Consider the following 54,470-nt stretch of genomic DNA (forward strand, 5'->3'; position numbering starts at 1 on the left):
CGGCCGCGCGGGCGATGGCGAGCATGACGCCGGTGACGATGCCGGGCAGCGCCGTCGGCAGCACCACCCGCAGGATGGTCTTCCACTTGGGTACGCCGAGCGCGTACGCGCCCTCGCGCAGTGGCGCCGGGACGAGGCGGAGCATCTCCTCGGTGGACCGGACGATGGTGGGCAGCATGAGCACGCTCAGCGCGAGCGCGGCGGCGAAGCCGGAGAAGCTGGGCCGACCGTCGTTGAACCACGGCGACACGATCAGCACCCAGAACGCCAGCACGAAGAGGCCGGAGACGATCGACGGAATGCCGGTCATCACGTCCACGAAGAACCGGATCGTGAAGGCGAACTTGCCCCGCCCGTACTCGACGATGTAGATCGCGCAGAGAACGCCGAGCGGGACGGTGATCAGGGTGGCGATGCCGACCTGCTCCAGCGTGCCGACGATCGCGTGGTACGCGCCGCCGTTGGCGTCCCGGGCCCCGATGTTGTTCATCGAGGTCTGGAAGAAGTTGACGTCCAGTCGGTCGGCGCCCTTGCTGACCAGCGTCCAGACCACCGACACGAGCGGCAGCACCGCCAGCACGAAGGTGGAGTGGATCAGTGCGCTCCAGGTGCGGTTGCGCGCCGATCGGCGCCCCTCGACCACGTTGGCGGCGGCGAAGAGCCCGACCAGGTAGAGGATCGCGCCGAGGACGACCACGAGGACCGGGCCGCCGATGCCGGTGCCGTAGACGACCACGGCGGAGAGCGCCAGGGCCGCCACGGCGATGGCCGGGGCGGCGTACCAGGGCAGCCGCTTGGCCCGCAGCGAGTCGGGCTGGGCCGGCGGCCGGGTGCGGTGGGAGGTGACGGTTGTGGTCATGCGGCCGACTCCGTGAACTCCCGGCGGCGGTAGATGATCGCCCGCGCCGTGATGTTGACGATCAGCGTGATGGCGAACAGCACCAGACCGGAGGCGATGAGCGCGCCCCGGCCGGTCTCGTTCGCCTCGCCGAACGCGTTGGCGATGTTGGCGGCGATGGTGTTGCCGCCGTTCTGGATCAGGTTGAACGAGATGCCGAAGGTGATGCCGAGGGTCAGCGCCAGGGCGATGGTCTCGCCGAGCGCCCGGCCGAGGCCGAGCATCATCGCGGCGATGATGCCGGGGCGGCCGTAGGGGAGCACCGCGGTGCGGAGCATCTCCCAGCGGGTGGCGCCCAGGGCGAGGGCGGCCTCCTCGTTCGCCGTCGGTGTCTGGAGGAACACCTCGCGGGAGAGCGAGGTGATGATCGGCAACACCATGATCGCGAGCACCAGGGCGCCGAGCATGACGGACGCCCCGAAGGGCCCGTCGCCGCCGAAGAGCGGGATCCAGCCGAAGTGGTGGTTCAGCCAGACCGAGAAGTCCCGGACCGGGCTGCTGAAGACGTCCCGTCCCCAGAGGCCGAAGACCACGCTCGGTACGGCGGCCAGCAGGTCGACAAGGAAGCCGAGCGCGGTGCCCAGCCGGCGCGGCGCGTAGTGCGAGAGGTAGAGCGCGATGCCGAGCGCCACCGGCACCGCGATGAGCAGTGCGAGCGCCGAGCTGAGCACGGTGCCGAAGGCGAGCGCACCGATGCCGAACTTCGGCTCTGTCTCGTTGGGAGACCAGCCCTCGTAGGACCAGAAGTTCTCGGTGTTGGCGCGTAGGGCCGGCACCGCCTTGGCGACCAGGAAGATCGCGATGGCGGCGATGATGACCAGAACGGCGGTGCCGGCGGCCAGTGTGAGACCGCGGAAGGCTCGCTCGGCGCCGAACTTACGGCTGCGTGGCAGCGCGCCGCCGCCGCCCAGCCCGGTGCCGCCCGGGGAACGGGTGCTGACTGGTGCCTCGGCCACACGCGCCGAGGCACCGGCGGGCCACTCGTGACTCTGGGTCACGCGCGTCCCGCCGGTGCCGGCGTCGGCCGAGCGGTGAGGGGTTTCACCCATCTGCTCGCTCGATTCGGTTGCGGAGGTGTGGAATCGGGTCAGGAGAGGTTCTTGACCGCGGTCTCGACCTTGGTGCGGACCGTCTCCGGCAGCGGGGCGTAGCCCAGCTCGGTGAGAGAGGCCTGGCCCTCGGCGCTGGCGGCGTGGCCCAGCAGGCCCTTGACGAGCTTCAGCTTGTCGGCCGCGAGGCCCTTGCTGCAGACGATCTCGTACGTCGCCAGGACGATCGGGTACGCCCCGGCCTCCTTGGTGTTGTAGTCGATCTTCAGCTTGAGGTCGTCGCCCTGACCCTCGACGGCAGCGCCGGCGATGGTCTTGCCGGCCGCCTCGGCGGTCAGCGCGGCGAACTCGCCGTTGCCGTTGCCGATCTTCGACATCTTCAGACCGGCGTTCTCGGCGAACGACCACTCCATGTAGCCGATGGAGCCGTCCGCGCCCTTGACCTTGCTGGCCACGCCGTCCGAGCCCTTGGCGCCGGTGCCGCCCGGGGCCTTCCACGCCTTGGCGTTGCCCAGGGTCCAGTCGCTCTCAGCGGTCTTCGAGAGGTACTTGGTGAAGTTGTCGGTGGTGCCCGACTCGTCCGAACGGTGGACCGTCTGGATCGTGGTCGCCGGGAGCTTGGCGTCCGGGTTGTCGGCCTTGATCGTGGCGTCGTCCCACTTGGTGACCTTGCCAGCGAAGATCTTCGCCAGGGTGGCCGGCTTGAGCTGGAGGTTGTCCACGCCGCTGACGTTGTAGGCGACGGCCACCGGGCCGATCACCATCGGCAGGTGGATGGCCTTGCCGCCGACGCACTTGGCGTCGGCCTGCGGCTGCTCCTCCGGCTTGAGCGCGGAGTCGGAACCGGCGAAGTCGGCGGTCCCGGCGATGAACGCCTGGATGCCGGCGCCCGAGCCGGAAGCCTCGTAGTTGATCGTGGTGCCCTGGCACTTCTGCTGGTACGCCTTGATCCACTCGGCCATGGCGTTCTTCTGTGCCGACGAACCCTGGGCGTTCAGCGTGCCGGTAGCGCAGTCGACCGCGGCGGCCGAGCCCGAAGCACTCGCGCCGGAGGCGGGCTCGTTGTTGTCCGAGCCGCATGCACTGAGGCCGAGCGTCGCGGCAAGAGCGAGGCAGGCAATAGTGCCGTACCGCTGGAGCTTCACCTGAGGGGTTTCCCTTCGCGTCTGACTTGGCGCCCCGATCCCGGGGCCCGAGGACCGGTACTGACCGGCTGACACGAAAGTTAGAAGTGCCAGGTAGCCGGTTCGTCGGTCGCAAGTGAACGCAAGGTGAACACGTACGGCCCCTGAGGTGACCGCTTGCCGAGGGTGAGTTGTCCGTTAAGTGAACCCGGGCACACCTGTCGGAAGTATGGGTATATTTCCGGTTCGGCGTTATCCCGCCGACGCCCGGCCGTTACCCACCGGTGACTCGATCGGGCCGACGGCCGACGGTCAGCCCAGGTGGTAGTTGATGTGCGCGGACCAGCGGGCGAAGCCCAGCCGCTCGTAGAGCGCGACGGCCCCGGTGTTCGAGTCGTCCACGAAGAGCATCACCCGGTCGAGGCCGCGCTTGTCCCGCAGATAGGTCAGCCCAGCGGTGGTCAGTGCCCGGCCGAGCCCGCCGCCGTGCGCTGTCGGCTCCACCCCCAGGACGTACACCTCGCCGATCCGGGCCGACCCCGGCCGCTCGTGCACCTTGGTCCAGTGGAAACCGAGCAGCCGGCCGGTCGCGGTCTCCTCGGCGAGCAGGAAGCCCGCCCTGTCGAACCACGGCTCGGCGAGGCGGACCCGCAGGTCGTCCGACGTCCACCGGCCCTGCTCGGGGTGCTCGGCGAAGGCCCGTGCGTTGAGGGTCAACCAGGCCGCGTCGTCCGCTCCGGGCTGGAACGCGCGTAGCTCCACCCCGTCGGGCACGCGCGGCTCACCCAGCGGGGCGGCCAACGGCCGGCGCAACTGCCAGAGCACCCGGGCGCGGGTGAAGCCGAGGTCGACGGCGAGCGCGGCGGCCGAGGGGTGGTCGCCGTGCGCCCAGGCCCGCAGTGGCCCGGTGGCCGAGGCGAGTACGCCCCGGGCGAGCGCCCGCCCGGTGCCCCGCCGCCGGTACGCGGGGTGCACCACCAGTTCGACCCCGATCCCGCCGACCGGGTCGGTGGTGTCCAGGTGCGCGTACCCGGTGAGGGTGCCGTCGTCGGCGCGGGCGATCAGATGCACGGCCGGGGCGTCGGCGTCGCGCAGCCGCAACAGGACGTGTTCGTCGAGCGGGTCAGCTCCGTCCGTGTCACCTGCGACGCTGGCGAGGGCGAGTACGTCGGCGATCTCCGCCGGCGCCAGTCGGTCGCTCCGGGTCACCTGGTCGCTGGTCGGCTCCGCGCTGCTCATCCCGCCACCGTATCCGTTGGCCGTCGTGACGCCCGGAGCGTCGCCGTAAAGCCGTGGCTCACGTCGGGTCGGTGGGTAGTGCCTCCAGCTCGAACCGGGCGGTCAGGTCGGGCAGGATCCGGCGCAGCGCCTCCACCGTGCCCTGTCGGTCCCCACCGGCGTCGTGCAGCAGCACCACCGAGCCCGGTGCGGCCTGGCTCAGCACCGTAGCGGTGATCTTCGTGGCGCCGGGCAGCTCCCAGTCCGACGGATCCACCGACCAGTGCAGCGGGGTCATGCCGAGCTGCTGCGCCACCGACACCACCGGGTACGTCCAGGCCCCGCCCGGCTGGCGGTACCAGACGATCGGGGCGTTCGGCACCGCCGCCCGGATCGCCGCGTTGGTGCGCAGAAGGTCGGAGCGGATGGCGTCGGCCGATCGGGCGCCCAGGCCGACGTCGTGGTGCCAGGAGTGGTTGCACAGGGTGTGCCCGGCGTCCACGATCGACCGGACCAGGTCGGGGTGGTTCTGCGCGTTCTCGCCGACCACGCAGAACGTGGCGCGCACGTCGTATTCGCGCAGGAGGGCGAGGACCTGCGGCGTGTAGCGCGGGTCCGGCCCGTCGTCGAAGGTCAGCGCGAGCCGCGGGGTGCCGGTGGTGGCGTGCGCGCCGAACAGGTTGTCGTCTCCGGCGTCCCGCCCGGACCCGTCCTGGCCGGCCTCGGCGGGGCCGGTCTCGGCCGCGTTGGCACTGGCGGTAGTGCGCGGCGTTCCGCCCGGCTCGCCAACACTGGGTTGGTCGGCGTAGTGCGGCCCGTCGGCGCTCGTGGTGACTCCGGTGGATTGCCGAGGCGTCTGGTCGGGGACGAGGCTGCGGCCCAGCACGTACGCGGAGCCGAGCAGCCCCGCCACCACCAGCGTCACGATCCCCACGGCCCGTGCTGTGGAGCTGCCCCGCGTCACGACTTCCACCTGGCCTGCCGGTCACGCCGGCCCGTCGCCCCCGTGTTCAGTGCGCGCACCGTCGCCCCTTTCTCCGACAAACCCGGCAGTCAGAATAGAGCCGCCAAGCTGGGCAAAAAGGGCATATGGGAAATCGTCCGGCAAGGTCCGCGGATCAGACCGGCAGGGGCGCGTGCTCCGTCTCGGGAAGCGACCGCGACGGCGGAACGACGAACTTGTAGCCGACCTGGCGGACGGTGCCGATCATCGACTCGTACTCCGAGCCGAGCTTGGCGCGCAGCCGCCGGACGTGCACGTCGACAGTGCGGGTGCCGCCGAAGTAGTCGTAACCCCAGACCTCGCGCAGGAGCTGGTCCCGGGTGAACACCCGGCCCGGGTGCTGGGCCAGGAACTTCAGCAGCTCGAACTCCTTGTAGGTGAGGTCGAGCGGACGGCCCTTGAGCTTGGCCGCGTAGGTGTCCGGGTCGATGGTCAGCTCGCCGGCCCGGATCGAGCCACCCGCGCCAGCTGTCGCGTTGCTGAGCCGGCCCACCGACAGCCGCAGCCGTGCCTCGACCTCAGCGGGGCCGGCCGAGGCCAGGATGACGTCGTCGACGCCCCAGTCGGCGTTGAGTGCGATCAGGCCGGCCTCGGTCACCACAGCGACCAGCGGCACGCCGAGCCCGGTGGCGTGCAACATCCGGCAGGTCGCCCGGGCCTCGCTCAACTCCGATCGGGCGTCCACCATCACCGCGTCCGGGCTGGGGCCCGCGACCAGTGTGCGAACATCACGCGGCGCGGTGCGGACCGAGTGCGGCAGCAGGTCGAGTGCCGGCAGCACAGCCGACGGTTCCCCTGCGCGCGCGGTCACCAGCAGCAGGATCTCCACGATCACCTCCGTCCCGGCGGCGCGAGGCCGCACGCGACCAGTCGCACTCATCGAGGAGTGCGCTGAGAAATTGCGTGGTCCCGGCGTCGCTGACGGGCGGGTAACGCGTTGAGCCTAACCGATCGCCTCGGCCGCGCCGTCAGGCCATTTCCTGTTTGTCTACCTTGCCCCTGATCGTGGCCCGGATTTTAACGTCGCTGAAACCCGTGACCACCGCGTCGGGCCGTCGGTCTGGCACGATCGGGTCGTGTTTCCCTCCACCTCGCCCGAGGCCGGCCGCGAATCGTGGCCCGCTGGGCCCCAACCGGGCCCGGCCGCCGCAGCGACGCGCGGCCAACCGCCCGCGCCGCGTACCGGTCCGGCCACCACCGATGGCGACCGCCGTGAACGGGGTGGGCCACGCCGTGCCCGTCGCTCCGGCGAGCCGGCCCGCCGATCCGAAGACGAGATCGACGAGCCGGAAGAGGAGGTCATTCCCCCGGTCGCTGTGCACCGTCAACTGGCGCTGACCATCGCCGGCTTCGCCGCGCTGCTCGGTGTCGGCCTGGTGCTCGGCGCGCAGACGTCTGGCCCCGGTCACCGGCTGCCGTTCGCCTTCATCATCTTCGGCGTCCAACTGCTGTTCGTGCTCGCCTGGACGATGGCCATGCGTCCGCCCGCGCTGTTGGTGGTCGCCGGGATCAGCGCCACGGTCGCGGCGCTTGTCGACATCGCTGCGGTGCAGACCGACGTCGCCGGCCTGGCGCCGCTGGGCTACCTGGCCGCCGGTGGGTTCCTCGCCGCGGTGCTCGGCCAGCTGGTTCGCCGGGTCGACCGGGTCCGGGTCACCGACTCCCTCGGCTCCACGCTGCTCATCGTGGTCGGGGTGGTGGCCTTCGGCACCCTGATCGTGCTCAGCCGGATCCCGGCCGGCACCCAGGCGATCACCGTCTGCCTGACCGCGAGCGGTGTCGCGCTCACCGTCGCCCGGCTCACCGACGCCGTACTGCCCTGGCCGCGGCTCGCCCCGCAGGTGCCCCGGGGCGCCGCCGGCGTGGTGGCCGGCGCGATGGTCGGCACGCTGACCAGCGCCCTCCTCGGCAGCTACCTGGTGGCTCCCTTCACGCCGACCCGGGCCGCCGTGATCGGCCTGGTCGCGGCGGTCACCGCCGTCCTCTCCGACCTCGCGGTGGGGTACGCGGAGGCGGGCCGGTTGATGGCCGGCGAGCCGCCCACGATGTGGGTGGCCCGGCACATGCAGGGTCCGCTCGGCGGCTTCGCCCTGGCGGCGCCCGCCGCGTACGCCATGTGCATGCTCTTCCTCTGAGTCACGGTTGAGCGCTGAGCCGGTCGGGTACCTACGGGTGCGCCGCCCTGCGGCGTCGGTACGAACGACCCGTCGCGGCGCGACGGGCGGAGACAGGAGGCGGCGTGGCGCAGGACTATCCGGTGGACGAGGCGCGACCCCGACGGCGTGGCCGCAAGCTGCTCATCGGGCTGTTCGTGCTGCTCCTGCTGCTGGCGGGGTTGCTGGTGGTCGCCGACCGGGTCGCGGTCGGGGTCGCCGAGCGGATGATCGGCGACCGCGTACGCCAGGAGATCGCCAAGCAGGGCGCGCGGTCCACCACGCCCGAGGTGGAGGTGGGCGGAACTCCGTTCCTCACCCAGGTCCTGGATGGCCGTTACCAGCGGATCACCATCAACCTGCGCGACGTGCAGGCCTCGGTCGAGGGCGACGCCGTCCGGCTGCCGGTGCTCGATGTGACTGCCCGCAACGTTCGAGCCTCGCTGGACACTCTGCGCACCGGCCAGGGTGACGTCGTGGCGGACACCGTCAACGGCGCCGGCACGATCAGCTACGAGAGCCTGGCCGCGCTGTTGAACCGCCCGGGGCTCAAGCTGGGCGAGCAGAACGGCAAGCTCACCGTCACGGCCCCGGCCGACATCCTCGGTCAGAAGCTCACCATCAGCGGCACCGCCGACGTCACAGTCGCCGACAACGGCGCTGTCGCGCTGCGGTTCAACGACCTGGACGCCGCGGGCCTGCCGAACCTGCCGCTGGCCCGTGCCTTCCTGAGCAACTACGCCAAGAGCATCTCCATCGACGTGCCCCTGCCGGAGTTGCCGTTCCAGCTCGCGGTCCGGGAGGTCCGTCCACTGCCGGAAGGGCTGGCGGTCACCGCCGACGCCAAGAACGTGCCGATCAGCTCCGCTGGCTGACGCCGTAGGCGCTGTGGGACGCCGAAATCCTCGGCGATCCCGGCGATTCCCGGATGGTGGTCGGCCTAGTGGCAGCACGGTCACTGGCTGGTAGGCTCCCTGGCCATGGGGACCCACCTCACCAAACGGCGCGCGGTCGACCTGTGCCGCGTGGCCACCTGCCTGTGTCGCCCCGTCATCTGACGGCGGGGCTGTCTCCGGCCGCCTGACGGCGGCCACCGGCACAGGGTTCTCGCACCCTCCGGTTATCCCACCGAACGCCCGGCAGCGGCGCCGTCGCACGAACCCGTGATCCCGTCCTTCCGCTGGGTCCCGCGCGTGGTGCGACAGCTACACCAATCGATTCGCGCGCGTTGGCTCACCATCCATCCTCACCAGGGAGTGATTCGATGAGTCGCGACACCGCACTCGTTTCGGCCGAGTGGGCCGAGAAGAACCTCGACGCCCCGGGCGTCGTCTTCGTCGAGGTCGACGAGGACACCTCGGCCTACGAGACCGGCCACATCGCCGGTGCCATCAAGATTGACTGGAGGACCGACCTCCAGGACCAGGTCCGCCGGGACTTCGTCAACAAGACGCAGTTCGAGGCGCTGCTCTCCGAGCGGGGCATCAGCAACGACGACACCGTCATCCTGTACGGCGGCAACAACAACTGGTTCGCCGCGTACGCCTACTGGTACTTCAAGCTCTACGGCCACCGTGACGTGAAGCTGCTCGACGGCGGCCGCAAGAAGTGGGAGCTGGACGCCCGTCCGCTCGTCACCGACGCGGTGTCCCGCCCGGCGACGCAGTACGTCGCGCAGGAGCCGGACACCTCCATCCGGGCCTTCCGCGACGAGGTCGTCGCGGCGATCGGCACCAAGAACCTGGTCGACGTGCGCAGCCCCGACGAATTCGCCGGTCGCCTGCTCGCCCCCGCCCACCTGCCGCAGGAGCAGGCGCAGCGGGCCGGCCACATCCCCACCGCGATCAGCGTGCCGTGGTCCAAGGCGGCCAACGAGGACGGCACCTTCCGGTCCGACGACGACCTGCGCAAGATCTACGGCGACGCGGGGCTCGACGACGGCAAGGAGACCATCGCGTACTGCCGGATCGGTGAGCGCTCGTCGCACACCTGGTTCGTGCTCCAGGAGCTGCTGGGTCACCGCAACGTCAAGAACTACGACGGCTCCTGGACCGAGTACGGCTCGCTGGTCGGTGTGCCGGTTGCACTCGGCGACGAACCCGGGGAGGCCTGATCATGACTCTTCCCACCGCCGCGGGTTGCGCCGCCCCGGACCAGGCCGCGCCGCTGCCGGCCAGCCTGGACCTGGAGAAGGAAACCGTCATCACCGGAATCGTCCGCTCCGCCGAGGCCGAGCCGGTACCGGGCGCGTACGTCCGGCTGCTCGACTCGACAGGTGAGTTCACCGCCGAGGTGGTCACCTCGGCAGCCGGGCAGTTCCGGTTCTTCGCCGCTCCGGGTTCCTGGACGCTGCGGGCGTTGTCCCGGCACGGCAACGGTGACACAGCTGTCACTGCCGGCCGGGGCGTCAACGAGGTTGCCGTCACCGTCGCCTGACCCACTGCTCTGATCGACCGGGGCCGGTCGCCCTCCCGGGGGTGGCTGGCCCCGGTCGTTTCTTCGCGGCGCGTCGGCACGCCGGGGCGGGTGCCGAAATCCATCGGCATGCGTCACTATCTACTGGTGGAATTCAGGGATGAAAGTGGCGGGTCCGACGAAGCGGTCCCCATCGTCCTCTGCGTCGGCACCGACATGTCGATGCGGGAGCGGGTGCTGAGCCAACTCGACGGGAGCGCCCCGGTGCTCAGCTGTTCCGACCTGACCGAGCTACGCGAGCTGCTGTCGACGCCGACGGGCCCGGCGCCGGTCGATCCCGCGGTCCTCCCGCTCGCCGAGGCGCGGGGCCTGGTGGAGTGGGATGAGCTGGTCGTCGACCGGGCCGGACAACTGGTGACCTGGCGCGGCGAGGTGCTCCCGCTGACCCCCACCGAACGGGAGCTGCTCGCGCTGCTCCTCGGCCCACCGCTGGTGGTGTGGAGCTACGAACGGCTCTGCGCCTCCGCGTTGGATGGCGCGGACACCGCGGCGCTGCAATCCGCCATCAAGCGGCTTCGTCGCAGGCTGCGAGGTTTGCCGGGCGGGCCGCAGGTGCACACCGTACGAGGGCTCGGCTACCGGCTCGACCCGCCGGCCCGGCTGAACGACCACTGACCGCCGAGGCGACCGCCTCCGCTGCCGGCCCGGCGGCGGGCGCGTGACACCATGGCCGGGTGAGTGGTGCTGTCCAGACGGGTTGGGCCTCTTCGGCCGGCCCTGCCGCGCCGACACCGGCCCGGTCGCGGCGGCGTTGGCTGCTGGCCGTGACAGTGGCCTGGGCCGTGCTGCTGGCCGGGCTCACCTGGATATCGGTGCGGAACGACCCGCCGACAGTGCGCGAACAGCGTTCCCTCGACCAGGCCGGCCCGGTGGTCGACCGGGCTGTCGGCGAGTTGGCTCGCGCGGCCGGTGCGGGCGGTCTGCTGGAACTGGGCCCGGCGCGGGTCGCGTCCGGCTGCCGGGTCACCCCGTTCGAGGACGGGGCGAGGCTACGACGCGAGGTCGGCGTGCTCGCGGCCACCGGTGACGAGCGGGCAGTGCTGGCCGGCATCGCCGACCGGCTGCCGGCGAGCTGGCGGGCCGGGGTCGGGCCCGGGGTGGACGGCCCCGAGCTGCGCGCCGACGCCGGAGACTTCGTGGCCGTCGAGGGTCGGCCGACGGTCGACGGTCGGGTGCGACTGGTCGTCGACACCGGTTGCCGGCCGGTCGGCGCCGGCTACACGCCGTCCCCGGCCACCGCTGCCGGCCCGGAGACCGCCGCGCTGACCGCCGCGCTGAGGGCCCTCGACCGGCCGGGCGACACCGCGTCGGAGCTGGTCACCGCGCCCTGCCCGGGAGGCGGGCTCGCCCGTACCGCGTGGTCCGCGAACGGTCCCGGCCCGGCCGCCTCGACGGCCGCACTCGCCCCGCTGGCCGGCAACGCCCCACTGCTGGACCAACCCCCGGTGTACGCGTACCGCAGCGGTGCCGTCACGGTGCTGGCCGAGATCAGCCCGGACGCCACCCGACTGGCCGCCACCGTCGGCTGCCCGAGCTGAGCCGGGCAGTCCGCTCGGGTCAGCCGTCGCCCGGCTGGTCCTCCGGGCCACGGCTGCGGCCCAACGCGTCGACCATGCCCCACCGGCCGGGGATGTCCAGCAGCTCGACCCGGCCCATCCCCGGTGGCACGGCCGGGTCGATGATCAGGTGCTCGCCCTGCGGCTCCAACCCGAGCATCACCCGCAGCAGCAGCAGCGGGGTGCCGGTCGACCAGGCCTGCGGGCTGCACGCGGTCGGGTACTCCACCGGGTAGTCGGTGAGGTCGCGGGCGTAGCCGGCGAACGCCTCCGGCAGCCGACCCTCGAAGTACCGGGACGCCGCCAACATCGTGTCGCAGATCAACCCGGCCTCCTCCCGGAAGCCGTACCGCCACAACCCCCAGGCGATGATCGAGTTGTCGAACGGCCAGACCGTGCCCACGTGGTAGCCGATCGGGTTGTACCGTCCCTCGTCCGTGGCGAGCGTCCGCACCCCCCAGCCGGAGAACAAGCGGGGCCCGAGCAGATGCTCGACCACCTTGCCGGCGCGCGACTCGTCCACGATGCCGCTCCACAGCAGGTGCCCGATGTTCGAGGTCAGCGCGTCCACCTGCCGGCCGTCGGCGTCCAACGCGAGCGCGTAGTGCTCGCGGTCGGGGATCCAGAAGTCGCTGTCGAACCGCCGTTTGAGGTCGGCGGCCTGCCGCTCCAACTCGTCGGCGTACTCCGGGTCGTTCCAGAACTTCCGGGCCAGCCGGGCCGCCCGGATCTTCGCGTCGTACGCGTAGCCCTGCAGCTCGCAGGTGGCCCGGGGGAAGCCGGGCAGCTGACCGTCGGCGTACGAGATGGCGTCCCAGGAGTCCTTCCAGCACTGGTTCTGCAGACCGCTCTCCGGGTTGCGGGTCTGGTACCAGAGGTAGCCGGTGCCGAGCAGGTCACCGTAGGTGTCGATCCACTGCAACGCCGCGCGGACCTGCGGTTCCAGCTTGCGGACGAGCGCGGCGTCGCCTGTCCACCGCTCGTACTCGTCGATCAGGATGATGAACAGGGGCGTCGAGTCGGCCGACCCGTAGTACGGCGAGTGCGGCTGCTCCTCGAAGCCGGCGGTCTCGCCGTACCGCAGCTCGTGCAGGATCTTGCCGGGTTCCTCGTCCCGGAAGTCGTCCACCCGGTGCCCCTGCAGTCCGGCCAACATCAGGATGGTCGGCGGGACCAGCTCCGGCAGGAACGGCAGCACCTGCAACGAGGTGATGATGCTGTCCCGGCCGAACAGGGTCATGAACCAGGGCAGCCCCGCGGCGATCAGCCGTACGCCCAGGGCGATCGACTCGTAGCGCAGTGCGGCCAGGTCGTTGAGGCTGCGCCGGTACGCCCCGGCCAGCGGCTCGCAGTCGCAGCCGAGCTTCGGCGCCCGGTCGATCAGCTCCTGCTGCTCGGCCCGGATGGCGTCCGCGCTGCGGCTGCCGCCATACGGGAGGGTGGCCCGGATGTCTTCGCCCCGGGCACCGTAGACGACGCTGGACACGTGCAGCCGGGTGGTCCACCTGCCGTTGCGGGCTACCCGGATCCGGAAGGTCATTCCGGTCTCGTCGACCTGGCCCGGCGCTGTGGTGCTGACCACCGTCTCCCGGTGGAACGCTTCCCGCCGGTAGGTCAGTCGCAGCTCGTTCTCGGCGACCGTGACTGTGGTGCGGCCCCGCTTCTGTCGAGAGTCCTTGATTTCGAACAGGTCGGCGAAGTCGGCCCCGATCTCGATCCGGAGGGTGCACTCGACCTCCGCGCCGAGGTGGTTCAGCACTGTCAGCTCCTCCTCGAAGCTGCCCACTATCGCCCGGCTGCGGATCACCGACGCCTTGGCGTCCAGGTAGTGCGTGGGTTCGCCGGGGGCGAGGAAGAACTTGGTGCGGTACGACTCGGCGTCGTCGACGGAGAGGGCGTGCAGCCGTTCGCCGTCCAGGGTGAGCACCCAGGTGGACAGGAAGCGGGTGTCGAAGGAGAACAGCCCGGTGGGGAAGTCGTAGGACGGTTCGATGTCCCCCCGCCGGTCGCTGACCAGGAAGGTGTTGCCGTCCAGGATGCTGACGAGGTCCTTCACCGAAGTCGCCCGGCTGCTCGGCGGGCCGTTTCGCGGGGGTCGCGGGTGCCGGGCGGGTTCGGGAAGAATCGGCGAAAGGCCAGGAAGAGCACCACGTTCCCGCTGAACGTGCTCTCGTTGCGCAGCACCGCCGCGACCCCCTGGGCCTCACCGGCGATCAGTCGGTCGAAGAGGGCGGCGCTGCTGTACCAGATCGCGTCGGCCGGGCCACGCCCTCGGCTGACCTGCACCGACCCGGGTCGCATCCGGACCAGCCAGTGTTCGGTGCTGTGGTCGTCGCCGAGGTCGATCTGGAGGGTGCCGTCGGCCAGGCCGCCCAGGACGTCGGGTGCGCGCGACGGCAGCGCTTCGAAGAATCTCTCCGCCGCCTCGGTCACATCCGAATCGTAGGCAGCCGTCCGAGATGTCGGGTCGGTATCGGCACTCCGCTCGGATCGACCCACCGCCGCCGTGCGGTCAGTAGACGAGCGCCTGCGCGCCCTCGGCCAACGCCTCCTCGACGAAGACCGCGGCACCGGCGATCCGGACCCCGGGGAGTACGTCGTCCGGGCCGATCTCCCGGCGGGCCGCGCACTGCGTGCAGGCGGTCACCCGACCGCTGGTCAGGATGACGTGCAACAGCTCGGCCAGGGGCGCGGAGTGCGGCAGGTCGAACTGCTGGGCGCGACCGGGCAGCGCGAACCAGGTGGACTCACCGGTCAGCCAGAGTGAGACGTCCACCCCGGCCGCTACCGCCGTCGCGGCGACGGTGAATGCCTGCGCGCACCGCTCCGGGGCGTCCGCCCCTGCGGTGGCCTTGACGACGAGAGTGCGGGCCATGTGGCCCAGCATAGGATGGCCGGGATGGTTACCGAGATCGGGTTTGTCAGCCTGCTGGTCGCTGGCCTGGGCGGGCTCGCCGGTGGCCTGGTCTACCTTGCCGTACGCATTTCGAGAGGACGTTGGTGACGCTGGTGAGCGCGAGGAGTGAGCCGGGCCTGCGAGCCCCGCAGTCGCGAACGAAGGTGTCAGAGTGAGCGAGAACCCGCTGCAGCCGCCGTGGCTGAACGCGCCGCCGGTCGAGGAGTACCCGTTCGAGGAGAGCCACGACCTGCGGGTCGGGCCGAAGTTGCACCCCGCGCTGGATGCCCTGCTGCCGTACATCGGTCTGTGGCGCGGCCGGGGCAAGGGCGGTTTCCCCACCATCGAGGATTTCGACTACGCGCAGGAAATCCGGATCAGCCACGACGGCCGACCGTTCCTGCACTACGAGTCGCGTGCCTGGATCCTCGACGAGGAGAGCAAGCCGGTCCGTCCGGCCGGGCGCGAGGTGGGCTGGTGGCGGCCGGTGCTGGTGGATGGGCGGGCGACCGACGAGCTGGAGGCGCTGCTGACCACCCCGACCGGGGTGATGGAGCTGCACCTGGGCAAGCGCACCGGCACGCAGCTCGAGTTCGCCACCGACGCGGTGATCCGGACTCCGACCGCCAAGGACGTCACCGGCGGGCACCGGCTCTTCGGCATCGTCGAGGGTGCGTTGCTCTACGCCCAGGAGATGGCCGCCATGGGGCACGGGCTCAGCCCGCACCTCTCGGCCCGACTCGTCCGGGTCGGCGGCTGACCTCGCCGGTCGGCGGCTGGTCAGACGGGGAAACCCAGCACTGCCTGTAGGACGGGGGTACGCGGGCAGCGAGCCCGGCGTACCCCGTCGAGCGTGTGGACCTCGGCGGCTCCGCGCAGTGACGAGGTGAACCACACGCCGGCCGCCGCGTGCAGTTCGGCGGTGCTGACCATCCGCTCGGCGGCGTGCAGGCCCAGCTCGCTCGCGTGGGCGAGCAGCCAGGCCGCTGTGGTGCCGGCGAGGATGCCGGTGCTGGCGGCCGGCACCGCGCAGAGCGTGTCGTCGGTGAGCCACACCACATTGGCGGTGGGTCCCTCCAGCGCGTACCCGTCGGAGGAGATCCAGAGCACGTCGTCCACGCCGGCCCGGCGGGCCCAGCGGCGGGCGGCGCTGTTGACCGCGTACGACGTGGACTTGATGCCGGCCGGCAGCCAGGTCAGCCCGCTGCGGGCGGCGGCGGGGATGCCCAGCGGCAGGGTGGCCACGGTGATTCCGTCCCGCCGGGCAGCCCGGGAGGCCGCCGGCACCGGGGCCAGCGTGGCGTAGATCGTGGGCGGGCCGCCGGCCTCCGGGCCTCGGGTGCAGACCAACCGAAGTGCCCCCTCCACAGCCGCTGGCCAGCCTGTTCGCACCTCGTCCAGCAGGCCGATCAGCGCGGCGGTGGGGGGCAGTGACAGCTCGACGGCGGCCGCCGCCGTGGCCAGGCGGGCCAGGTGTTCGTCGCGCAGCCACGGCTGGCCGTCGCGCAGGTGCATGGTCTCGAACAGGCCGTCGCCGTGCAGCACCCCGAGGTCGTCACCGCGGAGCACCGGGTCGCCCTGCGACACCGGGCCACGCCCCAGGACGGCGATCCGCGCGGTCGGGTCGGCCGCGTTCTTCCCGACGGACGACCTCACCATGACCGTCGAGCGTAGCGGTGATCGATCGCGGTGCGGGGAACAGCCTGGTGGCCGAACTATGATCGGAGGGTGTCCGAATCCTCCCTCGCGGAAATGCTGCGGGCCCGTGGGCTGCGGCTGACGGCCCAGCGGCAGCTCGTCCTCCAGGCGGTGCTCGATCTGGGCCACGCCACCCCGGAGCAGGTGCACACCGCGGTCCGGGAGGTCGCCGCCGGCGTCAACATCACCACCATCTACCGCACGCTTGAGCTGCTGGAACGGCTCGGTCTGGTCACCCACACGCACCTGTCGCACGGCTCACCGACCTATCACGCCGCCGGTGAACACCAACACGTCCATCTGGTCTGCCGGGAGTGTGGCGCGATCGACGAGATCGATCCGGAGCTGCTCCGCCCCCTCGCCGACCAGTTGGCCGCGCAGCGCGGGTTCCGGGTGGACATCGGGCACGTGTCACTCTTCGGCGTCTGCGTACGCTGCGAGAACGGGGACGAGAAATGATCGACATCGCGGGTGCGGTGGCCGTCGAGGGCATCGACGAGGCCAGCCGTGACCAGCCGGATCCGGAGCACGTAGCGGCCGGGGTGCGGGGGGTGGCCGCGCACTACGGCGACCCGCTGCGCGAGCAGCGCACCCTCGACACCGCTGTCGGTCTGGTCGACCGGTCGCATCGGGGGGTCATCGCGGTGGCCGGAGAAGAACGGGCCAGTTGGCTGCACACCGTCACCTCGCAGCACCTGAGCGCGCTCGCCGCGGGCGAGGGCACCGAGTTGCTGGTGCTGTCCCCGCACGGCCACATCGAGCAGCACGCCATGGTCGCCGAGGACGGCGAGACCACCTGGCTGGACACCGAGCCCGGCGCCACCCAGGGCCTGCTGACCTACCTGGAGAAGATGCGGTTCTTCAGCAAGGTCGAACCACGCGACGCGACTGCCGAGCGCGCGCTGTTGTCACTGGTCGGGCCGGGGGCCATGGAGGCGCTCGCCACGCTCGGCGTGACCGGGCTCGCCGCACCGGACGTGGCAGCGGTGCCGGGTCCGAAGTTCCCGCACGGTGCCGTGCCACTTCGGGCGAGCGCGCGGTACGACGTACGACCGCTGCCGATCGGCGGCTGGGCCCGACGCGGTCCGCTCGGGGTGGACCTGCTGGTGCCCCGCTCGGCGATGGACCAGGTGGTGGCGGAGCTGCGCGGCGCCGGGGTGCCGGTCGCGGGCCTGTGGGCGTACGAGGCGATCCGGGTGGCCGCCCGGCAGCCGCGGGTCGGGGTGGACACCGACCACCGGACCATTCCGGCCGAGGTCGACCTGATCGCCCCGGCTGTGCACCTGGACAAGGGTTGCTACCGGGGGCAGGAGACGGTGGCGCGGGTGCACAACATGGGCCGGCCGCCGCGTCGCCTCGTACTGCTGCATCTGGACGGGGTGACCACCGATCAGCCGCCGGTGGCCGGTACGCCGGTGACCCTCGACGGCCGGGCGGTCGGCTTCGTCGGCACCGCCGTGCTGCACCACGAGCTGGGTCAGGTCGCGCTCGCGGTGCTGAAGCGCAACGTCCCGGACGACGCCGCGTTGTTGATCGGCGAGACCGCGGCGGCGATCGACCCGTCCTGAGCGGGCCGTCTAGGATCGCCGGCATGACGACAGGGACGTTGATCACGGTGGCCCCGACCGGCGCTGAGTCGGCCAAGGCGGAGGTGCCGGCGCTGCCGGTCACCCTCGACGAGTTGCTGCTCACCGCCAAGGAGTGCGAGGCGCTCGGCGCCGCCGTGATCCACGTCCACATCCGCGACGACGAGGCCCGGCCGACGCTCGACCCGGTGCGGCTGGCCGACACGGTCGCGGCATTGCGGGAGAGCACCGACCTGATCGTGCAGCTCTCCTCCGGCGGCGCGGTGACCGACCCGGAGGCCGCCCGGCTCGCCGTGCTCGACGCCCGTCCGGACATGGCCTCCTGCACCATGGGCACCGTCAACTTCGGCGACGACGTCTTCCTCAACCGCTGGGAGTTCATCGTCGACCTGCACACCCGGATGCAGGAACGCGGGATCGTGCCGGAGTACGAGATCTTCGACCTCGGCCACCTGTCCGCGTTGCAGCGGCTGCTCGGCAAGTACGGCCTGCCGGCCGGTGGGCACGTGCACGTCGACTTCGTGATGGGCGTGCCGGGCGGTATGCCGGGCAACACCGAGACGCTGGTCGCGGCCCACCGGATGCTGCGGGACCTGCCCGAGGGCACCACCTTCTCGGCCACCGGCGTCGGCCGGAGCACCATCGCGGTGCTGCTGGCCTCGCTGTCGACCGGCGGGCACCTGCGGGTCGGCATGGAGGACACAGTGACGTACGCGAAGGGCCGCCCGGTGGAGTCCAACATGCAGCTGGTCGCCCGCGCTGTCGGTTTCGCCCAGCTCGCTCAGCGCCCGCCGTTGACCACCACCGAGGCCCGCGAGCTTCTCGGGCTGTAAGGCCGGATCTGTCCCGCGCCCCTGTCACCCGGGCGGTGGACCTCCTGGTCACCCCGCCGCCGGGCACCCCCGGACCGTCGGTACCGTCCAGCGCGTGACGAAGACGTACGAGGGCGGCGCGCCGCTCGCCGAGGTGGTCCGGTCCGGGTTCGTGGAGGGTGCGCACCGCGGCTCGGTGGTGGTGCTGGACGCCGCCGGTGTCGCGGTGGCGTCCGCCGGGGACGTGACCTCGCCGATCTTCCCCCGCTCGGCCAGCAAGCCGATGCAGGCGATCGGGATGCTCCGGGCCGGCCTGGCCCTCACCGACCCGGCCGACGTGGCGCTGGTCTCGGCGAGCCACGCCGGCGAGGAATTCCACCTGGCCCGGGTCGCTGCGCTGCTGGAGCGCGCCGGGCTGGACGCGTCGGCGCTGCACTGCCCACCCGACCTGCCGGTGGGCACCGCGGCCCGGGAGGCGGTGCTTCGCGCCGGTGGCGGCCCGAACCGGGTGCAGATGAACTGCTCCGGCAAGCACAGCGGGATGCTGCTGACCTGCGAGGCCGCCGGTTGGTCGCGGGAGGGCTACTGGCGACCCGAGCACCCGCTGCAGCAGCGGTTGCGGGCCGCCATCGAGGAGTTCACCGGCGAGCAGGCGGCGGCGGTGGGGGTCGACGGTTGCGGCGCCCCGGTCCTCGCGGTGTCGCTGACCGGCCTGGCCGGGGCGTTCCTCCGGCTGGTCGACGCCGAGCCCGGATCGGTGCCGCGCACTGTGGCCGACGCGATGCGGGCGTACCCGGAGATCGTGGGTGGCACCCAGGCCGACGACACCCGGCTGATGCGTGGTGTCCCGGGGCTGCTGGCCAAGGTCGGTGCCGAGGGTGTGATCGCCGTGGCGCTGCCGGGTGTCGGCGCCGTCGCGCTGAAGGTCGACGACGGCGCCGACCGGGCCCGGATGCCGGTACTGGTCTCCGCGCTGCGCCGGCTCGGCGTGGACGCCCCGGTGCTGACCGAGTACGCGGAGGTGCCGCTCTTTGGCGGCGGGGTTCCGGTCGGGGCGGTCCGCCCGCTCTGGTGACTGTGCTCTAACTCAGGAAGTCGAGCAGCGCGGCGTTGACCGGCTCCGGGCGCTCCAGCGGCAGCAGGTGGGCGGCGTCCGGCACGTCGGGCAGTCGTACCGCGCCGGGGACCTCGGCGGCGATCCGGTCGGCGAGCCGACTGATGTCCGGCACGTCCGCGGCACCGGCGGTGACCAGGACGGGGATCTTCAGCTCGCCGAGACGGCCGATCGCCGGTGGCGACAGCTCTCCCACCTCGACCGCGCCGAGCGCCAGCTCGGCGGCGAGGGCACGCTGGTCCATCTCCTGCGCGAACGCGAGCAGCTCGCTGTCGACCTCCTCCGGCTGGCGTCGTGGGCCGACCACCCAGAACCGCACCTCGCCGGCCGCGCCGGCGACGAAGTCGTCCGGGTCGACCTCTCCGACCAGGTCGTCCCAGAGGTCGTTCGCCTCGTCGGACCACTCGTTGCCGGAGACCGCCGTGTCGAACAGCGCGAGCGCGCTCACCCGGTCGGGGTGGGCCAGCGCGGTGTCGATGGCGACCGTCCCGCCGAAGGAACAGCCGACCAGGGCGGCCCGGGGCAGGTCGAGCGCGTCCAGCAGCCCGGCCACGTCGTCGTGGTGCGTGAACGGGGTCGGCGGGAGCTCCGAGTCTCCGTAGCCGCGCAGGTCCGGGACGATCACCCGGTGCCGGGCGGCGAGCGCGGACACCTGTCCCCGCCACATCCGCCGGTCGGCGATTCCGGCGTGCAGCAGGACGACTGGCGAACCGGTGCCGGCCTCGTCGTACGCGATGCTTGCTCCATTGACTGTGATCTTGTGCACGAACGGACCGTACGGACCGGCCGAGCGGCGCGCAAACGGGTGCTGAGACCTTGCTAACTATGGTTAGCGTTTTGCTTGCAAGAGCTAGCGCGGGCTATTAGCGTCGCTGCCATGGCCACACCCAAGGACCTTCCCGACGTCGGCGGGTTCATCCGCGATCTGCGGCGCAACGCCAAGATCTCGCTGCGGCAGCTCGCCGAGCAGGCGGGGGTCAGCAACCCGTACCTCAGCCAGATCGAGCGCGGCCTGCGCAAACCCAGCGCCGAGGTGCTCCAGCAACTGGCGAGCGCGCTGCGGGTCTCCACGCCGGCGATGTACCTGCGCGCCGGCCTGCTCGACGACAAGGAAGGCCACGGGGTGCTCGCCGCCATCGCCGTGGACGCCGACCTGACGATGGCGCAGAAGCAGTCGCTCAGTCAGATCTACGAGACGTTCCGCCGGGAGAACACCCGGTTGGCCGAGACCCAGGCCGAAGCCGAGGCGGCGCAGGCCGACCAGCCCGCCAGCCAGGCCGCGGACCTGGCGAATGTCGCCGCCACCGGCCCCACCACAGTGGGCGGCACCCCGACCGAAGCCGTGCTCGAGTCGGTCGCCGTCACCGAGGCGGGCACCGCCCCCGCCCCGGGAAGCACCAGCATCCCCCAGAAGAAGAAGGCCGCCGAGGCGGCCGAAGAGGAGACGTCATGAGCGAGCCGAAGACCAACCGCATCCCCGCCCCGATCTACGCCGCCGCCGGTGCCGGTGAGCTGGCCATCGAGCAGCTGCGCAAGCTGCCGGCCGTTGTCGGCGTGCTCAGCACCCGGGTCGTCGCCGACCTGGGTGGCCGGGCCGTGCTGACCGGCTTCGAGCTGAAGCAGAAGGCCACCGAGACGCTGCGCACCGCCAACGAGACCGCCGACCTGGCGAAGCTGCGCGAGGTGGCCGACATCGACAAGCTGCGCGCCGCCGCGACCCGCAACGCCGCACTGGTGGTCGCTGGTGCCCAGGTCGCCCAGGAGCGCGCGTTCGCCGCGTACGGTGCGCTGGTCGCTCGGGGCGAGCGGGTCGTCGGTGCCGGCGTGCTGGAGGCCGCCGAGACGGTCAACGCCGACATCGAGGCCACCGAGGCCGTGACGCCGACGACCACCACCGCGGCTGCCACCACCGCGGCGGCCCCCGCCGACGCGCCGACCCCGGCCGACGTTGCCGAGATCGCCGAGGCCAAGCCGGCCGCCGTCAAGAAGGTCGCCCGCGCGCCGAAGGCCGCCAAGCCGGTCGAGACCCCGTCGGCGAAGCTTCCCCGGGCCACCAAGCGGACCCGCCCGGCCGCCGAGTAGCTCATCCTGTCCGCGACCCCGGCGGCGTCCTTGTCGGACGTAGCCGGGGTCGTGGACATAAACTGGCCGACATGGCCAACGCCGCGCCGATCTTCGCGTTCGAAGTCCGCTACGTGATCGAGCTGATTCTGCTCGTCTTCGCGCTGATCATCCAGGGTGTCGCGCTGGTGCATGCCGTCACGCAGCGCTCCGACGCCTTCCCCGCCATCGGGACGCTGCCCAAGGGCGGCTGGATCGCCATCCTGGCGGTCTGCCTCGTGCTCACACTGCTCGGCTTCGGTCCGATCAGCCTCTTCGGACTGATCGGCATCGCCGCCGCGCTCATCTACCTGCTCGACGTCCGGGTCGGTCTTCGCGACCTGAGCGACGGCAAAGGGTTCTGGTGAGAGGTTTTCGCTGGCCGCCCCCACCCGACAGCGGGCCCCGCACCTGGGGGCCCGGGCCGGGTGGGCCGCGTACCGGCCGACCGGCGCTGCCGGAGCCGGAGACCGAGCTGGTCACCACCCCGCACGGCGTACGGCTGGAACGGTTGGTCACCGGCACCGGTGATCCGGTCACCGTGTTCGCGCACGGGCTGGGCAACGGCATCGCCACCACCCGCCCGTTCGGCAGTGGGGTGAACGGCCGCAAGGTGTTCTTCCAGTTCCGCGGGCACGGCCGATCCGTTGCCCCGGACGGGCCGTGGGACTACCTGGACCTGGCCCGGGATCTGCGGGCGATCGCCGACCTCGGGGGCGCCAGCCGGGCGTTCGGCGCGAGCCTCGGCGCGGGTGCCCTCTGCCGACTCCTCGTCGAGAGCCCGGATCGTTTCGACAAACTGGTCTTCTTCCTGCCCGCGGTCCTCGACGAGCCACGCGGGCCGGCCGCCCGGGAACGCGTCACAGACCTACTGGAGGCGGTGGAGAGCGGGGACGCCTCGGCGGTCGCCGACATCGTCACGCTGGAGCTGCCCCCGGCGGTGCGCAACACCCCGGCCGGCTGGGCCTACCTGCGCCAACGGCTCGACCAACTGCTCCGCGACGGCCTGGCCGACAGTCTGGCCACGCTCACCGACCAGACACCGCTGCGCCAGATCGGCGACCTGACCGGCGTCACCACGCCGGCGCTGGTGATCGGTTGCGCCGGCGACGACCTGCACCCGGTCGAGGTCGCCGAGCGGCTCGCCGTCGCGCTGCCCCAGGCCACCCTGCACGTGTACGACCGGCCCGGCGTGCTCTGGTCGGAACGCGCCGATCTGCGGGACCGCATTTCCGGCTTCCTCAACGAGTAGCCTGCCCTGTCATGGGCGTCACACAGCATGGCCGCACGCACCGGCTGGACCTTGCCGACCCGACACTGCGCGAATGGACGTGCACCGTCCTGCACTCCGATGCGGAGCAGGGCATCGTGCTGGACCGTTCGGCGTTCTACCCGGGCGGCGGTGGTCAACCACCCGACCACGGCGTGCTGCTGTGGCAGGGCGTGCAGACCCGGATCGTCGGCACCCGCAAGGGCGACGACCCCTACCTGATCCCCGCCGAGGGTGACCCGCTGCCGCCGGTCGGCACCGAGGTCGTCGGCGCTGTAAAGGACGAGCGCCGCACCCGGCTGATGCGTACCCACTCCGGTCTGCACGTTCTCTGCGGCGTGGTGTTCCGTGACTTCGGCGCCCTGGTGACCGGCAACTCGATGGACGTGGGCGAGGCCCGGATGGACTTCAACCTTCCCGAGGTGCCCCCGGACTTCAAGAGCCGGATCGAGGAGCTGGTCAACGCCGAGGTGGCCGCCGACCGCTCGGTCGCCACCCGGGTGCTGCCGCGCACCGAGGCGCTGGCCCTGCCGGACATCATCCGTACCCAGTCCAACCTCATCCCGCCGGATGAGCAGGAGGTCCGGATCGTCGACATCGTCGGGCTGGACGTGCAGGCCGACGGCGGCACCCACGTCGCCTCCACCGCCCAGATCGGCAAGGTGCAGGTGGTCAAGGTGGAGAGCAAGGGCCGGGCCAACCGCCGGGTCCGGGTCCGGCTGGTCGACTAGATCGAGTACCAAATCCGGACGTCGGTTGTCAGGTATTGCTGACAACGTCGCAGGCATGACACAACCGCTCACAGGAAAGATCGCGCTCGTCGCCGGTGCCACCCGTGGTGCCGGGCGACAGATCGCCGTTCAGCTCGGCGCGGCCGGTGCCACTGTCTACGCCACCGGTCGCAGCACCCGGGCCGGCCGCTCCGAGATGGCCCGACCGGAGACCATCGAGGAGACCGCCGAACTGGTCAGCGCTGCTGGCGGCACCGGCATCGCCGTTCACGTCGACCACCTGGTGCCCGAGCAGGTCCGCGACCTGGTCGCCCGGATCGACGCCGAGCAGGGTCACCTCGACGTGCTGGTGAACGACATCTGGGGCGGCGACCCACTGGTCACCTGGGACAAGCCGGTCTGGGAGCAGCCGCTCGACGCCGGCTTCCGTACCCTGCGACTGGCCGTCGACACGCACATCATCACCAGCCACTTCGCCCTGCCGCTGCTGATCCGCAAGCCCGGCGGCCTGGTGGTGGAGATGGGCGACGGCACCAAGGCGTACAACGACGAGAACTACCGGCTGTCGGTCTTCTACGACCTGGCCAAGGTCTCGGTCAACCGGCTCGCCTTCAGCCAGGCGCACGAGCTGAAGCCGCACGGCTGCACAGCAGTGGCGCTCACCCCCGGCTGGATCCGTTCCGAGGCGATGCTGGAGCACTTCGGCGTGACCGAGGAGAACTGGCGTGACGGCGCCGCCACCGACCCGAACTTCCTCATCTCGGAGACCCCGGCCTTCGTCGGCCGGGCGGTGGCCGCGCTCGCCGCCGACGAGGAGAGGGCCCGCTGGAGCGGCAAGTCCGTCGATGCCGGCACGCTGTCCAAGGTGTACGGGTTCACCGACCTCGACGGCAGCCAACCCGAGGGCTTCCGCTACATCACCGAGGTGGTCGACGCGGGCAAACCGTCGGACGTGACCGGCTACCGGTAGAGCACGGCGAGCCGGTCGGCGCTCTCCGCGAACAACTGCCGCAGCTCGGGTGGGTCGATGACCTCGACCTCGGGGCCGAGCCCCAACAGTTGGCGGTACGCCACCTGGACCGACTCGACGGGCAGCCGCGCCACCACCCAGCCCTGCCCGTCGGGCGGGCTGGCGGCGGCGACCAGCTCGTCGTACACGAAGGGGGCATCGACCAGGTGCCGGAGCTGGCGCACGCCGGCGGGGCTCAGCCGGACGGCGACCTCGGCCCGCAGCATGGTCCGCAGGAATGACCCGGCCTGCTCGCGCCAGTGCCCGGCCAGGTCGAAGCCCTCGTCGCGGTCGAAGTGCTCGTCGCCCACCTCGACCCCGGTGACCCGGTCCACCCGGTAGGTGCGCACGTCGTCGCCGACCCGGCCGACCAGATACCAGACAGCGCTCTTGAGCACCAGGCCGTACGGCTGGACCAGGCGGGTCACCTCCCGCTCGCCTCGTCGGTAGCGCAGCTCCACCACCCGGTCGCCCCAGACCGCCCGGGCCAGTTCGGGCAGCCAGAGCGGTGGCGCGGTCTCCCGGAACCAGCCCGGCACGTCCAGGTGGAACCGCTGCCCGGCACGGGCCGGCGCGTCGCGCAGGGCCGGTGGCAGCGCGGCGAGCACCTTCAGTTCGGCGGACGCGACAGCGTCGGCGAGCCCCATCTCGCCGGCCGGCCCGGGCAGTCCGGCGAGGAAGAGCGCCTCCGCCTCGTCGCGGGTCAACCCGGTCAGTCGGGTGCGGTACCCGCCGAGCAGGCGGTAACCGCCGGCCCGCCCCCGGTCGGCGTAGACCGGCACGCCAGCGGCGGAGAGCGCCAGGACGTCGCGGTAGACGGTCCGCTCGGAGACCTCCAGCTCCCGCGCCAGCTCGCTCGCGGTCATCGACCCGCGCGACTGCAACAGCAACAGCAACGAGATCAGTCGGGACGCGCGCATCCGCCCATCCTGCCCGGTGCCGCTCACCGCCCGCCGGGCGTCAGCAACCCCCTGTCGTACGCGGTGGCCACCGCGGCGGCCCGGTCGTTGACCCCGAGCTTGGCGTACACGTGCAGCAGGTGCGTCTTGACGGTGGCCTCGCTGATGAACAGGCGGCTCGCCGCCTCCCGGTTGGAGGCGCCGCGGGCCACCAGTGTCAGCACCTCCAGCTCCCGTTGGCTGAGCGGCTCCTCGGCGGGAGCGCGCAGCCGGCCCATCAGCCGGCCGGCGACGCTCGGCGCGAGCACCGACTCGCCCCGGGCCGCGGCCCGGACCGCCCGAACCAGATCCTCCCGAGGGGTGTCCTTGAGCAGGTAACCGGTCGCACCTGCCTCGATCGCCGGCAGCACGTCCGCGTCCGTGTCGTAGGTGGTGAGCACCAGCACCCGGGCGGTGCTGCCGGCGCGAGCCAGTCTGCCGATGGCGGTCACGCCGTCCATTCCGGGCATCCGCAGGTCCATCAGCACGACGTCCGGCCGCAGCGTCGCGACCAGGGCCAACGCCTCCGAACCGTCCGCCGCCTCGCCCACCACCTCGAAATCGGGGTCACCGGTGAACATCCCCCGCAGCCCGTCCCGCACCACCGGATGGTCGTCGACGATCAGCAGTCGAACCGGGGCGGTCAACCGGCACCTCCGGGTAGCGCGGGGACGGAGGCAGAGATGGCGGTGCCGCTGCCCGGCTCGGACTCGACTGCCAACTCGCCACCGACCCTTGTCACCCGCTGTCGCATGGCGGTCAGCCCGTACCCGCCGCCCGGCTCACGGGGCAGCGGCTGGTCGGTGAGGTCGAAGCCCGCGCCGTCGTCACGGACGTCAAGCGTGACGACGTCCGCCATGTACGACAGGGTCAGCCCGACCCGTGACGCGGCGGCGTGCCGGGCCACGTTGGACAGCGCCTCCTGGGCTGCCCGGAGCAGTGTCACCTCGACCTCCGGGTGCAGCGGGCGGGGGGTGCCGGTGGTGGCCACGTCGGCCCGGACCCCGTTCAGGGCCGACCAGCGCCCGCCCAGCTCGACGAGGGCGTCCGGTAGCCGGGCCGTCTCCAACGGTTCCGGACGGACCGCCTGTACCGAACGACGGGCCTCGGTGAGGCTCTCCCGGGCCAGGGCGAGCGCGTTGTCGACGTGCCGACGCCAGTCGGCGGAGCGGTCGCGGCTCTGCTCGGCCGCCTCCAGTTGGGTGATGATGCCGGTCAACCCCTGCGCCAGGGTGTCGTGGATCTCCCGGGCCATCCGTTGCCGCTCCTCCAGCACCCCGGCCTCCCGGGCCTGGGTGAGCAGTTGGGCGTGCAGCCCGGCGTTCTCCCGGACCGTCTCGGTGAGCTGGCGGTTGGTCTCGCCGAGTTCTTCCACCAACCGCTTGCGTTTGGCGTCCTCCTGCTCGGCGACCATCGCGAACCAGCTCGCCGAACCGGCCACCACCAGGTTGAAGAGCACCAGCAACAGCCAGAGCGGCAGGCGCGATGTCACCACCGACAGGCCACCGCCCTGAGACGTGGCGACGAGGATTGCCGTGGTGACCACGCCGGCGACCCGCCAGCGCCCGGGCAGCACCGGAAAGGCATGGATGTAACCGACCCAGGCGAAGAAGCCGTACCACGGACTGGCGGCCACCAGTGCGGCGGCGAACGCGAGCAGCCCGGCGTAGTAGACCGCCATCAGCGTGCGCCGGCTCTGCCAGCCGGGGTGCAGGGTGACGAACCAGGCGACCCAGCATCCGGCCGCCACGGCGATGGCGAGGGTGGGCAGCGCCCCGAGGTGGTGGGGTGCCGGTGCGACGAGGGCCAGCAGGGTGCCCAGGGTCAGCCCGCCGAAGGGGAACACCCGATAGAGGCTCGCCTCGCGCTCTCGCCAACTGGTCAGACGGTCGTGCCCACCGTTGCAGGTCATCGCATCTCCGCTCACTCCCAGCGGAACAGTTTCGCCGCGCCGGCGCCGGCCACCACGGCGATCACCGCCATTATCCCCAGGTGCAACGCCTGCGGAGGAGCGCCGGTCCAGGCGTCGAGGAGCGCCTGCACCCCGGGCGGCGTGTAGTCGCCGATCCGCGCCACGACGTCCGGAAGCAGGAACCGGGGAAGGTAGACCCCGCCGAAGAACATGGTGACCAGGAACAGCGGCACGGCCAGGGCCTGTGCGGCCCTCGTCGTGCGGGCCACCGCGGCGACCAGCAGGCCGAGCGACAGCAGCGCGGCCGTGCCGAGGATGAACGCCAGCGTGAAGCCGAGCGGGTGCCGGGGGAGCGGCACCCCGAAAGCCAGCCGGGCGACGACGATGAGCAGCAGCGCGCTGGCCAGGATCCCGGCCAGGGCCAGCACCAGTTGGGCGGCGAGCAGCGCGGCCGGATGCGCCGGGGTCGTCGCCAGTCGGCGCAGCACGCCGCGTTCCCGGTAGGTGGCCAGCACTGCCGGCAGGATGTTCACCCCCACCATGGCGAGGGTGACCACCAACAGCGACGGGGCGAAGTAGCTGACGAAGGTCTGCCCGTCGAAGGTCGGATCCGGCTTGCGCAGCGAAGGGACCAGCCCGAGCACCACCAGGATCACTGTGGGCAGCCCGACGGTGAGGAGCAGCGTCGGCAGGTCCCGCAGATAGAGCCGCGCCTCGATTCTCAGGATGTTGCGGAAGGCGTGCATGTTGGCTCCCTCTCAGTTGGCGGGCCGGTGCCCGGTCAGCTCGACGAAGGCGTCGTCGAGGGTGGACTGCTCCAGCCGCAGGTCCGCGGCGACGATCTGGTGACGGGCGAGCACCGAGGTGACGGCGTGCAGCAGCTCACCGGTGCCGGTCACCACCACCTGGCTGCCGGTCCGCTGCACGGCGGAGACCTCAGGCAGGTCGGTGAGGAGCCGGTCGTCGACCGGAGCGGAGGGCCGGAACCGGATCCGCTGCTCCGGAGCCACCGTCGACACCAGGCCCGCCGGGCTGTCCAGGGCGACCACCCGACCCCTGTCGATCACCGCGACCCGGTCGCAGAGCCGCTCGGCCTCCTCCATGAAGTGGGTGACCAGCACGATCGTCACCCCGCTGTCGCGGACCTGTTCGATGAGGCCCCAGGTGTCCCGGCGGGCCTGCGGGTCCAGCCCGGTGGTCAGCTCGTCGAGAATGGCGATCTCCGGGTTGCCCACCAGGGCCAGCGCGATGGAGAGCCGCTGCTTCTGGCCGCCGGAGAGCTTCTTGTACGCGGTGTTCCGCTTGTCGCCGAGGCCCAGCTTGTCGATCAGCTCGGCCGGGTCGGCCGGGTTGCGGTAGAACGAGGCGTACAACTCCAGTGCCTCGGCCACCCGCAACCGGTCCGGCAGTTGACTTTCCTGGAGTTGCACCCCGACCCGCTGGCGTAGCTGGGCCGCGTCCCGGCGGGGGTCGAGCCCGAGGACCGACACCCCGCCCCCGTCGGGGACACGCAGCCCGGCGACGCACTCCACGGTGGTGGTCTTGCCGGCGCCGTTCGGACCGAGGACGCCGAAGATCTCGCCGGCCTCCACGGCGAGCGACACGTCGTCCACCGCCACCAGGTCGCCGTAACGCTTCTTCAGGTGGGTCACCTCGATGACCGGCATCGTGCCGCCTTCCGCCGCCGCTGACTTCGTACCCCTCAAGGGTTGTCGGGGTGAGCCGGCGGCGAATCGACCGGTCAGCGACGAACCTCGGCGTCCCCGGTGGATCGCCGCCGTCCGTCAACCGGTTGATGTCTACGCGGTGGGTCGCTGCTAGCGCTCCGCCCGGCGGATCCGATCACGGCTGGTTAGGCTGCTCGATCGTGGATGCCAGCAGAATCGCCAGCCCGGTGACCGGGGTCGTCGGACGCTTCCTCGCCGGGGCGGGGCTGCTCCTGCGCGGGTTGGGCCTCTACGTCCGCAGCCCGGGGCTGATGCTGCTCGGCATCGTGCCGGCGCTGATCTCCGGCGTGCTCTTCCTGGCAGCGCTCGCCACACTTGTGTACTTCGTGGACGATTTCGCCGCGCTTGTCACCCCGTTCGCCGACGACTGGTCGAGCACCGGCCGCAGCCTGGTCCGGGTGATCGCCGGGTTGGCCTTCCTGGGGCTTGGCGGCCTGCTCGGCGTGCTCACCTTCACCGCTGTCACCCTGGTCATCGGCGACCCGTTCTACGAGAAGATCTCCGAGCAGGTCGAGCAGCGGTACGGCGGCACCCCGGGCGCGGTGGACGTGCCGTTCTGGTCGTCGCTGCGCCGCAGCCTCGCCGACTCGGTACGCCTCGTGGCACTCACGGCGCTGGTCGGCATCCCGCTCTTCGTCGCCGGCTTCATCCCGGTGGTCGGCCAGACTGTCGTCCCGGTCATCGGGGCGGCAGTGGGTGGGTGGTTCCTCGCCGTGGAGCTGGTCGGTGCGCCGTTCTACCGACGCGGAATGCGGCTGCCGCAGCGCCGCACGATCCTGAAGGCCGACCGGCCCACCGCGCTCGGCTTCGGAGTGGCCGTCTTCCTCTGCTTCCTGATTCCGCTCGGCGCCGTGCTGATCATGCCGGCCGCGGTCGCCGGTGCCACGCTGCTGGCCCGTCGCTCGATGGGCCAACCAATCGAGGAAAGCTGACATGGAGATCGCCCTGGTCGAGGGGGACATCACCACCCAGCGGGTGGACGCCATAGTGAACGCCGCGAACTCGTCACTGCTCGGAGGTGGTGGGGTCGACGGTGCGATCCACCGGCGCGGCGGGCCAGCCATCCTGGCCGAGTGTCGGGCGCTGCGGGCGTCCCGCTACGGCAGGGGCCTGCCCACCGGCCAGGCGGTGGCGACCACTGCCGGAGAGCTGCCGGCCCGATGGGTGATCCATACCGTGGGGCCGGTCTGGTCGGCCAGCGAGGACCGGTCGGCGCTGCTGCGCGACTGCTACGCCAACAGTCTGCGGGTGGCCGACGAGGTGGGAGCGAGCACAGTGGCCTTTCCGCTGGTCTCCGCCGGCATCTACGGCTGGCCGGTCGACGATGCGGTCGGTCAGGCGCTGGCGGTGCTGCGTTCGGCCACCTCGACCACCGTCACCGAGGCCCGTCTGGTGCTCTTCGGCTCCGACACCCACGCCATCGCACGCGAGGTGTTCGAGGGTCGGCCCTCGCCGTGAACACCTACCTCTTCCTTGATCACGATGCTGAGCAGGTCAACCCAGGCGCTGCTGCGCCTGCCTCGTCCCTCCCGCGATCTTGCACTTTCTGTCGCGGCATAGGGGGCATTCCGCGCATCTCGGCGACCGAAACTGCAAGATCGGCGTGGGCGATGAAGGCGCTCTGAGGGTGACTTGTGGTCAGGTCAGGTCAGGTCGACCAGGCAGGACCACTCGGCTGCCACCGGGCGGTAGCCCAGCCGGGTGTTGATCGCGAGCATCGGCCCGTTCGACTCGTCGTTCGAGGTGTACGCGACGCGCACGCCGTTCGCGGCAGCCCGGTGCAGCGCCACAGTCTTGGCCAGCCGGGCCAGCCCTCGGCCGCGGTACGCCGGGAGGCTGCCGGTGAAGTCCGACCACATCAGGTCCCCGTCCCGCTTCACCAGGCTGAACGCGGCCACCTCCCCGTCGACTTCGACGGCGGTGCTGGTCTCCTTGTCCAGGCCCAGATTGTCCCAGACGTCGTACAGCCAGCTCTCGTAGCTGATCGAGTCGACAGGTACGTCGCCCGGCTCGTCCAGCGCCGCGGCCACGTCCGCCGCGTAGAGCCGGCGCGGGGCCAGTTCCGTGATCGGAAGCAGCCGTACGCCCGGCGGCGGGTCGGGCAGTGCGGGTGCCGGGTTCAGATCGAGCGCAGAGAAGCGCAGCTCACGACTGGGCTCGTAGCCGTGCCGACGGGCGAACGGCAGCGCGTCCGGCTGGGCGAAGGCGCGGAGCCGGCGGACCCCCAGCGGGGCGAGGTGAGCTGTCGCGGTCGCCAGCAGCGCGGTGCCGATGCCGCGCCGCCGGTGCTCCGGGTGGACGTGCAGGAGGCTGACGTCACCGAAGTTCGCCGTCGAGGTCGAGTCGTTGCGTTGGGCAGTCACCCAACCGACGACCTGGGCGTCGACCTCGGCTACGAAGGCGACCCAGTCCCTGCCCGGTACCGGCTCGGCGATCATTTTCCGGGTCGACTCGACGCCGCGCACCTGGTACGGGTAGACGATCGTCCGCAGCGCCACCACACCTGGGGCGTCGTCCGGCTGCGCCACACGGATCCGCATGTCGGCGAGGCTAACCACGATCCCCCGCCCGAGCGACGCATTAAACCCGCGCCCACAACGAGGAGTAGGCAGCAACTTCAGGGTTATAGGGGCCTCCGAGCGCCGTGAGGCCACTATTTCCCTGAAATAGCGCGGATCTTGCGGGTCGGGCCGCGCGGCGCCCACGGTCCGCGCGGCGCCCACGGTCCGCGCGGCGCCCACGGTCCGCGTGGCGGGCGTGGGCCGCGCGGCGCCCGCGGGCCGCGCGTCAGGCGGAGGCGCGGCGGATCAGCTCGGTGGGGAGCATGATCGACTGCTCGATGCTCTCGCCGGCGGCCAGCCGGAGCAGTTGGCGGGTCATCCGGCGGCCGAGTTCCACGATCGGCTGCCGGACGGTGGTCAGCGGTGGCTCGGTGTAGGCGGCGGTCTCGATGTCGTCGAAGCCGACAACCGCCACGTCGTCGGGCACCCGCCGACCAGCCTCGCGCAGGGTTCGCAGGGCGGCGTGCGCCATCAGGTCGGAGGCGGCGAAGACGCCGTCGAGGTCGGGATGCTCGGCGAGCAGCCGGCGCATCGCCGCCGACCCGGATTCCCGGGTGAAATCACCGATGGCGATCATCTCGGGCAGCCCCGCGTCGGCGACGGTGCTGCGGTAGCCGCTGAGCCGTTCGATTCCGGCGACCATGTCCTGTGGCCCGGCGATGGTCGCGATCCGTCGGCGACCGCTGTCGATCATGTGTCGGACGGCCGCGGTCACCCCGCCCACGTGGTCGACGTCGACGTACGGGACGGGCACGTCGCCGAGCGGGCGGCCACTGACCACCACGGGGATGCCGAGTCGAGCCAGTGTGCCGGGCAGCGGGTCGGCACCGTGCAGCGACGCGAAGAGCACGCCGTCGACGTGCCGGCCGGTGGTGTACCGCTCGACCCGATGGTGCCCGGCCGGCGAGCCGGCGAGCATCAGCACCAGCTGCTTGTCGGCAGCCTCCAACTCCTGGCTGACGCCCCGGATGATGCCGGGGAAGACCTGGTCGTCGGAGAAGACCCGGGTGGCCGCCTCCGGCATGACCAGGGCGATCGAGTCGGTGCGCTGGGTGACCAGGCTGCGGGCCGCCAGGTTGGGGACGTACCCCAACTCGGCGACCGCCCGGGTGACCGCCTCGCGGATCGGTTCGGCGACGGTGGTGGAGCCGTTGACCACCCGGGAAACGGTGGCGCGGGACACTCCGGCCCGCGCTGCCACCGCTTCGAGCGTCGGCCGCTGCGCCGTCGTCATCGCGCTTTCCCCCCGCTCGTCACAGCCCGTTCCGGGAGATCACCTCCTGGTACCACCGGGCGCTGGCCTTCGGTGTGCGCCGCTGGGTCAGGTAGTCGACGTGCACGATCCCGAACCGCTTGCGGTAACCCTCCGCCCACTCGAAGTTGTCCAGGAATGACCATACGAGATAACCGCGCAGGTCCACGCCCCGGGAGATCGCCTCGTGCGCCGCACGGAGGTGCCCGTCGAGGTAGGCGATGCGATCGGCGTCGATCACCTGCGCCGGGCCGCCGGGCGAGTCGGCGCCGGCCTTGTCGGGGAACGCCGCGCCGTTCTCGGTGATCAGCAGCGGCACGCCGGGGTAGTCGGCGGCGATCCGCTCCAGCAGCCGGGTGAGCCCGGCCGGTTCGATCATCCAACCCATGTCGGTGAGCGGACCGGCCGGTGGCAGGAAGTGCACAGCGCCCTCGGTGCCCGGATAAGCGCCGTTGCCCGCGCCGTCGGGCCGACCGGCCACGTAACTCGGCGCGTAGTAGTTGATGCCGAGCAGGTCGATCGGGGCGGCAATCACCTTCTCGTCGCCGTCGCGGATGAACGTCGGCTCGACGATCCGGGCCACGTGCTCGCGGACGTCGTCCGGGTAGCCGCCGGCCAGCAGCGGATCGAGGAAGATCCGGTTGTGCAGGCCGTCGACAAGGCGGACCGCTGCGGCGTCGGCCGCGCTCTGCGGGTCGGCCGGGCGGACGTCGGCCGGGTTGACGGTGATGCCCACGCTGCGCGCGCCGGCCGACCGCAACGCCCGCGCCGCCAGGCCGTGCCCCAACAGCAGATGGTGTACGGCGGTGAAGGTCGCCGCCGGATCCTGCTCGCCCGGAGCGTGCAGCCCGTTGGCGTAACCGAGGTAGGCCGAGCACCACGGCTCGTTGAGCGTGGTCCACACGTCGATCCGGTCGCCGAGGCGGGCGTACACCGCCGTGGCGTAGGTGGCGAAGTGCTCGGCGGTGTCCCGGTTGGTCCAGCCGCCCCGGTCGCCGAGGGCCTGCGGCAGGTCCCAGTGGTAGAGGGTGACGATCGGGTCGATTCCCCGTTCGAGCAGCGCGTCGGTGAGCCGGTCGTAGAAGTCCAGCCCACGGGGGTTCGCGGGGCCGGTGCCGTCGGGCTGGATCCGCGGCCAGGCGACCGAGAACCGGTACGCCCGCAGGCCCAGCTCGGCCATCAGCGCCACGTCGTCGGCGTACCGGTGGTAGTGGTCGCAGGCGACGTCGCCGGTGTGGCCCTGGTACACCTTGCCCGGCGTGCGGCTGAAGGTGTCCCAGATGGACGGACCGCGACCGTCGTCGCGGGCCGCGCCCTCGATCTGGTACGCGGCGGTGGCCGCCCCCCAGAGGAAGTGTTCGGGAAACCGGATCTCGTTCACGCCTTGACCGCACCTTCCATGATTCCGCCGATGATCTGCCGGCCGAACAACACGAAGACCAGTAGCAGGGGCAGCGTCGCGATGGCCGTTCCGGTGAACACCTGCGACATGTCCTGGTAATACCCGTCCGACAGTGCGCGTAGGGACAGTTGCACTGTTGGATTCGCCGGATCGTTCAATACAGCGTACGGCCAGAGGAAGTCGTTCCAGGTGGTCATGAAGGTGAGCAGACCGAGGACGGCGGCGGCGGGACGCAGGGCGGGCAGCACGACGTGCCACCAGATCCGGGCGGTGCCGCAGCCGTCCATCCGGGCCGCCTCGATCAGCTCGTCGCTGACCGCCTGGCCGGCGTACTGCCGCATCATGAACACCCCGAACCCGGTGACCAGCACCGGGACGATGACCGCGGGCAGCCGGTCGTTCCAGTGCAGCTTGGTCATGAGCAGGTAGAGCGGGATCACGCCGAGCTGCGTCGGCACCATCATGGTCGCGATGATGACGAGCAGCAGGGCGTTGCGGCCACGGAACCGGAGCTTGGCGAAGGCGAACCCGGCCAGGCTGGAGAAGAACACCACGGAGACGGTCACGGTGGTCGCGACGACGGCTGAGTTGATCAGGCCCGTCAGGAAGTACGCGTCGGTGTTGTCGAACAGGCGGGCGATGTTGGCGCCCAGGTTGCCGCCGGGGGTGACCGGGGGTGGCAGTTGGCCCATCGCGTCGTTGCTGCGGCTGGCGACGACGAACATCCACCAGATCGGGAAGACCGACAGGCCGGCGGCGACGACAAGGGCGAGGTAGGTGAGCGGGCTGGCCCGCCAGAGTCGGCTCATCGCGCCGCTCCCTTCTGCGGTCGGTCCACGCCGCCGAGGCGGCGCAGGAGCAGCACGTTGACCGCCGCGACGATCGCGATGAGCGCGAAGAGCAGCCAGGCCACGGCCGAGCCGTACCCGAAGTTGTAGTGCGGCGCGAAGGCGTTCTCGAACATGTACATGGTCAGCGTCTGCGACTCGCGCAGCGGCCCACCGCGGATCGGGTTGGTGCCGGAGTGGAACATCCGGGGCTCGGTGAAGAGTTGCAGGCCGCCGATGGTGGCGATGATGGCGCAGAAGATGATCGTCGGTTTGAGCAGCGGCACGGTGACCGACCAGAACTGTCGGGCCCGGTTGGCGCCGTCGATGGCCGCTGCCTCGTAGAGGTCGCGGGGGATCGCCTGCATCGCGGCCAGCAGGATCAGCGCGTTGTAGCCGGTCCACCGCCAGTCGACCATGGCGGAGATGGCGACCCAGGAGGCGAACCGGTTGGACTTCCACTGGATCGCGTCCAGCCCGACCAGGTCGAGCACCCAGTTGATCATGCCGAACTCGCGGCCGAAGAGCACCCCGAACACGATCGCCACCGCGGCGGTGGACGTGACGTTGGGGACGAGTATCGCCATCCGCCAACCGGTGCGCGCCCGCAGGCCGCGGTTGAGCAGATTCGCCAGCCACAGCGCGGCGAGCAACTGCGGGACTGTCGAGATGACGAAGATCCCCAGCGTGTTGACCAGCGCGTGCCAGAAGTCGGCGTCGGCCAGCAGCCGGGTGTAGTTCTCCGCCCCGACGAAGGGGTGGTCGGCTCCGAGCAGGTCCCAGTCGTGCAGCGAGACCCAGAAGGTGTACGCCAGCGGGTACGCCCCGAAAATGCCGAAGATCAGGAAGAACGGGGCGATGTAGAGGTACGGCGAGAGCCGGGTGTCGAGCCGGCTGAGCCGGCCTGGCGAACGCTGGGGTGCCGGTGCGACCGGCGGGCGGGCGTCGAGCTGGACGGTCATGCCCGGGAACTCCTTTCCGCCGTGCGGGCGGGACTCCGGTCGTCGGAGCCCGCCCGCACGCTGGTTGGGCTACTTGGCGGCGGCCTTCTTCGCGTTGGTCACCGCGTCGGTCCAGCCCTGCGCGGGATCGCGCTGCCCCAGCTCCACGGTTCGTACCGCGTTTTCCACCTCGGTTCGTACGGCCTGGTTCTTCGGGCCCATGTAGACCGGCTTCAGGCTCTTCGCGCCGGTGCCGAAGATGGCGCCCACCGGCGCCCCCGAGAAGTACGCGTTTGTCGCGCCGGTGATCGCCGGGTCGTCGAGCGCCTGCGGCGAGGAGGGCAGCGGACCCTTGGCCTTGAACGCCCCGATCTGCCCCTTGGCACTGGTCAGGAACTTGGCCAGCTTGATCGCCTCGGCCTGGTGCTTGCTCTGCTTCGGCACGGCGAGGTGCGATCCACCCCAGTTGCCGCCGTTGCCGGGGACCTGGGCGATGTCCCACTTGCCCTGGGCGCCCGTGCCGGCGTTGGCCTCGATGACGCCGGTCATCCAGGCGGGGCAGGCGATGGTGGCGAACTTCGACTGCTTGAAGGCGGAGACCCACTCTTCCGACCAGGAGCCGTACTTCCCGGAGAGCCCCGAGTCGATGATGTCCATTGTGGTGTCGTAGGCCTGTCGCACGGCCGGGTTGCTGTCGACGACCAGCTTCTCGCTGGTGTCGTAGTAGCTGTAGCCGCTGCTGTTGCCGGCGGTCTGCAGCAGGATGGTGTTGAAGGTGTTGGTAGCCCCGTCGAGGAACGACGCGCCGGTCTTCGCCGCTGTGAACTTCTCGCCGGTGGCGATGTAGTCCGGCCAGGTGGGCCACAGCTTCGAGACCGCATCCCGCTCGGTGGGCAGGCCGGCCTTCTGGAAGAGGTCCTTGCGGTAGCACATGGCGATACCGCCGACGTCGGTACCGAGGCCGATGAGCTGCTTACCGTCGGCGGTCAGGCCGGCGTTCCACTTCCACTCCAGGAAGTTGCCCTTGAGGTCGGCGGCGCCGTGGTCCAGCAGGTTGACGAAGTTTGCCGGATTGGCCTTGTACTCGACCAGCAGACCCTCCTCGATGGCCACCACGTCGCCGGCGCCCCGGCCGGCGGCGAGCCACTGGGTCAGCTTCGGTGAGTACTCGTCGAGGTTGGTGCCGGTGCCGCGCTCGACGATCTTCACGCCGGGGTTCGCTGTCATGTACTCCTGGTAGAGCTGCTCGTAGCCGAACTGGCCGAAGACGTCGACGGTCAGGGTGACCGGCCCGTCGCCCGGCTCGTCGCCGCCGCCGCAGCCAGCGGTGACGAGCAGGGCGGTGGCGGCGGCGAGGGCCACCGCGGCGTGGCGGCGGCGCGGGAAGACAGCCATGGATTTCGACCTCTCTCAAGGCGGGCGGGTGATGGCAGATGGCTAAGAGAGCGCTCTCACGACACTGTGGTGGGTCGCCAACCCGCTGTCAAGAGAGCGCTCTCTCAGCGTTGTGGTCCCGTGATGGACGGTCGGCAGGGCGCAGTCCCCGGTGCGCGGTGAACCCCGGACGCCGACGAGGGCGCCACCCCCGCCGGGGTGACGCCCTCGTTCGTGGTGCGTTGGTCAGCCGGTGCGCAGACCGTTCAACAGGGTGTGGTCACCGACGACGTCCAGCGTCTCGAAGCTCACCCGACCCCAGAGCGCGAGCAGCAGGTCGCTCGCGGTGCCGCTGACCTGTGCGCGGGCGTGGTGATCGTCGTGGTCGAAGATGGTCGCGGTGTCGAGCAGCGCCACCCCCTCGCCGCGCAACCGCAGATACCACTCGTGGGCGGCATCTGTCGCGCAGAGCTGCACCACCCCGTGCCAGTCACCCGGCACCTGCCGCCGGCCCGCCGGCAGCCAGGTGTCCAGCACCTCACTCACCCCGTCGGCCGCGAGCTTCGCCTCCACCGGGTCACCGGCGCCGATCGCGAGCTGGGCGTCCCAGCGGTGCACAGCCGTCTCGTGTGCCATCCGACGCGGCCAGAAACCGGCCTTCTTCGGCTGCGGCGCCCAGTTCCACGCCGGTGCCTCCGGGTCGAGCCCGTCGAAGAGGGTCATCACCCGGTCGTAACCCTGCTGCCACAGCTGGAGCGCGTTCACGCCCGGGTCGGCCTCGATCTTCTCCCGCCGAGGCGGTTGGCTGGTCTGGCCGGAACCGGCGAACGACGAAACCCAGTGGTAGATGCCGGCCATGTGCAGTGTGAGGTCGTTGACCGTCCAGCCCGGACAGGACAGCACCGGTGTCTCCGGCGGTGCCTCGGCCACCGCTGCCGCGAAAGCCGGACCCTCCGTCCGGAGCGCCCCGATCCAGAAATCCTTGCTGCCCTGCAGTCTGCTCATCGCCATCCTCCCGGGGGTGCCGGGCGACCAGTGGGTGCCACGGCTACTTGTCAGCCTAAGGTGAAGGGCGTGCCAGACGCCTCCGCCCAGCCGACAACCGACGCCGATCGTGCCATCCCCGGTCCACTCGCCGGCTACACCACCCTCCGAACGGGTGGGCCGGCCGAGCGGATCGTGGCCGCCGGCAGTGCCGACGAACTCGTCCAGGCGGTGCGCACCGCGGCGGAGCCGGTCCTGATCCTGGCCGGGGGCAGCAACGTGGTGATCGGCGACGCAGGCTTCCGCGGCACCGTCGTGCTGGTGCGCTCCCGTGGCGTGCGGGTCATCGCCGAGGACGCCACCTCGGTCACCGTACGGGTTGACGCCGGCGAGCCGTGGGACGACCTCGTCGCCGAAACTGTCGCCAACGGCTGGGCCGGGCTGGAGTGCCTCTCCGGCATCCCGGGCTCGACCGGCGCCACCCCGATCCAGAACGTCGGCGCGTACGGCCAGGAGGTCGCCGAGACGATCACCGGCGTCGAGGTGTACGACCGCGTCGAGGGCACCCGTCAGGTCATCCCCGCCGCCGACTGCGGCTTCGCCTACCGGGGCAGCATCTTCAAGTACGTGGACCGCTGGGTGGTGCTCTCGGTCGACTTCCGGCTCACCAGGTCTCCGCTCTCCGGGCCGGTGCGTTACGCGGAACTGGCCCGAGCCCTCGGCGTCGAGGTGGGCGACCAGGTGCCGCTGGCGGACGCCCGAGCGGTGGTGCTGCGGCTGCGGGCGGGCAAGGGGATGGTGCTGGACGCCAGTGACCCCGACACTCGCTCGGTCGGCTCCTTCTTCACCAACCCCGTGCTCGACCGGGCGACGTACGAACAACTCCTGGAACGTTCCGCCGAGCTGGGCGACCCGCCGGCCTGGCCGGGGGCGGACGGCCTGGTCAAGGTGAGCGCCGCCTGGCTGATCGACAAGGCCGGCTTCGCCAAGGGCCACCCCGGCGAGGGTGGGGTGGCCATCTCCAGCAAGCACACCCTTGCCCTGACCAACCGCAGCGGTACCGCCCACACCAGCGACCTGCTCGCCCTGGCCCGCACCATCCGCGACCAGGTCCACGCCCGCTTCGGCGTAACCCTGCACCCCGAACCAGTCCTCATCAACTGCACCCTCTGACCCACCCCATCCCACCCCCGGGAGCCCAGCCCTCCGTCCTCGCCCCGCGATCTTGCACTTTCTGCGGGGACATAAAGGCTGCAAAGGGGCGAAACGCCATCCGAAAATGCAAGATCGGCGCGCGAGGTGGGGTGGGGCCGGAGCGGGGTTAGGGGAGGGGCCAGGGGAGGGTTAGTTCGCCCTGGCGCCAGCGGGTGGGGTTGTCGAGGATGGGCCAGCCCGTTTCGCGGAGGCGGGTCACCGCGTGCAGCCAGCGTTGGCGGGGGCCGAAGGTGGCGTACGGGGCGGCGGCCTGCCACGCGTCGTCCAGAGCGCGGATCAGAGCGTGCACCGGCTCGCCGGGAACGTTGCGGTGGATCAGCGCCTTGGGTAGCCGCTCGGCCAACTCGGCGGGGCTGCCCAGCGTGGTGAGCTTCGCGGCCAGGGTCAGCGTCCGGGGGCCGTCGGCGTCGATCAGCAGCCAACTGGCGAGCCGCCCCAACTCGTCACACGTGCCCTCGACGAGCACTCCACCGGGGGCGAGCGCGGCGGTCATCGTCTGCCAGGCCCCGGCCACCTCGCTCTCGTCGTACTGTCGCAGCACGTTGAACGCGCGGACCAGCACCGGCCGGAGCCCGGCCAACTCGAACCCACCCCGGGCGAACGTCAGCCCGGGTGGGTCGGCGGCCGGCGCCGCGGCGGCCACCCGGGCCGCGTCGATCTCCAACCCGACCAGCCGTACGTCCGGACGGACCCCGGCCGCCAGCCGAGCGCGTAGCTCCACAGCGGTCACCGGGGTGGCGCCGTAGCCGAGGTCGACCACCAGGGGGTCGTCCGCCGCCAACAGCCGGTCGGCGCAGGTGGCCACGATCCAGTTGTCCACCCGACGGAGCCGGTTCGGGTTCGTCGTGCCGCGCGTGACCGCGCCGACCGGCCGGCGCCGCGCCGCAGGGCTCATGTCGACCTCAGTGCCGACGACCCCAGGGCCGATCTCTGTTCACGACTGCGGCCGGGCAGCACTGCTAGACCCGGTGCACCTTGTGCTGGGCGGCCTGGGCCCGTGGCCGGACGACCAGCCGGTCGATGTTGACGTGCTCGGGGCGGGTGGCGCACCAGGCGATGCAGTCGGCGACGTCCTCGGCGACCAGCGGCCCCGGCACCCCGGCGTAGACGGCGGCCGCCCGTTCCGCGTCGCCCTCGAAGCGGACCAGCCCGAACTCGTCGGTCTTCACCATCCCCGGGTCGATCTCGATGACCCGCAGCGGCCGGCCACACAACTCCAGGCGCAGCGTGCCGGCGATGGCTGTCTGCGCGTGCTTCGCGGCGGTGTAGCCGCCCCCGCCCTCGTACACGCCCAGGCCGGCGGTGGAGGAGACCACCACGATGGTGCCGGAACCGGAAGCCTCCAGCGCCGGCAGCAGCGCCTGGGTGACCCGCAGGGTGCCGAGCACGTTCACGTCGTACATCCACTGCCAGTCGGCGACCGAGCCGGACTCGACCGGGTCCAGCCCGCGCGCTCCGCCGGCGTTGTTGACCAGCAGGGTGACCGGCCCGGGTGCCTGGGCGGCGGCCTCGGCCAGCCCGGCCACCGACTCGTCCGAGGTGATGTCGCAGGTCACAGCGGTGGCCTGCCCGCCGGCGGAGGTGATCTCGGCGACCAGGTCGGCGAGCCGTTCGGCGCGGCGGGCGGCGGCGAGCACGTGGAAGCCCTCGGCGGCGAGCCGGCGGGCGGTGGCAGCGCCGATTCCGCTGGACGCTCCGGTGACGATGGCGACTGAGGTCATCCCGACATTGTCACAGCGGGCGTACGAGCGGCCCCGACCGGGCGTGCGGCGGCCATCGACGGGCGTTCGGTGATGAGGTCCGTCACCCCGAGGGGCCGCGCCGGGGAATTTCCGAAGCCCGATGGGGAAGATGACATCCGGCGTACAGGTTGACCGAGAAGCGCCGGTCGTGCGAGACGGCATCAACCGTGAAGAAGGAGCGGATGTGGCGGAAATGCACACCGGTGTCGGGCGTCAGCGAGGTGCCCAACCGTGGCCCCGGCCTCGCCGCATCGCCACCCTGTCGGTACACACCTCCCCCCTGCACCAGCCCGGCACAGGTGATGCCGGCGGAATGAACGTCTACATCCTCGAAGTCGCCAGGCGTCTCGCCGAGGCCAACGTGGAGGTGGAGATCTTCACCCGGGCCACCTCCGGCGACCTCCCCCCGGTGGTCGAGATGGCGCCCGGCGTGCAGGTCCGACACATCACCTCCGGCCCCCTGGAAGGTCTCACCAAGGAGGAGCTGCCCGGTCAGCTCTGCGCCTTCACGGCCGGGGTGCTGCGCGCGGAAGCGTCCCGCCCGCCCGGCCACTACGACCTGATCCACTCCCACTACTGGCTCTCCGGCCAGGTCGGTTGGCTCGCCAAGGAGCGCTGGGGGGTGCCGCTGGTGCACACCGCGCACACCCTGGCGAAGGTCAAGAACGCCCAGCTCGCGGCGGGTGACCGGCCGGAGCCCAAAGCCCGCGTCATCGGCGAGGAGCAGGTCGTCGCGGAGGCGGACCGGCTGGTCGCCAACACCCGGACCGAGGCCAGCGACCTGCTCGACCGGTACGACGCCGACCCGACCCGGGTGTCCGTGGTGCAGCCGGGCGTCGACCTGGCCCGGTTCCGGCCCGCGCCGGGCGACAGGTCCGCGGCAGCCCGCCAGGCCCGTCGCCGGCTGGGGCTTCCCGTCGACGGGTACGTGGTTGCCTTCGTCGGTCGGATCCAGCCGCTCAAGGCCCCCGACGTGCTGATCCGGGCGGTCGCCGCGTTGCGGGAGCGTGACCCGGCGCTGGCCGACCAGGTGACAGTGGTGATCTGTGGTGGGCCCAGCGGCAGTGGGCTGGACCGACCGACCGCCCTGATCGAGCTGGCCGCCAAGCTCGGGGTCGCCGACGGGGTGCGGTTCCTGCCGCCGCTCACCGGTGACGACCTTCCGGCTCTGTACCGGGCGGCGGACCTGGTCGCGGTGCCGTCGCACAACGAATCGTTCGGGCTGGTCGCCCTGGAGGCGCAGGCCTGCGGTACGCCGGTGCTGGCCGCCGCCGTCGGAGGACTGGTCACCGCGGTACGTGACCAGGTCAGTGGCGTACTGATCGACGGGCACGACCCGGTCGACTGGGCCCGTGCGATGGGCAGCCTGCTGCCGAACCGGGCCCTCCGGTCGGTGCTCGCCCGAGGTGCGGAGCAGCACGCCCGGCACTTCTCCTGGGACCGTACGGTCGCCGGTCTGCTCGGGGTCTACGGCGAGGCGATCGCCGGGCAGCGCGCCCGGCTCGCGGCCGACCTGGCGGGTGACCCGGCGCTCTCCTGCTCGTGGTGACAGCGGACGTCGGTCGCCACCCGGTGCGCGAGCCGGGTCGGTCGTAGAGTGGGTCCGGTGAGCCCGAAGAGCGATCTTGCGACCCTGATCGAATCGGTCTGCGCCGAGCGGGATTTGGCCTGGGAGTCGACCGGCCCCGGCTCGTACGCGGTGACGCTGCCGGGCACCCACAAGCTCAAGACGATCTGCAATCTGATCGTCGGCGAGCACGCGCTGCGGGTCGAGGCGTTCGTGATGCGCCAGCCGGACGAGCGCCGCGAGGAGCTGTGGGCCTGGCTCTTGCAGCGCAACGCCCGGATGTACGGCGTCTCCTTCTCCACCGACGCGGTCGGCGACGTGTACCTCACCGGTCGGGTCAACCCGGCCGGCGTGGACGCTGACGAGTTGGACCGGCTGTTCGGCGCTGTGCTCACGTACGCCGACGAGTCGTTCGACACGATGTTGGAGATCGGCTTCGGCAGTTCGATCCGGCGCGAGTACGAGTGGCGGGTGAAGCGGGGCGAGTCGACAGCCAACCTGGCCGCCTTCGCCCACCTCTTCGAGCCCTCCAGCGCCGGCCCCGACCCAACCTGACCCGCGCCCCGCGCCCCGCGCCCGCTAGCCGCGCCTCGCCGATCATGGAGTTGTGGTGGGCAACAAAACGCCCGCGAAGCACCAAATCCGGCACCACAACTCCATGATCGACGGACCCGGACTGCCCTGCTCCGCGATCTTGCACTTGCTGTCCTGACGCAAGGGGCATCCCACCCATATCGGCGACCGTAAGTGCAAGATCGGCGCGAGATTCCCGATCCCGGGTCCAGCACGATCATGGCGCGCTGACTGTGGTTCGGACTGCTCCTGACGGGTATGCCGCACCGCGCGGTGCGGCAAGGGACCCCCGCGCGCCGATGACGGAGTGCCAAGGAGCGGAGCGTCCCATGGCTCAGCGGAACAGCTCAGGTCGCGGCGCGACTGCGACCAGGACGAAGCGACAGGCCGGCAACCAGACGCCGGGTACGCCCGGAGTCTCCGAGTCGGAGATTTCCCGGATGCGGGTGGACGACATCCGCGGACAGTTGCGCAAACGCGGGGTCTCCGGGATCTCCGCATTGCGCAAGCCCGAGCTGGTGAAACAGCTGGTGCGCTCGATGCGGGCCGGCGCGGGTCGGAGTAGCACCGGCCCGTCGGGCCGGGCCACCGGCACGCGGGCGTCGGCGGGTCGTGCCGCCGCCACCAAGAAGTCGGCGGCCAGGCCGGCGTCGAGCCGCGCGAAGGCCGCGCCGGCGAACAAGAGCGCGCCCGCCAAGCGGGCCGCCGCCACGAAGGCGACCGCCGGGCGGAAGTCGACGGCGGCGGCGAAGAGGGCGCCGGCGAAGAAGGCGGCTGCCGCGAAGAGGACCACAGCGGCGACGTCGACGGCTGCCCGCAAGACCACGGCCGCGAGCAGGACCACCGCCGCCCGGAAGACCGCCGCAGCGCGGAAGACCACGGCGGCCCGTAAGACAGCGACGGCGCGTACGGCGCCCGCGCGTAAGGCGCCGGCGAAGAAGGCACCGGCACGGCCGGCGGCGAAGCGCACGACGCCGGCCAAGAGCGCCGCGGCGAAGCGCACGACGGCGAAGCGCACGACCCCGGCCAAGAGCACGACGGCGAAGCGCACGGCTCCGGCCAAGAGCGCGGCGGCCAAGCGCACGTTGACGCCGTCGACCGGTGGCGGGACGGCGGCCGGCGGAATCCGGACCGGACGGGGTACGGGCCGGTCGGTCCGCAGTTCGCAGGTGATCTCGTCGATCATGGATCGGCCGGAGCGGCCGGGGCGGAGTTTGATCACGGCGAACCACGAGGTGATCCAGCGCTGGGCCCGGGAACGCGGGGCGAAGCCGGCGACCATCGCCGGCACCGAGCGGGACGGTCGGGCGGGTGTGTTGACCTTCAACATTCCCGGATACCGGGAAAGCAGCCGGATTCGCGAGATCACCTGGGATGAGTGGTTCTACACGTTTGACCTGCGCCGGCTGAACCTGATTTATCAGGAACAGTTGCGGAACGGCCGGCAGAGCAGCTTCTTCCGGACCGAGTCACCCGATCGGGAAGACGGTTGAGGTGTTTGCGGGAATGGTCGACGGGTAGACGGCTGTTGCCAACGGACGAGGCCGGAGCAGCGGATACTCGCCAGTTGTGACCGGCGAGACAGCCGTTCTGGGTTGAATCCAGAATCCGGGCGAACTAGCTTTATTGCACCGCGCCACGTTTGGAAACGTTCGGGGGAGCGGCGGATCGATCAGATCCGCGCACCAGACGAGGCGCGAGGGGACGGGTGGATTAACCGTTGGGGGACGGTTCCCACCTGTTTGGACCGGCGGCGTGAGCGGGCGATGCTTACGGGGGTGAGTGTTGCCCGCCGCCGCCGGCCCCACCGGCGGGCGCCCACCACGACCTCAGGGACGTGGTGGGCGCTTTGCGTCGGTTATCCGGCCGGTACGCGGTCTGCGGGGGTTGTCGGCTCTTGGTCGACCACCCGGCGCAGCGCGGCGACGTGCCGCTCCCGGGGTGGTCCGGCGAGCAGGTGCCCGAGCGCGGCCAGCAGACCCAGCCCGCCGACGATCAGCCAGTGCCGGTCGCCGAGGTGCTGGAGGCTCACCCCGCCGAGGGTGGGCGCGACGAACGCCGCGGCAGGGAACGTCAGGTAGAAGACCGACTGGTAGCGCGCTCGTAGCTGCGGTGGCGCCAGGTCCGCGTTGATCTGCGCGTTGGGCGGGGCGGCGAGCATCGAGCCGACCGTCCAGACCACTGCGGCACCCAGGTAGATGGCCAGTTCGTCGGCGATGGCGAGCGCCCCGAAACCGAGCGCGAGCAGCGCCGTGGAGGCGGCCAGCACGACGTCCTTGCGGTGCCTGTCGATCAGCCGGGGCACGAACAGTTGCCCGACCACGATCAGCGCGCCGCCGAGCGCCACCACCAGCCCGTACGACGATGGGCCCAGGCCGTCCGCGCGCATGGCCAGCGGCATGATGGTCGACGTCTGCATGGTGAGTACGGCCAGCACGAAGGTGAGCCCGACGAAGACCAGGAAGGTGCGGTCGGTGAGCGCGGTGTGCAGTCCCGGCCGGCGGGTCCGGATGGACCTCGGTGCCGTGGCGGGCGGTGGGCCCGCCGCTGGCCGGGTCAGCCGCAGCGTCTCGGGCACCTTCCAGGCGATCACGGCGGCGGCGGTCAGTGTGGCGCCCGCGTCGACCAGGAACAGCGCTGTGAAGCTCGCCTCGGCCAGGACCCCGGCGAGCAGCGAGGCAACCGCCATGCCCAGGTTGAACGCCCAGAACTGGAGGTTGAACGCCCGCGAGCGGCGCTCTGCGGGCACCACGTCGACGATCGCCGCCACGAACGCCGGGCTGGGCATCGAGTGGACGACGCCGATCAGCGCGGAGAGCGCCGCGATCAGCAGCAGGGGTCGAGTGAAGGCGAGCGTCACCATCAGGCCGACAGTGGTCAGGTGCGCGGCGAGCAGTGTCGCCCGGCGGCCCCACCGGTCGGCGAGCACCCCGCCGAGCAGCACTCCGGCCGCCCCACCGGCCCCGTACGCGCCGACCACGGTGCCGGCCAGCCCTGCGCTCGCGCCGCGTACGTCGGTGAGGTAGAGCGAGAGGAACAGCATGGCGAACGCGCCGGCCCGGTTGATCAGTAGGCCGGCCCAGAGGTACCAGAACGTGGCGGGGAGGCCGCCTGCGGTGTCGTGCCACCAGCGCCGCAGGGCGTGCACCCGACCTCCCGACAGTTCAGGTTGTTAACTGATTCCAGTGCACAGTAGAAAATCCGGCACCGCAGCGCCAGTCGTCACGCCTCGGCGGGCTGCTGGATGCGGGAGGCGGTGGCCGGCACCAGTGCCTCGCCGGAGCGGCGCAGCGCGGCCGCCCGACGTTCCCGGGCCGGCCCCGACACCAGGTGGGCCACAGCGGTCAGGAGGCCGAGCGCGGCGCACCCGTACCAGAGCGTGTCGTTGCCGGCGTGCTCGCGCACCAGGCCACCGAGGATCGGCGCGCTGGCCCCGGCGATCTGCCACGAGAGAGAGAACACGCCCTGGTAGCGACCGCGCAGCTCGGCCGGCGACAGCTCGGCGATCAGGGTGGAGTTGGAGGGCGAGTTCAGCATCTCGCCGACCGTCCAGATCAGCACGGTCAGCCCGTAGAACCAGGGGGTGCCGGCGAACGCGGTCAGCCCGAACCCCACGCCCATCACCACGGATGCCAGCGCGAGCACGTGCGAGCGATTCCGACCCCGGATCAGTCGGGGCACGAAGAGCTGGCCGACCACGATGAGGATGCCGTTGAGCGCGATCACCGAGCCGTAGGTGGCGGGGCTCAGGCCGTCGTCGCCCATCGCAATCGGCAGCATCGAGATGTGCTGGAGGAACACCAGCGCGGCGAACAGGTTGAGTGCCACGAAGCCGAGGTAGACCCGGTCGGTGAGGATCGTGCGCAGCGCGCCGCGCGGAGCCGCTGCTGCCGGGTCGGCGGTGGCGGGACCGGCCTGTCGGGTCTCCGGCACCTTGATGAAGATGATCAGCGCGGTGATCAGCATGGTGGCCGCGTCGACCACGAACAGCAGCAGGTAGTCGGCCTGTGCGGCGAGGCCGGCGAGGACGGCGGCGCAGGCGAAGCCCAGGTTGATCGCCCAGTAGTTGAGCGAGAAGGCACGCAGCCGGTCCTTCGCCGGCACCACGTCGATCATCATCGCCCCGAACGCGGGCCGGGCCGCCTCGGCGAACATGCCGAGCAGCAGCGCGCCCAGCGCCACTGCCCAGAGATCCCGGGCCAGCCCGAGCCCGAGCATCATGGCCGCCGCGCCCACGTGGGCGGTGAGCAGCGTCGGCCGGCGGCCCCACCGGTCCGCCAGGGTGCCGCCGGCGGTCGTGCCGAACGCACCGCCGACGCCCCAGAGGCCGATCACCAGGCCGGCCTGCGAGGCCGAGAAACCACGTTCCTGAGTCAGGTAGATGGCGAGGAAGACGAGGACGAACGAGCCGAGTCGGTTGATCAGGGTGCCTGACCACAGGTACCAGAAGGTGGTCGGTAGGCCGCCGGTGGTGTCCCGGAACCAACTCCGCATCGTCCGCATGTGGCGCCCCGCTTGCAAGTAATGACCGATGTGTCTGGCGTGCCTTACAACCCTAGTGGCGGCCGGATCGGCTGGTCATCAGCTTTTTCACGTGGTGGTCGTCACGACGGCTGCCCGCGTGTCCACGCGGCGGTTGAGGCAGGATGATCCGCATGACTGCGAGCGAAGGGCCCACCGTCGGGACGCTGGTCCTGCTGCGACACGGTGAGAGCGACTGGAATGCCAAGAACCTCTTCACCGGCTGGGTGGACGTCGACCTGACCGAGAAGGGCGAGGGCGAGGCGCGGCGCGGCGGCGAGTTGATGCGCGAGCACAGCCTGCTGCCGGACGTCGTGCACACCAGCGTGATGCGCCGTGCGATCCGCACCGCCGAGCTGGCGCTCAACGCCGCTGACCGGCACTGGATCGCCGTGCGCCGGTCGTGGCGGCTCAACGAGCGCCACTACGGCGCCCTGCAGGGCAAGAACAAGAAGCAGACCCTCGACGAGTACGGCGAGGAGCAGTTCATGCTCTGGCGCCGGTCGTACGACACGCCACCGCCGCCGATCGACGACAACGACGAGTGGTCGCAGGTGGGTGACCCGCGCTACGCGCTGCTGCCGACCGAGCTGATGCCGCGCACCGAGTGCCTCAAGGACGTCGTCGACCGGATGCTGCCCTACTGGTACGACTCGATCGTGCCGGACATCCTGGCCGGCCGGACGGTGCTGGTGGCCGCGCACGGCAACTCGCTGCGCGCCCTCGTCAAGCACCTCGACCAGATCTCCGACGAGGCGATCGCCAAGCTGAACATCCCGACGGGCATCCCGCTGCGCTACGACCTCGACCCGCAGCTGCGCCCGCTCACCCTGGGCGGCACCTACCTCGACCCGACCGCTGCGAAGGCAGCCGCCGCGGCGGTGGCCAACCAGGGCCGCTGAGCCACCAGCAAAGGGGCCCCTCGGCATCGCTCTCCGCGATGCCGAGGGGCCCCTCCCTTTCGAGTCAGTTACTGCTGGGCGCGCTCTCCCCGGTGATCAGGTAGATCACGTGCTCGCCGGCGTTGACCGCGTGGTCGGCGAAGCGCTCGTAGAAGCGGCCCAGCAGGGTGGCGTCGATCGCCGTCTCCACCCCGTACGGCCAGTCGTCGCCGAGCAGCACCGCGAACAGGTTCTTGTGCAGCTCGTCCATGGCGTCGTCGTCGCGGTCCAGTTCGCCGGCGAGGTCGGCGTCGGGCTTCGCCAGCACCGAACCGATCTTCACGGCCATCCGGTCGGCGATCTCGGACATCTCGGTGAAGACCGTCCGCAGCTCGGCCGGGACGGCGGGGGAGGGGTGCCGGCGCAGCGCGGTCTTCGCCACGTGCTCGGCGAGGTCGCCCATCCGCTCCAGATCAGCTGCCACGTGCAGCGCGGTGATCATCGCCCGGAGGTCGGAGGCGACCGGCGCCTGTCGGGCGAGCAGGTCGCAGACCCGCTCCTCGACGTGCCGGTAGAGGTCGTCGATCTCGGCGTCCCGCTCGATGACCGTCTCGGCGGCCTGCCGGTCGGCGGTGAGCAGGGCCCGGGTGGCCTGGCGCATGGCGGCGCGGACGCCCTCCGCCATGTCCACCAGTAGTTGGCTGACGATCTGGAGGTCGGCCCGGAACTCGTCGCGCATCATCACGTCCTGTGGTCGGTCGCCGCCGACGGGTGCCGGCGCAGGGGGTTGAGCAGGTGCGACGCCAACGGTAGGGCGCGCGGACGGATCCCGGATGAACCACGGTGAACGACGCCAGACGTGGGGGTGAACACTTCCGTAAGTGAGGGTAGTTCGTCCCGTTCTGTGTGGTAGCCAGGTTAACAATGACCCTACGATCGCCGGGTGGAGTGGGCGGTGGCGGTCGTGGTGGCCCTGGCGTTGGTGGCCGGGATGGCCGCCGGTCTGTTGCTGCCCCGGTTCCTGCCGAGGCGGGACGGTCACTCCACGTCGACGGGGAGCGTCAGCTTCCGCTGGAGCAGGGGGAGGCCCGCGATCGCCGACGAGCAGCAGGCCGGGCTCGGCCGACGGACGATCGACTCACTCCGGGCCGGTGTCGTGGTTCTGGACAACGACGACGTCCCCGTGCTGATCAACCCGGCCGCCCGCGCGATGGGACTGCTGCGTACCGGCAGCACCCCCGGCTCAATCGCCGCGCACCCGCTGATCCGTACCCTTGCCGGTCAGGTGCGACGCACCGGCGTACGACGCGAGATCGAGCTGGACCTGCCCCGAGGTCGCGACAGCGCGGGGGAGAACCCGCTCGGCGTGCACCTGCGGGCGATGGGTCTCGGCAACGGCTTCATCGCTGTCGAGGCGGTCGACGTGACCGAGTCGCACCGGCTGACCCGGGTACGACGCGACTTCGTGGCCAACGTGAGCCACGAGCTGAAGACCCCGATCGGGGCCCTGCAACTGCTCGCCGAGGCGTTGCTGGACGCGACCGAGCCGGCCGACGCCGCTGCGCCCGACCTCTCCGAGGACCTGGTGGCCGCCCGCCGGTTCGCCGAACGGATCCAGCACGAGTCGACCCGGCTGGGTCGGCTGGTGCAGGAGTTGCTGGAGCTGACCCGGCTGCAGGGGGCTGAGCCGCAGCCGCCACCGGAGCCGGTCGCGCTGGACTGGGTGATCGCCGAGGTGGTCGACCGGACCCGCACCACTGCCTCCGCCCGGGGTGTCTCGGTGACAGTTGACGGGGCGCGTGGTCTCACCGCGTACGGCAGCGACTCCCAACTCGCCACTGCGGTGGCGAACCTGGTGGAGAACGCCATCAACTACTCGGGCGAGGACACCACGGTGCGGGTGACCCTCCGCGGTGACGACGAGCACGTCGAGGTCGCCGTCGCCGACCAGGGCATCGGTATCGCCCCCACCGACGTCGACCGGATCTTCGAGCGGTTCTACCGGGCCGACCAGGCCCGCTCGCGTGCCACCGGCGGCACCGGGCTCGGTCTGGCGATCGTGAAACACATTGCGAGCAACCATGGCGGACGGGTCGAGGTGTCGAGCACTCTTGGTGGTGGATCGACGTTCACCCTCCGGCTGCCCGCCAGTCCACCGGATGACCTCCTGGCGACACTGCCGCCGGTTGGGATCGAGTCCGGTCCGACTGGGCTACGGCAGGTCTGACAGCAAATGGAAAGGAAATCCCCGTTGAGCCGCGTTCTCGTGGTCGAGGATGAGGAGTCGTTCTCCGACGCCTTGTCGTACATGCTCCGTAAGGAGGGCTTTGAGGTTTCGGTCGCCGCGACCGGCACCGACGCCCTCACCGAGTTCGACCGGACCGGCGCCGACATCGTGCTGCTCGACCTGATGTTGCCCGAGATGTCGGGGACCGAGGTCTGCCGGCAGCTGCGGCAGCGCTCCGCCGTGCCGATCATCATGGTCACCGCCCGGGACAGCGAGATCGACAAGGTGGTCGGGCTGGAGATCGGCGCCGACGACTACGTCACGAAGCCGTACTCGCCGCGGGAACTGGTCGCCCGGATCCGGGCGGTGCTGCGCCGGCAGAGCCCGGAGGTGGCCGAGGCGGGTGCGCCGACGCTGGCCGCCGGGCCGGTGCGGATGGACATCGAGCGGCACGTGGTGACAGTCGACGGCGGGGCCGTGCAGCTGCCGCTGAAGGAGTTCGAGCTGCTGGAGCTGCTGCTGCGCAACGCGGGCCGGGTGCTCACCCGCGGCCAGCTCATCGACCGCGTCTGGGGCGCCGACTACGTCGGTGACACCAAGACGCTGGACGTGCACGTCAAGCGGCTGCGCTCCAAGATCGAGCCGGAGCCGTCCGCGCCGCGCTTCATCGTGACCGTGCGGGGTCTGGGCTACAAGTTCGAGCCGTGATCGGCGTACGCGAAGGGGGTCTGCGTTCGACGCAGGCCCCCTTCGGCCTGTCCGCTGATGCGGTCCTTTGGAGCTGATGTCACAGACGAGTCATCCGCCGACGTCCGTAGAGCCGATGCCGCAAACGAGTCAGCTCCAAAGGCGTCCCGCCCGACGCGTCGGCGCCTTGCCCTTGGCCGTTGTGGCGTCGCTCTCCAGACGAGCGAGCAGTGCGGCGTGGCGTCCGGCTAGACCTCGTCGGCGGGGTGTGGGGCGATCATGCCCTGCTTCGTCCTGGTCGCGCACAGCTCGGCCAGCCGCTCGTACGCGGCAGCGCCGATCAGGGCGGTCAGCTCCGGGGAGTACGACAGGTACATCGGCTCGGTGCCGACGTGCGCGTCCGTCGAGGAGGTGCACCACCAGTCCAGGTCGTGCCCGCCGGCTCCCCAGCCCCGCCGGTCGAACTCGGACAGGGTGGAGACCAGCACCTTGCTGTTGTCCGGTCGCTTCACCCAGTCCTGATCGCGGCGGATCGGCAGTTGCCAACAGACGTCCGGCTTGTATTCCAACGGGTGCACCCCGTCGCGCAGCGCCTGGGCGTGCAGTGCGCAACCGCCACCGCCGGCGAAGTCGGCGTCGTTGAGGAACACGCACGGACCGTCGGGGCCCTGGGTGGCGGTACGACGGGCCGGGTTCTTGCCGTCGATGGTGTCCTCGTCGGTCCAGTTCTTGAACCCTCGCCGAAAATGCTGCCAGGTCGACGGGGTGAGCCGTCGGACGGCGTTGCGGACCCGCTTCTCGTCGTCCGAGTCGGTGAAGAACGCCCCGTGCGAGCAACAACCGTCGGCGGCCCGGCCGGCGATGATGCCGTGGCAGCCCTTGCCGAAGATGCAGGTCCAGCGGGAGAGCAACCAGGTCAGGTCGGCCCGGATCAGGTGCGTCTCGTCGGCCGGGTCGGTGAACTCGATCCACTCCCGAGGGAAGTCCAGGGGCACCTCGCGACTGCGCGGGTCACCCGGGTCGTCCACCAGCACACGGAGCTCCATCGTCACTCGGTCCAGCGTACGCGCGGTGACGTCCGCAGGCCGGTGAGCCGCGCAAACGTGTTGCGCCTACTGTCTTCATCATGCGACTGGGTGTCCTCGACGTCGGATCCAACACGGTGCATCTCCTCGTGGTGGACGCGCATCACGGCGCGCACCCCTGGCCGGCGCACTCCGAGAAGGTGGTGCTCCGGCTGGCCGAGCAGATCGGCCCCGACGGCGCGCTGACCGAGGCGGGCGCGGATGGCCTGGTCAAGGCGGTGGGCATGGCCAAGGCGGCGGCCACCGGGTTGGCGGCCGACGACCTGATCGCCTTCGCCACGTCCGCGGTGCGTGACGCCACCAACGCGGCCGAGGTGCTGGCCCGGGTCCGGGACGAGACCGGCGTACGCCTGGCGGTGCTCTCCGGAGCGGACGAGGCGCGGATGACGTTCCTGGCCGTACGCCGGTGGTTCGGCTGGTCGGCGGGCCGGCTGCTGGTGCTCGACATCGGTGGCGGCTCGTTGGAGATCGCCGCCGGCATCGACGAGGACCCGGACGTCGCGGTCTCCCTGCCGCTCGGGGCCGGTCGGCTGACCCGCGAGCGGCTGCGGGTCGATCCGGCCAGTGCGGCCCCGCCGTCGGCGGAGGCCGTCGACAAGCTCCGGGAGTACGTGGACGGCCGGCTGGACAAGGTCGTCGACCAGATGACCGAGGTGGGCTGGGGTCGGGCGGTGGCTACCTCGAAGACGTTCCGCACCCTGGCCCGGCTGGCCGGGGCGGCCCCGTCCGGTTCCGGGCTGTGGGTGCGACGCAGCCTGACCCGGGCCGGCCTGCGGCAGGTCATCGGCTTCATCCGGCACATCCCACCGGCGCAGTTGATGGAGCTGGAGGGGGTCAGCACGGGTCGGGCACACCAGTTGCTGGCCGGTGCCGTGGTCGCCGAGGCGGTGATGCGCCGCCTGGATCTGGACTCGCTGGACATCTGCCCGTGGGCGCTGCGGGAGGGGGTCATCCTCCGCCGGCTCGATCAACTGGAGCCGATCTGATCAGGCGGCCGTTTTCGGTCGGTTTGCCGGCGCTCGTCACGATGCCCCCGGCGCTGCCGGGCTACGCTGGCTGATGTGACTTCCCGCGTTCCCGTGCTCCTGTCCAGCTCGTCGGTCTTTCCCGAGCCGACCGCGGCGGCGTTCCAACTGGCCGCGGCGCTCGGTTACGACGGCGTCGAGGTGATGGTCTGGACCGACGTGGTCAGCCAGGACGCGGGCGCGCTGCGTGGCCTCTCCACGCACTACGACGTGCCGGTGCTCTCGGTGCACGCGCCCTGCCTGCTGGTCACCCAGCGGGTGTGGAGCCCGGACCCGTGGGAGCGGCTGCGCAAGGCCGCCGAGCTGGCCGAGACGCTTGGCGCGCCGACCGTCGTGG

59 protein-coding genes and 1 pseudogene (2 of these 60 cut by a window edge) are annotated in these 54,470 nt (G+C 71.3%); 30 read left to right on the forward strand and 30 right to left on the reverse strand.

What is annotated here, in order from left to right:
* The 6 genes from pstA to NIE79_RS00805 all read right to left on the reverse strand — a co-directional run.
* Window positions 1–859 carry the 5' portion of a phosphate ABC transporter permease PstA gene (gene pstA, locus NIE79_RS00780; protein ID WP_238676650.1) on the reverse strand. Its footprint begins 230 nt before the window's first position, so the window shows 859 of its 1,089 coding nt (coding positions 1–859); it begins with the start codon at window positions 857–859; its stop codon lies beyond the left edge, outside the window.
* Window positions 856–1,947: a phosphate ABC transporter permease subunit PstC gene (gene pstC, locus NIE79_RS00785; protein WP_238676651.1), complete on the reverse strand. Its 1,092-nt coding sequence runs from the start codon at window positions 1,945–1,947 to the stop codon at window positions 856–858. The genes pstA and pstC overlap by 4 nt, the downstream gene beginning before the upstream one ends.
* A 38-nt stretch (window positions 1,948–1,985) precedes the next feature.
* A complete protein-coding gene (gene pstS, locus NIE79_RS00790) occupies window positions 1,986–3,092 on the reverse strand; it encodes a phosphate ABC transporter substrate-binding protein PstS (protein WP_238676652.1) in 1,107 nt (368 codons plus the stop codon).
* Between the two features lie 291 nt (window positions 3,093–3,383).
* Window positions 3,384–4,310: a mycothiol synthase gene (mshD, locus tag NIE79_RS00795; RefSeq protein ID WP_238676653.1), complete on the reverse strand. Its 927-nt coding sequence runs from the start codon at window positions 4,308–4,310 to the stop codon at window positions 3,384–3,386.
* Between the two features lie 58 nt (window positions 4,311–4,368).
* Entirely contained in the window at window positions 4,369–5,253 is an 885-nt protein-coding gene (locus tag NIE79_RS00800) for a polysaccharide deacetylase family protein (protein WP_238676654.1), read from the reverse strand.
* A gap of 154 nt (window positions 5,254–5,407) precedes the next feature.
* On the reverse strand, window positions 5,408–6,127 hold the full coding sequence (locus NIE79_RS00805; protein WP_238676714.1) for a winged helix-turn-helix transcriptional regulator: 720 nt from the start codon (window positions 6,125–6,127) through the stop codon (window positions 5,408–5,410).
* 241 nt (window positions 6,128–6,368) lie between these two features.
* Here NIE79_RS00805 and NIE79_RS00810 point away from each other — a divergent pair, with 241 nt between their 5' ends.
* The 7 genes from NIE79_RS00810 to NIE79_RS00835 all read left to right on the forward strand — a co-directional run bounded on the left by NIE79_RS00810 (window position 6,369) and on the right by NIE79_RS00835 (window position 11,458).
* Window positions 6,369–7,427 carry a hypothetical protein gene (locus NIE79_RS00810; RefSeq protein WP_238676655.1) on the forward strand — a complete coding sequence of 353 codons (1,059 nt, stop codon included), beginning with the start codon at window positions 6,369–6,371 and terminating at the stop codon, window positions 7,425–7,427.
* A gap of 104 nt (window positions 7,428–7,531) precedes the next feature.
* A complete protein-coding gene (locus NIE79_RS00815) occupies window positions 7,532–8,320 on the forward strand; it encodes an LmeA family phospholipid-binding protein (protein ID WP_238676656.1) in 789 nt (262 codons plus the stop codon).
* Window positions 8,321–8,425: 105 nt separating this feature from the next.
* Window positions 8,426–8,503, forward strand: a complete 78-nt coding sequence (locus tag NIE79_RS34160; protein ID WP_310503780.1) for an Ms5788A family Cys-rich leader peptide — start codon at window positions 8,426–8,428, stop codon at window positions 8,501–8,503.
* 206 nt (window positions 8,504–8,709) lie between these two features.
* The gene (locus NIE79_RS00820) at window positions 8,710–9,558 is read left to right on the forward strand and encodes a sulfurtransferase (protein WP_238676657.1); all 849 of its coding nucleotides are present in this window, start codon (window positions 8,710–8,712) and stop codon (window positions 9,556–9,558) included.
* Between the two features lie 2 nt (window positions 9,559–9,560).
* On the forward strand, window positions 9,561–9,881 hold the full coding sequence (locus NIE79_RS00825; protein ID WP_091402852.1) for a DUF1416 domain-containing protein: 321 nt from the start codon (window positions 9,561–9,563) through the stop codon (window positions 9,879–9,881).
* A gap of 195 nt (window positions 9,882–10,076) precedes the next feature.
* Window positions 10,077–10,535, forward strand: a complete 459-nt coding sequence (locus NIE79_RS00830; protein ID WP_238676715.1) for a winged helix-turn-helix domain-containing protein — start codon at window positions 10,077–10,079, stop codon at window positions 10,533–10,535.
* 59 nt (window positions 10,536–10,594) lie between these two features.
* Window positions 10,595–11,458: a hypothetical protein gene (locus NIE79_RS00835; RefSeq protein WP_238676658.1), complete on the forward strand. Its 864-nt coding sequence runs from the start codon at window positions 10,595–10,597 to the stop codon at window positions 11,456–11,458.
* A gap of 19 nt (window positions 11,459–11,477) precedes the next feature.
* On the opposite strand, the gene NIE79_RS00840 is transcribed toward NIE79_RS00835, so the two are convergent.
* The 3 genes from NIE79_RS00840 to NIE79_RS00850 all read right to left on the reverse strand — a co-directional run bounded on the left by NIE79_RS00840 (window position 11,478) and on the right by NIE79_RS00850 (window position 14,363).
* On the reverse strand, window positions 11,478–13,532 hold the full coding sequence (locus tag NIE79_RS00840; RefSeq protein WP_238676659.1) for an amylo-alpha-1,6-glucosidase: 2,055 nt from the start codon (window positions 13,530–13,532) through the stop codon (window positions 11,478–11,480).
* On the reverse strand, window positions 13,529–13,909 hold the full coding sequence (locus NIE79_RS00845) for an SCP2 sterol-binding domain-containing protein (protein ID WP_238676660.1): 381 nt from the start codon (window positions 13,907–13,909) through the stop codon (window positions 13,529–13,531). Before NIE79_RS00845 ends, NIE79_RS00840 begins: the two co-directional genes overlap by 4 nt.
* A gap of 79 nt (window positions 13,910–13,988) precedes the next feature.
* Complete coding sequence (locus NIE79_RS00850) at window positions 13,989–14,363, reverse strand: DsrE family protein (protein ID WP_112584197.1); 375 nt, start codon at window positions 14,361–14,363, stop codon at window positions 13,989–13,991.
* A 12-nt stretch (window positions 14,364–14,375) separates the two neighbouring features.
* On the opposite strand from NIE79_RS00850, the gene mtfM reads away from it, so the two are divergent.
* Window positions 14,376–14,480 carry a small membrane protein MtfM gene (mtfM, locus tag NIE79_RS33515; protein ID WP_030327764.1) on the forward strand — a complete coding sequence of 35 codons (105 nt, stop codon included), beginning with the start codon at window positions 14,376–14,378 and terminating at the stop codon, window positions 14,478–14,480.
* A 64-nt stretch (window positions 14,481–14,544) separates the two neighbouring features.
* Complete coding sequence (locus tag NIE79_RS00855; RefSeq protein ID WP_238676661.1) at window positions 14,545–15,132, forward strand: heme-binding beta-barrel domain-containing protein; 588 nt, start codon at window positions 14,545–14,547, stop codon at window positions 15,130–15,132.
* 20 nt (window positions 15,133–15,152) lie between these two features.
* Here NIE79_RS00855 and NIE79_RS00860 read toward each other — a convergent pair whose 3' ends face one another.
* The gene (locus tag NIE79_RS00860; protein ID WP_238676662.1) at window positions 15,153–16,031 is read right to left on the reverse strand and encodes an aminotransferase class IV; all 879 of its coding nucleotides are present in this window, start codon (window positions 16,029–16,031) and stop codon (window positions 15,153–15,155) included.
* Window positions 16,032–16,100: 69 nt separating this feature from the next.
* Here NIE79_RS00860 and NIE79_RS00865 point away from each other — a divergent pair, with 69 nt between their 5' ends.
* From NIE79_RS00865 to NIE79_RS00880, 4 genes are all read left to right on the forward strand, one after another.
* Entirely contained in the window at window positions 16,101–16,529 is a 429-nt protein-coding gene (locus tag NIE79_RS00865) for a Fur family transcriptional regulator (protein WP_091402843.1), read from the forward strand.
* Entirely contained in the window at window positions 16,526–17,638 is a 1,113-nt protein-coding gene (gene ygfZ, locus NIE79_RS00870) for a CAF17-like 4Fe-4S cluster assembly/insertion protein YgfZ (protein WP_238676663.1), read from the forward strand. Before NIE79_RS00865 ends, ygfZ begins: the two co-directional genes overlap by 4 nt.
* 23 nt (window positions 17,639–17,661) lie before the next feature.
* On the forward strand, window positions 17,662–18,489 hold the full coding sequence (locus tag NIE79_RS00875; protein ID WP_091402837.1) for a beta-keto acid cleavage family enzyme: 828 nt from the start codon (window positions 17,662–17,664) through the stop codon (window positions 18,487–18,489).
* Window positions 18,490–18,583: 94 nt separating this feature from the next.
* Window positions 18,584–19,543: an asparaginase gene (locus NIE79_RS00880; protein WP_238676664.1), complete on the forward strand. Its 960-nt coding sequence runs from the start codon at window positions 18,584–18,586 to the stop codon at window positions 19,541–19,543.
* 7 nt (window positions 19,544–19,550) lie between these two features.
* Here the strand turns inward: NIE79_RS00880 and NIE79_RS00885 are convergent, their stop codons facing one another.
* A complete protein-coding gene (locus NIE79_RS00885) occupies window positions 19,551–20,348 on the reverse strand; it encodes an alpha/beta fold hydrolase (protein ID WP_238676665.1) in 798 nt (265 codons plus the stop codon).
* 111 nt (window positions 20,349–20,459) lie between these two features.
* On the opposite strand from NIE79_RS00885, the gene NIE79_RS00890 reads away from it, so the two are divergent.
* The 6 genes from NIE79_RS00890 to NIE79_RS00915 all read left to right on the forward strand — a co-directional run bounded on the left by NIE79_RS00890 (window position 20,460) and on the right by NIE79_RS00915 (window position 24,653).
* Window positions 20,460–21,035, forward strand: coding sequence for a helix-turn-helix domain-containing protein (locus tag NIE79_RS00890; RefSeq protein WP_238676666.1), 576 nt, complete (start codon window positions 20,460–20,462; stop codon window positions 21,033–21,035).
* Window positions 21,032–21,664, forward strand: a complete 633-nt coding sequence (locus tag NIE79_RS00895) for a hypothetical protein (RefSeq protein ID WP_238676667.1) — start codon at window positions 21,032–21,034, stop codon at window positions 21,662–21,664. Before NIE79_RS00890 ends, NIE79_RS00895 begins: the two co-directional genes overlap by 4 nt.
* A 71-nt stretch (window positions 21,665–21,735) precedes the next feature.
* Entirely contained in the window at window positions 21,736–22,050 is a 315-nt protein-coding gene (locus NIE79_RS00900) for a DUF2516 family protein (protein WP_030327754.1), read from the forward strand.
* Window positions 22,047–22,934 (forward strand): alpha/beta fold hydrolase, encoded by an 888-nt coding sequence (locus NIE79_RS00905; RefSeq protein ID WP_238676668.1) that lies wholly within the window; start codon window positions 22,047–22,049, stop codon window positions 22,932–22,934. Before NIE79_RS00900 ends, NIE79_RS00905 begins: the two co-directional genes overlap by 4 nt.
* Window positions 22,935–22,945: 11 nt before the next feature.
* Window positions 22,946–23,683 carry an alanyl-tRNA editing protein gene (locus NIE79_RS00910; protein ID WP_238676669.1) on the forward strand — a complete coding sequence of 246 codons (738 nt, stop codon included), beginning with the start codon at window positions 22,946–22,948 and terminating at the stop codon, window positions 23,681–23,683.
* A gap of 55 nt (window positions 23,684–23,738) precedes the next feature.
* Entirely contained in the window at window positions 23,739–24,653 is a 915-nt protein-coding gene (locus NIE79_RS00915) for an SDR family oxidoreductase (protein ID WP_238676670.1), read from the forward strand.
* Here the strand turns inward: NIE79_RS00915 and NIE79_RS00920 are convergent.
* The 5 genes from NIE79_RS00920 to NIE79_RS00940 are packed head-to-tail and all read right to left on the reverse strand — an operon-like array spanning window position 24,644 to window position 29,209.
* Window positions 24,644–25,612: a helix-turn-helix transcriptional regulator gene (locus NIE79_RS00920; protein WP_238676671.1), complete on the reverse strand. Its 969-nt coding sequence runs from the start codon at window positions 25,610–25,612 to the stop codon at window positions 24,644–24,646. The genes NIE79_RS00915 and NIE79_RS00920 overlap by 10 nt on opposite strands.
* Before the next feature lie 23 nt (window positions 25,613–25,635).
* Complete coding sequence (locus NIE79_RS00925; RefSeq protein WP_274523393.1) at window positions 25,636–26,277, reverse strand: response regulator; 642 nt, start codon at window positions 26,275–26,277, stop codon at window positions 25,636–25,638.
* Window positions 26,274–27,542 (reverse strand): sensor histidine kinase, encoded by a 1,269-nt coding sequence (locus tag NIE79_RS00930; RefSeq protein ID WP_238676672.1) that lies wholly within the window; start codon window positions 27,540–27,542, stop codon window positions 26,274–26,276. The genes NIE79_RS00925 and NIE79_RS00930 overlap by 4 nt, the downstream gene beginning before the upstream one ends.
* An 11-nt stretch (window positions 27,543–27,553) precedes the next feature.
* Window positions 27,554–28,288 (reverse strand): ABC transporter permease, encoded by a 735-nt coding sequence (locus tag NIE79_RS00935; protein WP_238676673.1) that lies wholly within the window; start codon window positions 28,286–28,288, stop codon window positions 27,554–27,556.
* A 12-nt stretch (window positions 28,289–28,300) separates the two neighbouring features.
* The gene (locus NIE79_RS00940; protein ID WP_112584211.1) at window positions 28,301–29,209 is read right to left on the reverse strand and encodes an ABC transporter ATP-binding protein; all 909 of its coding nucleotides are present in this window, start codon (window positions 29,207–29,209) and stop codon (window positions 28,301–28,303) included.
* 200 nt (window positions 29,210–29,409) lie between these two features.
* Here NIE79_RS00940 and NIE79_RS00945 point away from each other — a divergent pair, with 200 nt between their 5' ends.
* The gene (locus NIE79_RS00945; RefSeq protein ID WP_238676674.1) at window positions 29,410–30,201 is read left to right on the forward strand and encodes an EI24 domain-containing protein; all 792 of its coding nucleotides are present in this window, start codon (window positions 29,410–29,412) and stop codon (window positions 30,199–30,201) included.
* A gap of 1 nt (window position 30,202) precedes the next feature.
* Window positions 30,203–30,727: an O-acetyl-ADP-ribose deacetylase gene (locus NIE79_RS00950; protein ID WP_238676675.1), complete on the forward strand. Its 525-nt coding sequence runs from the start codon at window positions 30,203–30,205 to the stop codon at window positions 30,725–30,727.
* A gap of 185 nt (window positions 30,728–30,912) precedes the next feature.
* On the opposite strand, the gene NIE79_RS00955 is transcribed toward NIE79_RS00950, so the two are convergent.
* The 7 genes from NIE79_RS00955 to NIE79_RS00985 all read right to left on the reverse strand — a co-directional run bounded on the left by NIE79_RS00955 (window position 30,913) and on the right by NIE79_RS00985 (window position 38,631).
* The gene (locus NIE79_RS00955) at window positions 30,913–31,809 is read right to left on the reverse strand and encodes a GNAT family N-acetyltransferase (protein ID WP_238676676.1); all 897 of its coding nucleotides are present in this window, start codon (window positions 31,807–31,809) and stop codon (window positions 30,913–30,915) included.
* Window positions 31,810–32,056: 247 nt separating this feature from the next.
* Window positions 32,057–33,064 (reverse strand): LacI family DNA-binding transcriptional regulator, encoded by a 1,008-nt coding sequence (locus NIE79_RS00960; RefSeq protein WP_238676677.1) that lies wholly within the window; start codon window positions 33,062–33,064, stop codon window positions 32,057–32,059.
* 19 nt (window positions 33,065–33,083) lie between these two features.
* A complete protein-coding gene (locus NIE79_RS00965) occupies window positions 33,084–34,463 on the reverse strand; it encodes a GH1 family beta-glucosidase (protein ID WP_238676678.1) in 1,380 nt (459 codons plus the stop codon).
* Entirely contained in the window at window positions 34,460–35,293 is an 834-nt protein-coding gene (locus NIE79_RS00970) for a carbohydrate ABC transporter permease (protein WP_238676679.1), read from the reverse strand. Before NIE79_RS00970 ends, NIE79_RS00965 begins: the two co-directional genes overlap by 4 nt.
* Window positions 35,290–36,273, reverse strand: coding sequence for a carbohydrate ABC transporter permease (locus NIE79_RS00975; RefSeq protein ID WP_238676680.1), 984 nt, complete (start codon window positions 36,271–36,273; stop codon window positions 35,290–35,292). The genes NIE79_RS00970 and NIE79_RS00975 overlap by 4 nt, the downstream gene beginning before the upstream one ends.
* 69 nt (window positions 36,274–36,342) lie before the next feature.
* Window positions 36,343–37,647: an ABC transporter substrate-binding protein gene (locus tag NIE79_RS00980; RefSeq protein WP_238676681.1), complete on the reverse strand. Its 1,305-nt coding sequence runs from the start codon at window positions 37,645–37,647 to the stop codon at window positions 36,343–36,345.
* A 225-nt stretch (window positions 37,648–37,872) separates the two neighbouring features.
* On the reverse strand, window positions 37,873–38,631 hold the full coding sequence (locus tag NIE79_RS00985; RefSeq protein WP_238676682.1) for a maleylpyruvate isomerase family mycothiol-dependent enzyme: 759 nt from the start codon (window positions 38,629–38,631) through the stop codon (window positions 37,873–37,875).
* 69 nt (window positions 38,632–38,700) lie between these two features.
* Between NIE79_RS00985 and NIE79_RS00990 the strand changes: the two genes are divergently transcribed.
* Window positions 38,701–39,783 (forward strand): UDP-N-acetylmuramate dehydrogenase, encoded by a 1,083-nt coding sequence (locus NIE79_RS00990; protein WP_308193116.1) that lies wholly within the window; start codon window positions 38,701–38,703, stop codon window positions 39,781–39,783.
* Window positions 39,784–39,931: 148 nt separating this feature from the next.
* Here NIE79_RS00990 and NIE79_RS00995 read toward each other — a convergent pair whose 3' ends face one another.
* The gene (locus tag NIE79_RS00995; protein ID WP_238676683.1) at window positions 39,932–40,720 is read right to left on the reverse strand and encodes a class I SAM-dependent methyltransferase; all 789 of its coding nucleotides are present in this window, start codon (window positions 40,718–40,720) and stop codon (window positions 39,932–39,934) included.
* A gap of 64 nt (window positions 40,721–40,784) precedes the next feature.
* Window positions 40,785–41,546, reverse strand: coding sequence for an SDR family oxidoreductase (locus NIE79_RS01000; protein ID WP_238676684.1), 762 nt, complete (start codon window positions 41,544–41,546; stop codon window positions 40,785–40,787).
* Between the two features lie 205 nt (window positions 41,547–41,751).
* Between NIE79_RS01000 and mshA the strand changes: the two genes are divergently transcribed.
* Together mshA and NIE79_RS01010 are read left to right on the forward strand one after the other, a co-directional pair.
* Window positions 41,752–43,116 (forward strand): D-inositol-3-phosphate glycosyltransferase, encoded by a 1,365-nt coding sequence (mshA, locus tag NIE79_RS01005; RefSeq protein WP_238676685.1) that lies wholly within the window; start codon window positions 41,752–41,754, stop codon window positions 43,114–43,116.
* Window positions 43,117–43,173: 57 nt separating this feature from the next.
* On the forward strand, window positions 43,174–43,689 hold the full coding sequence (locus NIE79_RS01010; RefSeq protein ID WP_238676686.1) for a type III secretion system chaperone family protein: 516 nt from the start codon (window positions 43,174–43,176) through the stop codon (window positions 43,687–43,689).
* Between the two features lie 352 nt (window positions 43,690–44,041).
* Here NIE79_RS01010 and NIE79_RS34165 read toward each other — a convergent pair whose 3' ends face one another.
* Window positions 44,042–44,893 (reverse strand): hypothetical protein, encoded by an 852-nt coding sequence (locus NIE79_RS34165; RefSeq protein WP_238676687.1) that lies wholly within the window; start codon window positions 44,891–44,893, stop codon window positions 44,042–44,044.
* On the opposite strand from NIE79_RS34165, the pseudogene NIE79_RS34170 reads away from it, so the two are divergent.
* Window positions 44,805–45,200 (forward strand): annotated as a pseudogene (locus tag NIE79_RS34170) (hypothetical protein); the annotation flags it as partial. The gene NIE79_RS34165 and the pseudogene NIE79_RS34170 overlap by 89 nt on opposite strands.
* A 365-nt stretch (window positions 45,201–45,565) precedes the next feature.
* On the opposite strand, the gene NIE79_RS01025 reads toward NIE79_RS34170, so the two are convergent.
* Window positions 45,566–46,855, reverse strand: coding sequence for an MFS transporter (locus NIE79_RS01025; RefSeq protein ID WP_238676689.1), 1,290 nt, complete (start codon window positions 46,853–46,855; stop codon window positions 45,566–45,568).
* Between the two features lie 74 nt (window positions 46,856–46,929).
* Window positions 46,930–48,210 (reverse strand): MDR family MFS transporter, encoded by a 1,281-nt coding sequence (locus tag NIE79_RS01030; RefSeq protein ID WP_238676690.1) that lies wholly within the window; start codon window positions 48,208–48,210, stop codon window positions 46,930–46,932.
* A 152-nt stretch (window positions 48,211–48,362) separates the two neighbouring features.
* On the opposite strand from NIE79_RS01030, the gene NIE79_RS01035 reads away from it, so the two are divergent.
* Complete coding sequence (locus tag NIE79_RS01035) at window positions 48,363–49,130, forward strand: phosphoglyceromutase (RefSeq protein WP_091403562.1); 768 nt, start codon at window positions 48,363–48,365, stop codon at window positions 49,128–49,130.
* A 64-nt stretch (window positions 49,131–49,194) separates the two neighbouring features.
* On the opposite strand, the gene phoU is transcribed toward NIE79_RS01035, so the two are convergent.
* Window positions 49,195–49,848, reverse strand: a complete 654-nt coding sequence (gene phoU, locus NIE79_RS01040; RefSeq protein ID WP_091403559.1) for a phosphate signaling complex protein PhoU — start codon at window positions 49,846–49,848, stop codon at window positions 49,195–49,197.
* Window positions 49,849–50,052: 204 nt separating this feature from the next.
* Between phoU and NIE79_RS01045 the strand changes: the two genes are divergently transcribed.
* Entirely contained in the window at window positions 50,053–51,336 is a 1,284-nt protein-coding gene (locus NIE79_RS01045; protein ID WP_238676691.1) for a sensor histidine kinase, read from the forward strand.
* Window positions 51,337–51,360: 24 nt separating this feature from the next.
* Window positions 51,361–52,044, forward strand: a complete 684-nt coding sequence (locus tag NIE79_RS01050) for a response regulator (RefSeq protein ID WP_030329696.1) — start codon at window positions 51,361–51,363, stop codon at window positions 52,042–52,044.
* Window positions 52,045–52,271: 227 nt separating this feature from the next.
* On the opposite strand, the gene NIE79_RS01055 is transcribed toward NIE79_RS01050, so the two are convergent.
* Window positions 52,272–53,069 carry a DUF3109 family protein gene (locus NIE79_RS01055; RefSeq protein ID WP_238676718.1) on the reverse strand — a complete coding sequence of 266 codons (798 nt, stop codon included), beginning with the start codon at window positions 53,067–53,069 and terminating at the stop codon, window positions 52,272–52,274.
* Between the two features lie 80 nt (window positions 53,070–53,149).
* On the opposite strand from NIE79_RS01055, the gene NIE79_RS01060 reads away from it, so the two are divergent.
* The gene (locus tag NIE79_RS01060; RefSeq protein ID WP_196919934.1) at window positions 53,150–54,094 is read left to right on the forward strand and encodes a Ppx/GppA phosphatase family protein; all 945 of its coding nucleotides are present in this window, start codon (window positions 53,150–53,152) and stop codon (window positions 54,092–54,094) included.
* A gap of 75 nt (window positions 54,095–54,169) precedes the next feature.
* Window positions 54,170–54,470, forward strand: partial view of a sugar phosphate isomerase/epimerase family protein gene (locus NIE79_RS01065; protein ID WP_238676692.1) — the start only. The gene runs 506 nt beyond the window's last position; 301 of the gene's 807 nt are visible here — the first part of the coding sequence; it begins with the start codon at window positions 54,170–54,172; its stop codon lies beyond the right edge, outside the window.

Source organism: Micromonospora trifolii (genome assembly GCF_022229005.1).
GTDB lineage: Bacteria > Actinomycetota > Actinomycetes > Mycobacteriales > Micromonosporaceae > Micromonospora > Micromonospora trifolii.

Bases quoted from the DNA above. Each gene is read 5' to 3' on its own strand.
- pstC (WP_238676651.1), bottom strand. From the start codon at position 1,947: ATGGGTGAAACCCCTCACCGCTCGGCCGACGCCGGCACCGGCGGGACG.
- mshD (WP_238676653.1), bottom strand. From the start codon at position 4,310: ATGAGCAGCGCGGAGCCGACCAGCGACCAGGTGACCCGGAGCGACCGA.
- NIE79_RS34160 (WP_310503780.1), top strand. From the start codon at position 8,426: ATGGGGACCCACCTCACCAAACGGCGCGCGGTCGACCTGTGCCGCGTG.
- NIE79_RS00820 (WP_238676657.1), top strand. From the start codon at position 8,710: ATGAGTCGCGACACCGCACTCGTTTCGGCCGAGTGGGCCGAGAAGAAC.
- NIE79_RS00825 (WP_091402852.1), top strand. From the start codon at position 9,561: ATGACTCTTCCCACCGCCGCGGGTTGCGCCGCCCCGGACCAGGCCGCG.
- NIE79_RS00830 (WP_238676715.1), top strand. From the start codon at position 10,077: ATGTCGATGCGGGAGCGGGTGCTGAGCCAACTCGACGGGAGCGCCCCG.
- NIE79_RS00850 (WP_112584197.1), bottom strand. From the start codon at position 14,363: ATGCTGGGCCACATGGCCCGCACTCTCGTCGTCAAGGCCACCGCAGGG.
- mtfM (WP_030327764.1), top strand. From the start codon at position 14,376: ATGGTTACCGAGATCGGGTTTGTCAGCCTGCTGGTCGCTGGCCTGGGC.
- NIE79_RS00860 (WP_238676662.1), bottom strand. From the start codon at position 16,031: ATGGTGAGGTCGTCCGTCGGGAAGAACGCGGCCGACCCGACCGCGCGG.
- ygfZ (WP_238676663.1), top strand. From the start codon at position 16,526: ATGATCGACATCGCGGGTGCGGTGGCCGTCGAGGGCATCGACGAGGCC.
- NIE79_RS00875 (WP_091402837.1), top strand. From the start codon at position 17,662: ATGACGACAGGGACGTTGATCACGGTGGCCCCGACCGGCGCTGAGTCG.
- NIE79_RS00890 (WP_238676666.1), top strand. From the start codon at position 20,460: ATGGCCACACCCAAGGACCTTCCCGACGTCGGCGGGTTCATCCGCGAT.
- NIE79_RS00895 (WP_238676667.1), top strand. From the start codon at position 21,032: ATGAGCGAGCCGAAGACCAACCGCATCCCCGCCCCGATCTACGCCGCC.
- NIE79_RS00900 (WP_030327754.1), top strand. From the start codon at position 21,736: ATGGCCAACGCCGCGCCGATCTTCGCGTTCGAAGTCCGCTACGTGATC.
- NIE79_RS00910 (WP_238676669.1), top strand. From the start codon at position 22,946: ATGGGCGTCACACAGCATGGCCGCACGCACCGGCTGGACCTTGCCGAC.
- NIE79_RS00915 (WP_238676670.1), top strand. From the start codon at position 23,739: ATGACACAACCGCTCACAGGAAAGATCGCGCTCGTCGCCGGTGCCACC.
- NIE79_RS00920 (WP_238676671.1), bottom strand. From the start codon at position 25,612: ATGCGCGCGTCCCGACTGATCTCGTTGCTGTTGCTGTTGCAGTCGCGC.
- NIE79_RS00930 (WP_238676672.1), bottom strand. From the start codon at position 27,542: ATGACCTGCAACGGTGGGCACGACCGTCTGACCAGTTGGCGAGAGCGC.
- NIE79_RS00935 (WP_238676673.1), bottom strand. From the start codon at position 28,288: ATGCACGCCTTCCGCAACATCCTGAGAATCGAGGCGCGGCTCTATCTG.
- NIE79_RS00940 (WP_112584211.1), bottom strand. From the start codon at position 29,209: ATGCCGGTCATCGAGGTGACCCACCTGAAGAAGCGTTACGGCGACCTG.
- NIE79_RS00950 (WP_238676675.1), top strand. From the start codon at position 30,203: ATGGAGATCGCCCTGGTCGAGGGGGACATCACCACCCAGCGGGTGGAC.
- NIE79_RS00955 (WP_238676676.1), bottom strand. From the start codon at position 31,809: ATGCGGATCCGTGTGGCGCAGCCGGACGACGCCCCAGGTGTGGTGGCG.
- NIE79_RS00960 (WP_238676677.1), bottom strand. From the start codon at position 33,064: ATGACGACGGCGCAGCGGCCGACGCTCGAAGCGGTGGCAGCGCGGGCC.
- NIE79_RS00970 (WP_238676679.1), bottom strand. From the start codon at position 35,293: ATGAGCCGACTCTGGCGGGCCAGCCCGCTCACCTACCTCGCCCTTGTC.
- NIE79_RS00975 (WP_238676680.1), bottom strand. From the start codon at position 36,273: ATGACCGTCCAGCTCGACGCCCGCCCGCCGGTCGCACCGGCACCCCAG.
- NIE79_RS00980 (WP_238676681.1), bottom strand. From the start codon at position 37,647: ATGGCTGTCTTCCCGCGCCGCCGCCACGCCGCGGTGGCCCTCGCCGCC.
- NIE79_RS00985 (WP_238676682.1), bottom strand. From the start codon at position 38,631: ATGAGCAGACTGCAGGGCAGCAAGGATTTCTGGATCGGGGCGCTCCGG.
- NIE79_RS00995 (WP_238676683.1), bottom strand. From the start codon at position 40,720: ATGAGCCCTGCGGCGCGGCGCCGGCCGGTCGGCGCGGTCACGCGCGGC.
- NIE79_RS01000 (WP_238676684.1), bottom strand. From the start codon at position 41,546: ATGACCTCAGTCGCCATCGTCACCGGAGCGTCCAGCGGAATCGGCGCT.
- NIE79_RS34165 (WP_238676687.1), bottom strand. From the start codon at position 44,893: ATGATCGACGAGATCACCTGCGAACTGCGGACCGACCGGCCCGTACCC.
- NIE79_RS01030 (WP_238676690.1), bottom strand. From the start codon at position 48,210: ATGCGGACGATGCGGAGTTGGTTCCGGGACACCACCGGCGGCCTACCG.
- NIE79_RS01035 (WP_091403562.1), top strand. From the start codon at position 48,363: ATGACTGCGAGCGAAGGGCCCACCGTCGGGACGCTGGTCCTGCTGCGA.
- phoU (WP_091403559.1), bottom strand. From the start codon at position 49,848: ATGCGCGACGAGTTCCGGGCCGACCTCCAGATCGTCAGCCAACTACTG.
- NIE79_RS01055 (WP_238676718.1), bottom strand. From the start codon at position 53,069: ATGGAGCTCCGTGTGCTGGTGGACGACCCGGGTGACCCGCGCAGTCGC.
- NIE79_RS01060 (WP_196919934.1), top strand. From the start codon at position 53,150: ATGCGACTGGGTGTCCTCGACGTCGGATCCAACACGGTGCATCTCCTC.